Source organism: Aquimixticola soesokkakensis (genome assembly GCF_900172375.1).
GTDB classification, from domain to species: Bacteria; Pseudomonadota; Alphaproteobacteria; order Rhodobacterales; family Rhodobacteraceae; genus Aquimixticola; species Aquimixticola soesokkakensis.
This window is the reverse complement of sequence record NZ_FWFS01000005.1, coordinates 1-55,902: the sequence shown is the minus strand read 5'-3', so window position 1 is coordinate 55,902 and position 55,902 is coordinate 1. Positions and strand designations below refer to the sequence as shown.

Genomic DNA, 55,902 nt, shown 5'->3' with positions numbered 1-55,902 from the left:
CCCCACCCTTGGCCTTGCGCTCGGCGCGCTGACGCTGACAGGCCTTCCGCTTGCGGCGATCGCAGGCCCCGATTACCTGTCCTATAGTTCCAGCTTTACCGCGTTTGGCGATGGCGATGGCGCGATCTACCTGCCCGAACTTGACGTCGCGGCCGACTACAGCTTTGGCAATGTCGTTCTGTCGGGCGCGCTGAGCGCCGCCAAGGCCTACACCGATGACAGCAGCGACGGCGAGCTGAACATCTACGGCGGGGACATCACCGCGGGCTACCGCGTTTTGCCCGATTTCACGCTGAGCGCAGGCTATGGGGCCACGAAAATCGAGGGCGCGCTGTTCGAGACCTACACCCTTGGAAGCGAATATCACTCCGGCAGCTTTTCGGCGGGTGTCAGCTATGCCAGCGACGGCGACGACACCTCGAATACGGCGATCTTTGCCGGCTATGACGCGGGCGGCCTCTATGCCACCGCCGGCGCGTTCCTCTACGAAGACAGCACCGATGTCATCCTTGCGCTGGGCAACGATACAGGCAGCTACGCCTCGGATGCGGCCCTGCTGTTCAACAGCGACGAAGACACAACACTTGCGGCGCTGGATGTGAAATACAACATCGGGCGCAATTTTCGCGCACTGGGCGAGGTCTTTTACGCCGATCTGGGCGAGAGCGATCTGACCGTGGCCAGCATTGGCGGGGGCTATCAGTTCCAGAACGGGACATGGATGGATCTGACCGGCGGCAAGGTCTGGGCAGAGGGCGACGATGTGGCACATGTGATCACATTGGAACTGTCGGTCGAAACGGGACGGCGCGCGCTGCAAGGGCAAAAGTTCCGCGACGACTATTCCGAGGCGCTGCCTGCGTTTCTCGACGTTTTTGTCGACTAGGGTCGCGCCCTGAACAGAGACAAGGATCGGGCGGCCTCGGGTCGCCCGTTTCTGTGCGCGCTTTTCTAAGCCACCCCGCGCAGCCCCCCTTTTCGCGGCGGGCTGCTTGGACTACATGGGCAGCATGACACAAGAACTTCATATCATCGGCGGCGGAATGGCCGGATCAGAAGCCGCCTGGCAGGCCGCAAATGCGGGCGTGCAGGTGGTTATCCATGAAATGCGCCCCAAGGTGGGCACATTCGCGCATCAATCGGGCGATCTGGCCGAAATGGTCTGCTCGAATTCCTTTCGCTCGGATGACGACGAACAGAACGCGGTGGGCCTGCTGCATTGGGAAATGCGCGCGGCAAACGGGCTGATTATGGCCATGGCAGATGCGCATCAGCTGCCCGCGGGTGGCGCTCTGGCCGTCGACCGCGAGGCCTTCGCAGGTGCTGTGACCGCGCGCCTGCATGCCCATCCCAATGTGCGGATCGAGGCAGGTGAAATCACCGCCCTGCCCGACAGCGGCCATTGGATCGTGGCCACCGGCCCCTTGACCTCTCCAAGCCTTGGCGCGGCGATTGCCGAAGCGACGGGAACCGACCGTCTGGCATTTTTCGACGCCATCGCGCCGATTGTCTACACCGAGAGCATCGATATGTCGGTGGCTTGGGAGCAAAGCCGCTACGACAAGGGCGACACCCAAGAGGAACAGCGCGCCTATATCAACTGCCCGATGACCAAAGACCAATATGAGGCCTTCATCGACGCGCTGCTGGCAGCGGAGAAAACCGAGTTTCACGAAGGCGAAACAGCGACCTATTTCGATGGCTGCCTGCCCATCGAGGTGATGGCCGAGCGCGGCCGCGAGACGCTGCGCTTTGGGCCGATGAAACCTGTGGGCCTCACCAATGCCCATGATCCCCAGACCAAAGCCTATGCGGTCGTGCAACTGCGCCGCGACAATGCTTTGGGGACACTCTACAATATTGTCGGCTTCCAGACAAAAATGAAGTACGGCGCGCAAACATCTGTTTTTAAAATGATTCCCGGACTGGAGAACGCAAGTTTTGCACGTCTGGGGGGGATCCACCGCAATACGTTTTTGAACTCTCCCACGCTGCTTGACGATCAGATGCGTCTGAAATCGCGCCCCAACCTGCGCTTTGCGGGTCAGGTCACCGGTGTCGAGGGCTATGTGGAGTCAGCCGCCATGGGCCTGCTTGCCGGTCGATTGGCCGCGGCAGAAATTCAGGGGCGTGCGCTGGAAAGCCCTTCTGGCACCACTGCGACGGGCGCGCTGATCCATCACATCACGGGCGGAGCGGATGCGAAAACCTTCCAGCCCATGAATGTAAACTTCGGCCTGTTTCCCGCCGTCGAGGGGTTGAAGGGCGGTCGTCGTGGCCGCAAGGACCGCTACAAGGCCTATACGGACCGTGCCAAAGCAGATTTCACCAACTGGTTGCAAGATCAAGAGGTTACCCTATGAACTACATTCTTGCCATCCTGCTTCCCCCGCTGTCGATTGCGCTGACAGGGCGGATTTTTCTGGCCATTGTCACCTTTATCATCTGGATTCCCGCGCTCATCTTTTCGGGTGGGCTGACCCATCCGATGTTTATTCTGCTGGCCTGGCTCATCATTTTCCAGTCACGCGAAAGCCGGGGGCACTAGGGCGCTTTGGGGGTGATCACCCGTTTCGCTCCCAGCCCGACCGGCCCGTTGCATCTGGGCCATGCATTCGCGGCGATGAGCGCGTTTGACCTCGCGCAGGCGGCGGGCGGCACGTTTTTGCTGCGCATCGAAGACATCGATCAAAGCCGCGCACGCCCCTCATGGGAAACGCAGATATTTGACGATTTGCATTGGCTCGGTCTGGACTGGCCCAAGCCGGTCTTGCGCCAATCCGACAACCTTAAATCATACGCCCAAGCCCTTGATAAATTATGGGACTTAGGGCTTCTTTACCCCTGCACCTGCACGCGGCGCGACATCCGCGAGGCCAGCCGTGCCCCGCAAGAGGGTCAGCCCGCAATCGGGCCGGACGGGATGATTTATCCGGGGACCTGCCGCGCCAAATCGCCGCCCTGCGGCCCCCGCCCGCAAGACGCAACCCTAAGGATTGACGTGAGCCGCGCCACTCAAGGCATTGATTTCATACACTTCACTGAAATGGTGCATGGGGTAAGAGGCCCGCACACCCGATCCGGCGCGCAGCTGGTCAAGGAGGTTGGCGACATTGTTCTTGCGCGGCGCGACATGGCGACATCATACCATTTGTCTGTGGTTGTCGATGATGCCGCCCAGGGGATTACGGATGTCACGCGTGGGGCGGACCTTTTTGAGGCGACCCAAATTCATGTTCTGTTACAACGGGTTCTGGACCTTCCCACACCCAGATACCACCACCATCCCTTGATCCGCGACGCCTCTGGCAAGCGGTTGGCCAAACGCGATGACGCGCGCGCCTTAGAGCTGTACCGCGCGCAGGGGCTGAGCCCGCGTGACATCCGCACCATGGTCGGTCTGGGCTGATCGTTCGGGATTTCGGGTATTTTTATCCGAAAGAAACAGACCCGTTGCCTCAGGTCATCGGCGTCATCAATTCGACCTCGTCCTGATCCCGCACGGCGGTGTAAAAGCACGAGCGGCGATTGGTGTGGCATGCCGGGCCCTCTTGTTCGACGCGCAGCAAAAGGCAGTCACGGTCGCAATCGACCCGAAAATCCACCAGTTTTTGCACATGACCCGATGTTTCGCCCTTGATCCAAAAGGCTTGGCGCGAGCGGCTCCAGTAGGTCACGCGCCCTGTGGCCAGCGTCTGTTCCACGGCTTTGGCGTTCATCCACGCCATCATCAGCACCTCGCCGCTGACATGGTCCTGCGCGATTGCCGGAATCAAGCCATTTGCGTCGAAAGTCAGGCTGTTCAGATCAAAGGCCATGGTCACTCCTTTCCAAGGGGGATCTGTCGCCCTATCTAGGAAGTTGAACGACGAAAGGCAAACCATGAGCGATGCGGACTTGATGTCCCTTTATTCGGGGCGAATTCTGGCGCTGACCACAGCGATCCCGCACACGGGCCGCCTGCCCGCGCCAACGGTTTCGGCCAAGCGCCGCGCGCCGCTGTGCGGATCAACGGTCAGCGTTGATCTGGTGCTCGACGGGGAGCGTGTGGTCGCATTTGCCCAGGACGTCAAAGCCTGCGCTTTGGGTCAGGCGGCGGCCAGCGTTGTGGGATCGGTCGTGATCGGCACGACGCAGGCGCAGATCGCACAAGCGCGCGCGCAACTGGCGGCGATGCTGCGCGAGGACGGCCCCGTTCCCAGCGCGCCTTTCGACGGGTTGGAGGTGTTGCGCGCCGCCAAGGACTATGGCAATCGCCACGCCTCGATCCTTTTGGCGCTGGATGCGACCCTGGACGCGTTTGCCGCTGCGAAACCGCAGGCTGCCCCTTAGGCTGTTAACCTCACAGAAAGTTGCTGTCTTTAGGCTATGTGCAGTCTACGGAGAGCGCGATGATTCCCAATCCCAATTTCACGACCGATGGCAGCGATGCGCAACCGCCGGATGCGCGACTGACCCTACTGGCCAAGATTGCGGCGCAGCTTGGATTTGAAGTGGTTGATATCGCAGGATTTCTAGATCAGGTTGACGGTCAGTCGCGCGCGCAGGTCGATGCCTTGCGCACCGTTCACAGCAGCGCGTCTGAGGTGATCAGCGCGAACGCGCATGTGCGCGAGGCCGTCGGGCAAGTGACGCGGCACACCGAGGAAACCCGCGACATCGTGGCCACATCGGTGACATTCGTGCGCGCCTCCAGCGAGGTCTCTCACGGGGTTGCGCGCTGGGTCACGGACCTTGCCATCAGTATGGACAGCATCGCCAACGCTTTGAAGGCGGTGCAATCGGACAATGCGGAAATTTCGGCCATCGCCAAGCAGGTCAACATTCTCGCGATCAACGCCAAGATCGAGGCCGCGCGCGCTGGCTCGTCCGGGCGCGGCTTTGGGGTGGTGGCGGAGGCGATCAACGAATTGAGCCGCAAGACCGCGAAAGCCGCCGAGGGGATCCAGACCAACACCCAAACCTTGGGCACCTGGATCGAACAGATGCGCGACGAAAGCGGGGATGTCAGCAAACACGCGCATCAGGTGATCAGCGATAGTGACAAAACCGATGCCGCGCTGACCTCGATTTCACAAGCAATCGGCGCAACCCATGAGGCGGCTCAAAATATTGCCCATCAGGCGGAAGCGGTGCAGACAGCCACCAATCGCTTTGCGCCGATCCTGAGCGAAATCGATCATTCTGCCAAGGACGTGGCCCAGGAAATCCATGCGGCACGCGAGCGCGTGAACGGGCTGATTGACCGTTCGGAAAGCATCGTGCAAACCACCGTGGCGCTCGGGGCTGCGAGTGACGACGAGAAATTTATCGCGCGGGTGCAAGCGGATGCGGCGCGTATCTCCGGGCTGTTCGAACGCGCGCTGGAGTCGGGACAGATCACCCGCGAGGCCCTGTTTGATCAACGCTACCGCGAGATCAGCGGCACCAATCCCCCGCAGGTCGAAACCGGATTTACCAAATTCACCGATGCGATCCTGCCCGAGATTCTGGAAGCGGCCCTGACGCTTGACCCGCGCGTTGCCTTTTGCGCGGCCGTCGATCACAACGGCTACCTGCCGACCCATAACCGCAAGTTCTCGCAGCCCCAGGGGCAGGACGCCGCATGGAATGCCGCCAATTGCCGCAATCGCCGGATCTTTAACGACCGGGTCGGCTTGAAAGCCGGACGCAACACAGATCCCTTTCTATTGCAGGTCTATCGGCGCGACATGGGGGGCGGCAGTTTTGCCATGATGAAGGATCTATCCGCGCCCATCGTTGTGCAGGGACGCCATTGGGGCGGATTGCGGCTGGCCTATACGATATAAAAAAACTGCCGCGCTCCGAAGAGGCGGCAGAAGTGACGTTTTTACCGGTTCAGGGCATACTCACGGGAACAAGCAATATGCAGGACCCTCGGGGACAAGGGCGAACCGATACCAAACGCAGGCAGAAACGCGAAAAGAGAGAAGCTAAAGCATTCCCGGGACGTAGAGGCCGCCCACCAGAATAACCAAAAGCGATGCTGCCCCCAAAAAATCCTGAGCAAGCGTGCTACGCGACCGTTTAAAGGCAGTTTTGATGTCATGGACCATAGGAGCCTCCTGTCTGGCTAAGCTGTCGTTCTCTCTTGTTGACCCTTTGTTCTCATATCTTAACCTTTGAGTAAAGAACTTTATGAGAACATTCGTGAACAAATGTAAAAAACAGGAGAACATCGTGCCAGAGCATCGCTGCCGCCCTGTCAAAAAACAGGCGCGAAACAGCAATCTTTCTGGATGTGAAATGACTTAACCGACTGAAATCAAACGGATCGCCTGATCCTGATCCATCAGCCACAGAGCAAAGCGTGCCGCCCTGCCCCGATCGCTTTCGAGGGCCGGATCATCGTGCAAAAGTTTGCGCGCATCGCTCTGCGCCAAGGCCATCAGCGCCGCCTGGCGTTCCAGATCGGCAATGCGAAAGCGCGGAAGACCCGATTGCGCGACGCCCAGAACATCGCCTGCCCCCCGCATGGCAAGGTCCTCTTCGGAGATGCGAAACCCGTCTTCGGTTTCGCGCAGGATTTCAAGGCGGCGGCGTCCGGTTCTGGTCAGCGGCGGCTGATACATCAACAGACAGGTCGAGGCGGCCGTTCCGCGCCCCACCCGTCCGCGCAACTGGTGCAATTGCGCAAGGCCAAAGGCTTCGGCCTGTTCCACCACCATGATCGAGGCGTTGGGCACATTGACCCCGACTTCGATCACCGTCGTTGCGACCAGAACCGCCGTTTCTCCCGCCACAAAGGCCGCCATAGCGCGATCTTTTTCCGCAGGGGGCATCTGCCCGTGCACAAGCCCCACGCGCCCCTCCCCCAAGGCCGCGCGCAGGATTTTGAAGCGATCCTCGGCGGCGACCATATCCACCACTTCGCTTTCCTCAACCAAGGGGCACACCCAATAGGCCTGCCGTCCTTGGGAAATCGCTTTGGACAGATGGGCAAGCACCTCGTCAAAGCGCTCTGTCGAGATCAGGGCGGTTTTGACGGGTTGGCGGCCCGCAGGTTTTTCATCAAGCACCGAAATATCCATGTCGCCATATTGCGCCAGCGCAAGGGAGCGCGGGATGGGCGTTGCGGTCATCACCAAGACATCCACTGCCGCGCCCTTGTCACCCAACGCCATCCGTTGCGCGACGCCGAACCGGTGCTGTTCGTCGATGATCGCAAGGCGCAGGTCCGCGAACGCGACATCCTTTTGGAACACCGCATGGGTGCCGACGAGAATGGCGATATCACCGCGCGCGAGCGCCGCAAGCTTGGCGCGCCGCTCCGCCCCCTTATCGCGCCCCGTCAGGATTTCCAGCACAACACCCGCAGCCTGCGCGAGAGGTTGCAACCCCTCAAGATGTTGGCGCGCAAGGATTTCCGTCGGTGCCATGATCACGGCCTGCCCGCCCGCTTCGACCGCCACGAGCATCGCCATCAGGGCCACCAGCGTTTTGCCCGCCCCGACATCGCCCTGCAGCAGCCGGTTCATGCGCTGCGGCTGCGCCATGTCTTGGGCGATTTCCTGCGCCGCGCGGCTTTGCGCGCCGGTGGGCGTGTAGGGCAGCGCGCGCAACACGCGCGCGCGCAGCCGCCCGTCGCCTTGCGTGATTCCGCCCTTGCTGCGCCGCGATGAGGCACGCGCCAGCGCCAAAGTCAGTTGATGGGTGAATAATTCGTCATAGGCGAGGCGTTCGCGCGCAGGATGGGTCGGCGTCAACTCATTGGGGCCCAGTGGTGCATGCGCATTGGCAAGCGCCGTCCCGAAGGCGGGCCAGCCCTCGCGCGCGCGCAACGCAGGGTCAATCCACTCGGGGCAATCGGGCAGTTTTGCCAATGCCCCTTGGGCGGCTTTGCCCATCACACGCTGCGTCAGACCACTGGTCAGCGGGTAGATCGGCTCGAAATCGGGCAAGCTGCGCGCCTCCTCAAGCGTGCCGATGAAATCGGGATGCGAGATCTGCGCCATGCCATCGTAATGCTCGACCTTGCCCGAGACGACGCGGCGCTCCCCGAGAGGCAGCTGTTTTTCCAGCCAGTCCGAGGCCCCGCGAAAAAACACAAGCTGAAAGCCGGTCTGCGCGTCCTCGACCTGAACACGATGTGGCAGGCCCCGGCGGCTGGGGATGTGATGGCGCAAAACCGTTACCTCAACGGTCGCAATTTGTCCGGCCTCCACCCCCTGAACACTGTCCCGCCGCCGCCGGTCCACCACCGAATGGGGCAGCGTAAACAGCAAATCGCGCGGGCGCGTGATCGCCAGTTGCGCAAAGAGTTTCGCGGTCTTCGGCCCGACCCCCGTCAGGGTTTCAAGACCGGCAAACAGCGCAAACAGGGCGGCAGGACGTCCGCTCATGCGTCACCGATCAGGGCAAGCCATGCGTCTTCGTCAATCACCTCGACGCCGAGATCCGCCGCCTTGCTGGCCTTGGACCCCGCTCCGGGACCGACCACCAAGAGGTTGGTTTTGGCCGATACCGACCCTGCAACCTTCGCGCCGAGGCTTTCGGCACGGGCTTTGGCTTCGGCGCGGGTCATTTTTTCCAGACTGCCGGTAAAGACGACAATCTTGCCCGCAACGGGACTATCCGAGCTTGGTTTGGCCGCCGCTTGCGGATCAAGTTGCGCGACCAGACGGTCAATCGATGCGCGTTCGCTTTCTTGGTGAAAGGTGGTGACCAGCGAGGTCGCCAATGTCGCGCCGATCCCATCAATGGACATCAGATCGCTCCAGGCCTCGTTGCCGCCCACATCGGCCTGCGTCATTGCCGCCTCGAAGGCCTCCCATGTGCCGTAATGCACCGCCAGAAGACTTGCGCTTTGCTCGCCCACATGGCGGATGCCAAGGGCAAAAATCAGTTTGGCCAAGGGCACATCGCGCGCGGCATCAATCGCATTGAACAGACTGTTGGCGGATTTTTCCCCCCAACCGTCGCGGTTTTTCAGCTGCTGCAGCCCCGACCCGAAACGTTGGCGCAGCGTAAAGATGTCAGCAGGTTCGTGAATCCAGCCATCAGTGAAAAACTGTTCGACCTGCTTTGCCCCCAGACCGTCGATATCGAAGGCGGCGCGCGACACGAAATGTTTCATCTTTTCAACGGCCTGCGCGGGGCAAATCAAGCCTCCGGAACAACGGCGCACCGCATCGCCTTCTTCGCGGATCGCCTCGGAGCCGCATTCGGGGCATACTCGGGGAAAGGTAAAGGGCACAGTGCCCTCGGGGCGGCGCGACAGATCGACATCCGCGATTTTGGGGATCACATCACCAGCGCGATAGACCTGCACCCAGTCGCCAAGACGAATGTCCTTGCCGGCGCGAATATCTTCGCCCTTGGAGGAACGTCCGGCGATGTAATCCTCGTTGTGCAGGGTCGCATTGGACACAACAACACCGCCCACCGTGACCGGCGCAAGCCGCGCGACCGGACTGAGCGCGCCGGTGCGACCGACCTGAATGTCGATGGCCTCAAGCGTGGTCCAGGCGAGCTCTGCGGGGAATTTATGGGCAATCGCCCAACGCGGCGTGGTCGCCCGAAAGCCGAGGCGGCGCTGCAGCGCAAGATCATTCACCTTATAGACCACACCGTCGATGTCGTAGCCCAATGTCGCGCGTTGCAGTTCGATGTCGCGGTAATGCGCGACCATTTCCGCCGGGGATTGGCACAAGCGCGTCAAAGGGTTGGTGCGAAAGCCCAGATCCGACAGCCGCTGGATGGCAGCCCATTGCGTCGTTGCCAGCGGCGCCGAGAGTTCGCCCCAGGCATAGGCGAAAAATTTCAACGGACGCGCACGGGTAATTTCGGCGTCAAGCTGGCGTAGCGATCCTGCGGCAGCATTGCGCGGGTTGGCAAAGGTTTTGCCCCCTTTTTCTGCTTGCCCTGCATTCAGACCCTCGAAATCCGCATGGCTCATGTAGACTTCACCGCGCACCTCCAGAATGTCGGGCGCCTGTTCGAGCGTTTGGGGAATATCGTCGATGGTGCGCGCATTGGCGGTGACGTTTTCGCCCACCTCGCCATCGCCCCGCGTCGCCGCCTGCACCAAAACGCCCCGCTCATAGCGCAACGAAAGCGACAGCCCGTCGATTTTGGGCTCGGCGGTGTAACTCAGCGGCGCCGTTGCCCCGAGGTATTTGACGATTCCCGCGTCGAATTCGCTCACATCGGCCTCGTCAAAGGCATTGGCCAGCGACATCATCCGCACCGCATGCGGAATCTTGCCAAACCCCTCGGCGGGGGCCGCCCCAACCCTATCAGAGGGGCTGTCAGGTTTTTTCAGGTCGGGAAAGCGCGCTTCGATGTCGCGGTTGCGGCGCTTGAGCGCATCATAGTCGGCATCCGAGAGCGTGGGCCTATCCTGCCCGTGGTAGGCGTCATCGGCGCGCGAAAGAGCGAGCGCAAGCGCGTCCAACGCCTCGCGCGCTTCATCTTTGCTCAGATCGGATACCGGCTTGCGCTCAATGGACATGAAACCCTCCTCGTCGTCGGTCCCAATGGTTTAGGAGACGACCCCAAGGAGGTCCAGAGCATGCCGACGAGCGTCGCAAAAAACGCGATAGACAGTGGAGGTCACGCGCAGTGGAGATCAAGCGCCGTGGAGGTTAGGCGCAGCGCGAGTCAGGCGCAGTGGAAAGAACGAGCCCGATGGAGGTCACGCGCAGTGGAGATCAAGCGCCGTGGAGATCAAGCGCTGGCATCTTGTGCCACAAAGGCCATCGCGCCCTGCTGGCCCGCTCAGGCGCGATCCGGCCCCAACTGGTCCGCCCAAGCGCAATTCGCGCGCTTTTGCACACACCAAAAGCCCAGCCTGAGGGCAAAGCGCAGGTTTCTCTTATGCGCCCATTACGCGCCCACGGCGAGCGGCTGGTCCATTTCATTGGGTTCAGGGTCGCGCAACACATAGCCACGGCCCCAGACCGTTTCGATATAGTTGTCCCCGTCGGTCGCATTTGCCAGCTTCTTGCGAAGTTTGCAGATGAAAACGTCGATGATCTTCAGCTCGGGCTCATCCATTCCCCCGTAGAGGTGGTTGAGGAACATTTCCTTGGTCAGCGTGGTGCCCTTGCGCAGGGACAACAGTTCCAACATCTGATATTCTTTGCCGGTCAGGTGAATGGTCTTATTGGCCGAAGACACGGTTTTTGCATCCAGATTCACGTCGATCTTGCCGGTGCGGATAACCGATTGCGAATGACCCTTGGAGCGGCGGATGATCGCATGGATTCGCGCCACAAGTTCTTCGCGATGAAACGGTTTCGTAAGGTAGTCATCTGCCCCGAAACCGAATCCCTTGATCTTGCTTTCGGTGTCATCGGCCCCCGACAGGATCAGAATCGGCGTCTCGATACGCGCAAGACGCAACTGGCGCAGAACCTCATGCCCGTTCATATCCGGCAGACCGAGGTCGAGCAGAATAAGATCGTAGTCATAAAGCTTTGCCAGATCGATCCCTTCCTCGCCAAGGTCCGTCGTATAGACGTTGAGATTGGCGTGCCCCAGCATCAGCTCGATGCTTTTGGAGGTCGTCGGGTCGTCTTCGACTAGCAAGATGCGCATATACTCGGTCTCCACTGCGTCATTCGTTCACCATTTAGACTGACGCAAAATGGTTAACTACACGTTACTAGCTTTAACCAAATTGTGATTTCAACTCAAGGTTGTCGGTATTTTTGCACATTTGTGGCCTTCAGGGCCGCCTCGCCATGGCTTTGAATCGCATCGCGCCATGCGTTGAACTCCTCTTCGCTCAGCCCATAGAGGCTAAGCGCCTCCGACAAGGGAATCAGCCCATAGGCCACGCCCTTGACGACCGCAGCCTTGCGCGACGCCACCCAACGCCGCGTTTGGGCCGGCGGTAAATCCGCACGGGTCATGACGGTGCCATCGGGCAGGGTCACAGCGCGCGGGCCGTCTACTTTTCTTAGATACATTGGGTCACACCCCCTTTATTCGTCTCGCAAAGGTGACTGTGGGCCAATCGTCTTAATGCGGCATGAAACCGCCCCTTGAGAATAGGTAGGATTTTCCTATATTACTTGCTCTTTCCGGAAAGGATTTGTTCATGGCTCTGGACAGCAAACACCCGCTCAACTCCCTTGGTTTCGCCAAGCCCCCCGCCGAGACACGCGTTGTCGTGGCGATGTCGGGCGGCGTCGACAGCTCGGTCGTGGCCGCGCAGTTGAAGGAGGAAGGATACGATGTGGTGGGCGTGACGCTCCAGCTTTATGACCACGGCGCGGCCCTTGCAAAAAAGGGGGCCTGCTGTGCCGGGCGCGACATTCACGATGCCCGCCGCGTGGCCGAGGAAATGGGCTTTCCCCACTATGTGCTCGACTATGAAAACGTCTTCAAGGACGCGGTGATCGACGAATTTGCAGATAGCTATCTGGCGGGCGCCACCCCCGTGCCCTGCATCCGCTGCAACGAGCGCGTGAAGTTCAAGGACCTGCTGAATACCGCCAAGGATCTGGATGCGGATTGTATGGCAACCGGACATTATATCCAGCGCAAGGCGGGAAATCACGGCGCAGAGTTGCACTCGGCCGCCGATGCGAATCGCGACCAGAGCTATTTCCTCTTTTCCACGACCCCCGAGCAACTGTCCTATCTGCGCTTTCCTCTGGGACATTTGGCGTCCAAAGCCGAAACCCGCGCCCTGGCGGCGAAATACGGATTGGCGGTGGCCGACAAGCCCGACAGTCAGGACATCTGTTTCGTGCCCGATGGCAATTATGCCAGCGTGATCGAGAAACTGCGCCCCGGCGCGGCAGAACCCGGCGAGATCGTCGATATGGAGGGCAATGTGCTGGGCACCCACAATGGCGTCTTGCACTACACCGTTGGCCAGCGGCGGGGGCTGGGGATCGGCGGGCTGAGCGAGCCGCTGTATGTGGTGAAGCTGGATGTCGAGGCGCATCGCGTCATCGTCGGCCCCAAAGAATTGCTGGCCACGCGCAAGATCCCGGTACGCGAGATCAACTGGCTTGGCGATGAACCCTTCACCGCGCGCACGGAATGGCACATGGGCGTCAAAGTGCGCTCGACCCGCCCGCCGCGCGATGCGATCATCCGGCCCATTTCCGAAACCGAAGCCGAGGTGGAACTTGTCGTCGCCGAGGAAGGCGTCTCGCCCGGTCAGGCCTGTGTCTTCTACGACGATGCCTCCAGCCGGATTTTCGGGGGGGGCTGGATCTGGCGCGGCTATTGAGCCGCCCCGCCTTGCAGGGTTAAAATCACCGGAATTTTGAAAATAACCGGATCAAAGACAACAAAAGGGGCCGCAGCATGTGGCCCCTTTTTGCATGCCTGCAGAATTTCGCTGACCTTTCAGCGCAAAGAATGTGTCACGATTTTACCGGCATCCCCTCCAGCAAGGCACGCGCCGCCCGCAGTCCCGGCGCTTCTCCGCCCCGCCCCAGGCGTTCCATCGTCACATCGAGCGCGCTGTACTGATCCTCTGGGGCGTCCATCACACGTCCCAGTTCCAAGGCAATTGGCCCGGGCTGGCAGCGCTCGCCCAAAAATTCCGGCACCACGCGGGTCTCGCTGACAAGGTTCACCAAAGTGACCGTATCGACCAGAAGTTTGCGTTTCACGATCTGGCGGGTAAGCCAGTTCATGTCATAGGCCACCACCATCGGCGTGCGGGCCGCCGCAAGTTCCAAACTGACGGTGCCGGAGGCGGCAAGCGCCACATCAGCCGCGCCAAATGCCGCGCGTTTGCGCGCCGCATCATTGGCCGCAATGAGGATCGGCTTTACAGGCCAGTCTGCGACCAGCCGTTTGACATCCTCCGCCACAGCCCCCGCCACGGGCAAAACATAGGCCGCGTTGGGGTGGCTTTGGGCGAAATAGCCAAGTGCTGCACCAAAGGTCGGGGCGAGCCGGTTGACTTCGCCTCTGCGCGACCCGGGAAGCACCAGAACCAAGGGGCGGTCTTTCAGGCCGTGGGCGCTGCGAAAGGTCGCGATCTCGGCTGCGCTGGCTTGGGGTTGGGCCACCACCGGATGGCCCACAAAATCGCAGCGCAGGCCCTCGCGTTGGAAATGTGGCGGCTCGAAGGGAAACAGTGCCAGTACCTGATCCACCGTGCGCTTCATTTTCGCAGCGCGTTCGGGACGCCAGGCCCAGACCGTCGGCGCCACGTAATGGGCAAACCGCAGGTCGGGCACTTGTTTGCGCGCCGCCTCGACGACCCGCAGGCAGAAATCGGGGCTGTCGATGGTCAGCACCAGATCGGGGTGCCATTTCACGATCGCATTCGCGGTTTCATCCTTGCGGCGCACCAGATGGCCGTATTTGGGCAGCACTTCGGCAAGGCCCATCACCGACAGTTCCGACATGTCGAACAGCGAGCTCAGGCCCGCCGCCTGCATCGCATCGCCGCCGATCCCGCGAAATTCGACGCCCGTGTCGACGCCCGAGTCGCCGCCCGCAGCGGTCAGCTCACGCAGGCCCGCCATGACAGCCGCGCCCAGTTGGTCCCCTGACGGCTCGCCTGCAATGATGAATACTTTCAATGTCATTCCGCTTTCAGGAACAGTCCTGCCTCCTCGATCGCCGCACGGGTGGCGGCCTGTTGCAAGACTATAGTCCGATTGGCCGCGATGACGAGGCCCGCAAGTCCGGCCTGTGTCACCGCCTGTATGGTTTTGGGGCCGATCGCGGGGGCATCAATGCGTAAATCCTGTCCCGATTTGGGCTGTTTGACAAAGACGCCTTTGGCGCGGCGCAGGCGCTTGGGCGTCTCGCCCACAAATTTCAGCAGCGCATTGGTGCCTTGCAGCGTCTCGATCCCGATCACCAGCCCGCCCGCAACAACCGCCCCCTGGCCCACGTCCTGCGCGGCCAGAGCGTCGATCACAGCGCGCGCCTTTTGCGCATCCTCAAGGTCCCCCGCGCTCGGTTTGCGCCCCCAAAGCGTCCCCGCAGGCAGCGCCAGCGCAGGGGCAATGTCCAGCGCACCGCGAATGGCAAAACCGCTTTCCTCGAACACCGCCAGCACTTCGCGCAGCAGCGCATCATCGCCCTTGGGCAATTTCGCCGCCAGTCTCAGCGCGTGACGATCCAGCAGCAACGGGTTGATCTGGGGGCGCACCATGGCCCCTGCAAAACAGACCTCGCTCACGCCAAGCGCCTTCAAATCCTTGAACAGACGCCCTAATTTTTCAATCCGCGCCGCCTGTGGAACAACGCCATCGGGCGGCGGGCTGTCATCGAAGGTCACATAAACGGGGTTCTCAAGCTGCCCTGCAAGCTGGACCGGCAAATCACCGGTGCCAGCAATGATGGCCGTGCGGGGCATGGCTGAAAGAGGCATGGCGGGACGGGGCATGGCGGCCTCAGCTCGGGGTCAGGAAATGGCGATCAGACGGGCCGAGGATGAAATCGACAATCTCGCGCACATAATCGCTATCGGTTTCCTCGCCCAGACGCGTCGCGCGGTCCTGGAAACTGCCCTCGCCCTGGCGCAGCATCTGCAGCGCCGCACGCAGGGCCGTGATGTCGGCGCGCGCAACCCCGCGCCGCTTGAGCCCCACAAGGTTCAGCCCGTCCAATTCACCGCGTGGCCCCTGCACCAACCCGTAGGGCAGCACATCCGCCGTGACCATCGTCACCGCGCCGATGATCGCGCCATGCCCCACGCGCACCCATTGATGGATGCCCGACAGCCCGCCGATGATCACGTCATCCCCGATGTGGCAATGCCCCGCGACGGCCGATTGGTTCACCACGATCACGCGGTTGCCAATCACACAGTCATGGCCCACATGCGCGCCGGTCATAAAGAGGCAATCGTCGCCCACCGTGGTCACCCCGCCCCCGCCCTGCGTGCCAAGGTTGAGGGTCGCGCCCTCGCGGATGCGGTTGCGCTTGCCGATGACCAGCCGCGAATCCTCCCCCGCATATTTCAGGTCCTGCGGTACTTCCCCGACGGAGGCGAATTGAAAAATTTCGCTGCCCTCGCCCACATCGGTGCGCCCCGTCACGACAACATGGCTTTTGAGGGTGACATTTTCGGCCAGAACGACTTTGGGACCCACAAGGCAGAACGGGCCGATCGTGCAGCCCGCGCCGATCACGGCTCCCTCTTCGATCACGCTGGAGGGGTGGATCGTGGCGCTGGGATGGATGCTCATCGGGGTCTCCAAAGGCTGGGGCGAAAGCTCGGGGCCAGAGCGGCCCACAGCGTAGAAAGGCGCGAGACAGTCCCGCGCCCTTTGATACTGTTAGTCTTTGGGGAGGTCCATCATCGCGGTGAAGGAGGCCTCGCAGGCCAGTTCCCCGTCCACTTCGGCACGGCCTTCGAACTTCCAGACCTTGCCGCCGCCGCGCTTGGTGGTGATGTGCATTTTCAGCACATCGCCGGGCACGACCTTGCGGCGAAATTTCGCGCTTTCGATATTCATGAAATAGACCAAAAAGTCTTTATCCGCGAGATCGAGGTCCACGCCCACCATCACCGCCGATGTCTGGGCCATCGCTTCGATGATCGTCACGCCGGGCATGATCGGTGCGCCCGGGAAATGGCCCTGAAAATGCGGCTCGTTGAAGGTCACATTCTTAAGACCTGTGCAGGTCTTGGAGCCGTCGATGTCGACCACACGATCCACCAGCAGAAACGGGTAACGGTGCGGAATAATCCGCTGAATCAGATCGATATCTGCGGTTTTCAAGGTCTCGGGCATCGGGCGTCCTCTTGCAATCTCAGTCGAACGTATCTAGCAATCCGCGCGCTTTATGACAAGCGCGTGACGGCTCAATTTGCGCTTGGGTCAGGGACAATCGGGGCATCAAGCAGGTCTGATGCGCCCTCGGTTCCATTCGCGGGACCGCTATCTGGCGCGCCATCGGGGGCGCTCAACCCTTGGGCACGCGCGCGTGCGTTCAACATTTCCACCGCCTGCGCCGACACATCGACGCTATCGGACAGCAAGAACACCTGCCCGCGTTCCAGCATCACCAGCGCGCCAAAATCGCGTGCGATGGCCGCCAGGACGGGGCGCAATTCCAGATCGAAAGCGGCAACACCGTCTTCGTAAAGCGTTTGGATGGCTTGGGATTTCGCATCCTGTTCGGCGCGGATACGCACGACTTTGGCATCAAACGCTTCGGCCTTGGCGCGAAACTCCTCGACCGCAAGCGTCTTGCGCGCCTCGGTGAGGGCCAGTTCCTCGTCTTGCAAGGCGGTCTGCACGCTGTCGTTTTCCGCGATCAACGCATCGCGCGCTGTGGCAACACGGCGCTGCAAATCCGCGCCGAAAATCGAGTTTTCAAGCACCCGTGCCTGATCGAACACCAGCACCGGCAAAAACGGGGTTGTCTCACCGGTTGCTTGACTGGCCGCGGATGTGGCCTGCGCCGCTGTCGATGCCTCCTGCGCGCCCAGCGGGCCTGCTGCGCATACAGCGACCAAAGCCCCGCGCAGAACGCGCAGGGCCAAGCCATCGAGCAGATCCCTGCCCCGCATCCTAGAAGCTCGTCGAAATGGTCAGATCAAAGGTCTGTTCTTCGTCGTAGTCTTCTTTCTGGAAGGCATGGGTGAAGTTGAAGCGCAACGGCCCCAGCGGCGTCGTCCAGAAGATCGTCGCCCCGACCACACCGCGCGGCGTGAAATCCAGACCGTCGATGGTGCTCATGTCGCCAAAATCATCCAAGCCCCAGACCGAGCCGTAATCGACAAACAAACCGCCCGAAATGCCGTATTCTTCGGGCAAACCAAGGGGAAATTCGCTTTCCAGACGCAGCACGGCATAGGAATTGCCGCCCAGCGGCGTGCCATCCTGCGCGCGCGGCCCGATGCCGCCCGGCTCGAAGCCACGGATCATCGAGGGCGAGTTCATGTAGCGATCCGTCACACGGGTGCCGTTCTCGTCAAAGCTTTCGACATGGCCCCCTTCAAGGATCGCCCGCAGGGTCACATCCCCGTTGAACACTTTGGTCTCGGCGGCAGCGGTTGCGTTGGTTTTGAGGAATTCGACATCCCCCCCCGCGCCGGAATAATCCTGACCAAAGCGCAGCACGATGCCCGCATCGGGGTTCAGACCGGAGCGGCGGTTGTCATAGCTCAAGGCATAGCCAACGGTGCTTTCGGTCACCATCCCCTGGTCGATGTCTTTCTGGATATAGGCGGGCACAGTGCCGTCGGAATCCAGCGTCACCTCGTCGCGCGAAATTTCGTAATTCACCGCCAGACGGGCATTTTCAGACAGCGGAAAGGTCAATTCCGGCGAGAAACCGTAGGTATCGACACCGAAATCCGCGTAGCTGTAGTTCACATTGCGATAATAGGCGTTCAAACCAAAGCCGACATTGCGCCCCAAAAAGCGCGGCTCAAGGAAATTGAAGCTGAGCGAGCCGTCATCAAGCTGGGTGGTCAGATCGAACGAAAGGGTCTGGCCACGGCCCAGAAAGTTGCGCTCGGAATAGGAAGCCACAAGGTTGAACCCGTCGGAAATCGAGTAGTTGCCGCCGATCGAGAAGCTGCCCGTGGGCTGTTCGGTCACATCGACATTGACCACCACCTGATCGGGGCTGGAGCCTTCGCGCGCATTGACGCTGGCATCGGAAAAGAAGCCAAGCGCGCGGATACGGCTGGCGGCCTTGCGGATCTCGCGGGGGTTGAAAGGATCGCCCTCAACCGTGTCGAACTGCTGGCGCACAACGCGGTCAAGCGTGGTGACATTGCCCTGCACATCGATGCGTTCCACAAAAACGCGCGGACCACGGGTCAGCACGAAGTCGACATCCAGCGTCTGGGCGCGGTCGTTGCGGGTCACGCGCGGCTCGATGTTGAGGAAATCGACACCCTCGCGCTCGGCGACGGCTTCCATGCGGCTGATGACGGTTTCGATGGCCACGGGCGAATAGGTCTGCCCCGCGCGCACATTGATCACATCCGCATAGGCGCTGGCATCGACCCCCGCGATCTCCGAGGAGACGGTGACATTGCCAAAGTCGAAACTCTGGCCTTCCTGCAGCGAGAAGGTCAGGAAATAGGCCGAACGGTCACGGGTAAACTCGGCATTCACATCGAGAATTTGAAAGTCGACATAGCCGCGCGAGGTGTAGAAATCGGTGAGCACCTGTTTGTCGAAATCCAGACGCGCAGGCGAAAACGTGTCGCGCTGGATGATGGCGCGCAGGAAACCGGCCTGTTTGGTTTCCAGAACACGGCGCAAACGCCCGTCGGAGAAACTGCGGTTGCCGACAAAGCTGAGGCGCTCGACCTCGACGACTTTGCCCTCGGTCACTTCGAACACCACATCGACGCGGTTCTGGTCGCGGCGAATGATTCGCGGTGTCACTGTGGCAGCCAGACGGCCCTTGACCTCATAGACTTCGGCAATGGCGGCGGCATCGTTTTCGAGCTGCGTGGGCGAATAGACGCGCCGGACCTGGGTGCCCAGAATGGGCAGCAGATCGTCATCCTTCATCCGCGCATTTCCCTCGATGGAAATGGCGTTCACCGTGGGATATTCGCTCACGCGGATGACAAGCGTCGATCCCTGGGGCGTGAATTCAACGGTTTCAAACAGCCCCGAGGCGACGACGCTTTGATAGGCATCGTTCAGCTCTGCGCCGCTGACCGTCTGACCGCGCGCAATCCCGGCGTAGGACAGGACCGTGTCGGTGGCCACGCGCCCGTTGCCCTCGACGCGCACCGTGTTGAAGGCAAAACTTTGCGCCTCAGCCTGAAAGGCCGTGGTCAGTCCCAGTTGAGGAAGCACCAACGGCGAGACCGTCAATGCCGTGCTTGCCAGTGCAAAAGCCCGCAGGCTCGTCGAAGTCGTCGCAAGAATGCGGTTGCGCGAAAGCGTCATAGGCGTGCTCACCTGTCCCGTGTTTTTCTTGTTGAGTACCTGTATCCGCAGGGCTTGTCAAAAACCCAAAGCCCCCGTCGGTCACTGACCGCGAGGGTGTCGTCAATATGACAGGGTTTGAACGCATCCTTGGGGGAAATCGGCGAAACTTTGCTGATGTCAGCCGGGCCGGGGGCGCGCGCCCTCGCCGCCCCTAGGGGGCCATCAGCACAGTGCCAAGCTGACTGCCCGTATACAGCGCCAACACAATCGTTGCGCCATAAAGCAAACGGTCCCAGTTCAGATCGGCAAGAAGCGACAAGCTGCGGTAGCTGGCCTGAATTGCGGTCATGTGGTCACTCCTGAACAGGGGGCCGGGGGGACCCTTTCCAGAGGGCCCGACGGGCGGCTGCGAAAACGCGCAAGTGCGTTCCTGCGCTGAGACCTTGCTATGCAACCTTTGCGGCATTCGTGGTGCGCAATTGTGGCGTTTTCAGGGCAGCCCCCCCCGCATGCCTGTCTTCAAGCGTGCCTGTCTTCAAGCGTGCCCATCTTCCAGCATACCTGTCTGCGCGCGCACCTATCTTTCGGGCCAGCGCCCTATCTTTCGGGCCAGCGTGCCTGTCTTTCGGCGCACCCAAAACGGGCAGAGGTTTCCCCCTGCCCGCGTCAGCGTCGCCAAACAGCACGCCGTCCCCTCAGACGCAGAACAAATCCGCGCCAAGTCCGGCCAGCATCATCACAAGGATCAGCCCCAACCCCAGCGTCATCATCACGCGGATGGCGCGTTCGGGCAGCGGTTTGCGCACCACGGCCTCATAGGCAAAGAAGACCAGATGCCCGCCGTCAAGCACGGGGATCGGGAACAGGTTCAACATCCCGATGGCCGTCGACAGCATGGCGATGAACCAGATGAAATTCGCGCCCCCCTGCGAGGCCATCGTGGCGGAGGTTTCGGCAATGCCGATCGGCCCCGACAGGTTGCAGGTCGAGATCGCGCCGGTGATCATGTGCCACAGGCCCGACAGGGAGGTGGCGATGATATCGCCGGTCTGGGTGACGCCGTAGGACAGGCTTTCAAACAGCCCCTGGCTTTGGGTTGCCGGGGTGAAAAAGAAGCCGCCGGAAATGCCGATCAACCAGCGGGTTTCAAACCCGCCATCGGGCAAGGGAAGGTCACGGCGGCGCGGTTCGAGCACTTTGGACAAGGTCTCGCCATCACGCCAGACCGTCAGATCCAGTGCCTTGCCCTGCGACGCCACGACGACCTCGCGCATCTGCTCGAAGGTTGCGATGTCCTGCCCGTCGATGGCCATGATCACATCGCCCGCCTCGATCCCCGCATCCAAAGCGGCGGATTTGGGCGAAATCCCCTTGGCCAGCGCCGGAAAGGGATGGGGCCCCGTGACTTCCATCTGCGCCCCGTCGCGCTGGATGGTATAGGGCAGTTGGGCCTCTTGCGGCAGGCTGGCAACATAGCCGTCAAGGTTTTCCACCGCAGGGGTTTGAAGACCGGCAATGGCAAGGATTTCATCGCCCGCTTGCAACTCGTTCACAAAGGGCAGCGGGTCGAGCTTGGCGATGGTCAGCGGGTTGGACGCCGTGCCCTGCACCATCATAAAGCCCGCAAAGACCGCAATCGACAGGATAAAGTTGAACACGGGGCCGGCAGCGACCGTCAGCGCGCGCGCCCAGAGCGGCGCGCCGGCCATGGTGCGCCGGCGCTCGGCCGCACTCAGCCCCTCGGTGCGGGTGCTGTCGGGTTTCGAGGCTGCATCGCCATCACCGGCGAATTTCACATAGCCGCCAAAGGGCAAGGCCGCGATCTGCCAGACCGTGCCGCGCTTGTCGGTGCGGCTGATCAGGGTCGGACCGAAGCCGACGGAAAACACTTCGGCGCCGATCCCGCACCAGCGCCCGACGATGTAATGGCCGTATTCGTGGATGGTCACGATCACCGAAAGCGCGACAACAAAGGCCACAAGGGTGAAAATCAAAGATCCGAACTGCGGGATCAAGCTGCTGATGTCCAAGGGGTGTCCTCTGCTCGTCTGTCGGGCGACCTTCTGGCCTGCCTCATTCTGGCGTCAAATCGTTAAAACCGCGTGTGCTATGCTTTCACCTGCGCGCCGTCCAAAAGCCGCGCGCGGGCAACCTCATCGGCTTGTGCCACGCATTCCAGCGTCAGACCAGTGCTTGCCAGCTCACCGCGCGCTGACATTGCCGCGAGCACCTGTTCCACCAGCCGCGCCATGTCACAAAAGCCGATGCGCTGGGCGATGAACAAATCCAGCGCCGCCTCTTTGGCCGCGTTGAATGCCGCCCCCGCCAACCCGCCTGTCGCCATGACCTCGCGCGCCAGACGCAGCGCGGGAAAGCGGACTTCGTCGGGGGCCTCGAAGCGCAGCCTGCCCAGTTTGGCCAGATCGAGCCGCGCCACGGGCAGATCGCGCCGCTCGGGCCAGTGCAGCGCATAGCCGATGGCGTGGCGCATATCGGGCGCCCCCAGATGCGCCATCAGCGCCCCGTCGCGAAAGCCCACGAGCGCGTGCACCATGCTTTCGGGATGCACGAGCACCTCGATCTGTTCGGGCAAAAATCCGAAATATTCTTTGGTTTCAATGACCTCCATCGCCTTGTTGAACATCGAGGCGCTGTCGATCGTGATGCGCTGGCCCATCGCCCAATTGGGATGCTTGCAGGCCTGTTCCAGCGTCGCCCCCTCAAGCCGCGCCTGATCCCATGTGCGAAACGGGCCGCCGGAGGCGGTGATGATGACCCGCTCGACCTCGCTGCGCTCTTCGCCCACCAGCGCCTGAAACACTGCCGAATGTTCGCTGTCGACGGGCAGGATGCGCGCGCCATGTGCCTGTGCCTCCCCCATCAACAGCGGCCCCGCAGTGACGAGGCTTTCCTTATTGGCCAGGGCCAAGGTCGTGCCGTGGCTCAGCGCCTCAAGTCCCGGCGCAAGTCCTGCCGCGCCGACAATCGCCGACATCACCCAGTCGGCAGGACGGCTTGCGGCCTCGCGCAGGGCGTGGCGACCGGCGGCGGCCTGCACCCCCGATCCGGCCAAAGCGTCGCGCAGCTCGGCCAGACGGCTTTCATCTGCCGTGACGGCGATTTGTGCGCGAAACTCGCGGGCATCGCGCGCCAGAAGGGCGATATTCGCGCCGCCCGTAAGCGCCACCACCTCATAGTCCTGCGGGGCGCGGCGGATCAGGTCGATGGTGTTCTGGCCGATGGAGCCCGTTGATCCGAATATGGAAATTCTGCGCATGGGCCTAAAGCACCCCGTCGATCAGATGCAGCAGATAGTACAATGCGCCAACCCCCACGAGCCCGTCAAAGCGGTCCATCACCCCCCCATGGCCGGGCAGAATATTGGACGCATCCTTGACACCGGCGTGCCGTTTGATCGCGCTTTCGGCAATGTCACCCATTTGGCTGGCAAAGGAAATGGCGACCGACAGCGCGACAAACACCATAAGCGGCATGGTCACCGCCGCCAGACCACCATGACAGAGCACGGCCAAAACCGCCGCCCCGACCCAGCCGCCAATCGCGCCGGACCAAGTTTTCTTGGGGCTGAGGGAGGGCCAGAATTTCGGGCCTCCCACAGCGCGTCCGACGAAATAGCCCATCACATCCGTGACCACCACAAGCCCGATGTAAAACACCAGCTCCGCGCGCCCGCCGTCCAGCGCCAGCGCGACAAGCCCTTGCGATCCAAGGATAATCAGCGCGCCATAGCCGATGGCGATGCCCCAGTCGCGCTTGCGCTCAAGCCCCGCGCGCAGCATCACGGCAAGTTCGCCGATCATGATGCAACCGCAGACCAGCACCAGCACGGAAAACACCCGTGGTCCGGCGGCAATCGCGGCCAAGCCCACCAGCCCCAGCGCAACGCCCGTGGTGACGCGCACCCCGAGGTCGCCCCATTTTTCCCGTAGTTTGCTGGCCATCTGTCCTCCTCAAGCTCCGCCTTGCACCGCGCCGCCGCGTCTCCTGCGTCCGGTCAGGCTTTCACGGCGCCGAACCGGCGGTCGCGCGCGGCAAACCGGTCCACACATTGCGCGAAAATCTCGCGGGTGAAATCCGGCCAGAGCGTGTCGATAAATTCGTATTCCGCATAGGCCGATTGCCAGAGCAGAAAGTTGGACACCCGTGCCTCGCCCGAGGTGCGGATCACCAAATCGGGGTCGGGCAGCACATGGGTGTCAAGATAGCTGGCCAGAGTCACTTCGCTGACCGTTTCCGCATCAAGCTTGCCCGCAGCCACGTCGCGCGCCAGATCCTTGACCGCGCGCGCCACCTCGTCACGCCCACCGTAATTCAGGGCAATCGTCAGATGCACAGTGTCGTTGCAGGCGGTCACAGTTTCCAGCTCGTCCATCAGCGCGACCAGTTTCCTGTCAAGCCGGTGGCGGTCTCCGATAAAGCGCACCCGCACCCCTTCGGACACGAGGTCTTTCATTTCGCCCATGATATAGCGGCGAAACAGTGACATAAGACCGGAGACCTCCGATTGGGTCCGTTTCCAGTTTTCAGTCGAAAAAGCAAATATCGTCAGGTATTTGACACCAACATCAGGGCAGGCACGCACGATTTCCTTGACGCGTTTGGCCCCGGCGGTGTGACCGAACAGGCGCGGCTTGCCACGGGTGGTCGCCCAGCGGCCATTGCCATCCATGATGATGGCCACATGCGCGGGCCCTGTTACTGTCACGTCCTTCAAGACCCTGCTCCTGCACGCTGCGCGCGCGTTACCCGTCGCACCCTCTTACCAGCAAAACACGCGGCGCGCAAAAACCTCGCCACTCTGTGGCGGGAAGACGCGCGCCGCCCAATCCTGTCGCTTAGACCTGCATGATTTCGGCTTGTTTGTTTTCAAGCGCGGCGTCGACCATTTTGATGTATTTATCCGTGGTCTCCTGCACTTCGCCTTCCCAGAGCTTCTGGTCGTCCTCGGACATGCCCGCCGCTTTGGCTTTCTTGATCTGGTCCATCCCGTCGCGGCGCACGTTGCGCACGGAAACGCGCGCATGTTCGGCGTAGCTTGCGGCGACTTTGGTCAGTTCACGGCGGCGTTCCTCGTTCAACTCGGGGATCGGCAGCATGATGATCGTGCCGTTGAGCTGGGGATTGATGCCCAAACCGCTTTCACGAATGGCTTTTTCGACCTTCCCGACCAAGCCCTTGTCCCAGACGTTGATCGTGACCATGCGCGGCTCGGGCACGTTGACGGTGCCAACCTGGTTGATCGGCGTGCTCGACCCGTAGGCGTCCACCATGATCGGATCAAGCATCGAGCCGGAGGCGCGACCGGTGCGCAGGGAGGCAAATTCCGTCTTGAGCGAACTCATCGCGCCTTCCATGCGGCGGCTCAGGTCATCAAGGTCGATTTCGATTTCGTCGGACATGGTTTTTTTCCCGGTATTCTCGTCTTTGGCCCGCTGCCTGTGCGGGCCCTGTGGTATTGGGCGCGATGCGGCGCGCAGCATTTCTGCGCGCTTATACCGCAATCAGCTGACAGTTGTATAGGTGCCATGCCCTTCGAGGATGGTGCGAAAGCCCCCCGGTTCATCAAGGGAGAACACAATCAGTGGCAGATCATTGTCGCGCGCCAGAGCGATTGCAGAGGCGTCCATCACCTTGAGATGCTTGGACAAGACCTCGTCGTAGCTGATATTCTCGTAGCGTTTGGCATCGGCATTGGTTTTGGGGTCTTTGTCATAAACGCCATCGACACCGTTTTTGCCCATGAAAATCGCCTCGCAGGCCATTTCGTTGGCACGCAGGGTCGCCGCTGTGTCGGTGGTGAAATAGGGGTTGCCCGTACCGGCGGCAAAGATACAAATGCGTTTCTTTTCAAGGTGACGCACGGCGCGGCGGCGAATGTAGGGTTCGGCCACCTCGTTCATGGTGATCGCGGAAATAACGCGGGTGTGCAGCCCGAGGGCTTCCAACGCGGCCTGCATCCCCAGCGCGTTCATCACCGTTGCGAGCATCCCCATGTAATCGGCCGTTGTGCGTTCCATGCCCTGCGCCGAGCCTTGCAAACCGCGGAAAATATTGCCCCCGCCGATCACCATGCAAATCTCGACACCCATTTCCTGCACTTTTTGCACTTCGCGCGCGATACGTTCGACGGTGGGCGGATGCAGGCCGAACCCCTGATCTCCCATCAGCGCCTCACCGGAAATCTTGAGCATAACGCGCTTGTATTTGCTGGTATTTCTGGTCATCGGGGTCCCCTGAATATCGTCTTGGCCTTTGGGCTGCTCGGTCATAAAATGGATCCCTACGCTTGGCGTGTAAACCTTGTGCGACCCTGCCCTGAACGGGCGCGCGACACAATGGACACGTGCAGATAATCGCGCCCCATTGGCGCCTCGATAGGTCAATTGCCAAATGTTCGACCGCAGTTCAATGCCTGACGGCCTCGCAAACGCAAAAGACAGGCCGGTGCTGATCGCAGGCCCCACTGCCAGCGGCAAATCGGCCCTGGCCCTCGAAATTGCGCAACGCGAGGGCGGCGTGATCGTCAATGCCGATGCGCTTCAGGTCTTTGGCAACTGGCGCGTCCTGACCGCGCGCCCCTCGAAGGATGAAGAATCCCGCGTGCCCCACCGCTTGTACGGCCATCTGGCGGGCGACTGCGCCTATTCCGTCGGTCATTGGTTGCGCGAGGTGGACGACATCCTGTCCGACTGGCGCGCCGGCGGGCCGCGCCCGATCATCACCGGCGGCACGGGGCTGTATTTTACCGCTCTGACACAAGGGCTTGCGCAGATCCCCCCAACCCCGCCCGCCCTGCGCGCCGAGGCGGATGCGCGCGTTGCCCGCGACGGGTTCGAGGGGCTTTTGGCCGAACTGGACGCGCGGGACCCGACCTCGGCGCAGGCGCTCGATCGCCAAAACCCCATGCGGGTGCAGCGCGCTTGGGAGGTCCTGCAGGCCACGGGGCGCGGCATTGCGGCATGGCGCGCCGACACGCCTGCGCCGCTGCTGGCGCTCGATCAGGTGACGCCCCTGGTTCTGGACGCCGAGCGCGACTGGCTGGCCGAGCGGATCGACCGGCGCTTTGATCTGATGCTCGCGGGCGGCGCGCTGGACGAAGCCCGCGCCAATCTGGCGAACTGGACCCCTGCCGCCCCTTCCGCCAAAGCCATCGGCGCGCCGGAGCTGATCGCCTATCTGCGCGGCGAGATCGACCTCAATACGGCCCGCCAGCGCGCGCAGGCCGCTTCGCGCCAATATGCCAAACGCCAGCGGACGTGGTTCCGCTCGAAAATGGCCGATTGGCACCGCATTTCGCTGCCCGAAACGGACTGACCCCAAGATAAGCCACCCCGACCAACCGATTGAGCACAAAAGATTTTTTGTCGCATTTTCGGTGGAGATTTGGTACTCTTGCACAAATCGAACATTTGGAGTCTGTGCTCATGGCCCGTTCCCAGCCGCTGTTGCCCGCTGATCTGCCGTTTGAGGCGCAGCGCGCGCCCCTGAACGCGCGCACCACCTCCGGCACGGCGGCCAGCACGACAACACCGCCTCCCGCAGTTCAGGCCCATGAAAGACTGGCCCAAGAAGTACTGGCCCAAGAAAGACTGGCCCAAGAGGTTCTGGCCCAAGACCACCCGCAGGCCGGTGATTACGCGATCAGCGCCCTCACGCGCATGGCGCAGGGCGAACGCTGGCGCACCGAGGCCATGCGCTCGCACCGCACGCCGAGCCTGTTGTGGTTTACCCGTGGGCAGGGCCGCATCACCATGTCAGGGATCACGCGCGGCTTTGGGCCTCATAACCTGCTGTTCCTGCCACCGCGCACCATGTATGGCTTTGAAGTGACGGGCGCGATCTATGGCTCTCTGGTGCATTTTCCCGACACAGACCGGCTGTCCCTGCCCCGCGAGCCGCTCCACCTTCGCTTTCGCGATGTCGGACAACAGACGGAAATTACATCGCTTATTGACCAGTTGTCGCGCGAAATCGATGCGGGACATCCCGACCGCGCGACGGCCTTGTTTCACATTTCGGGGCTGATCGGGGTGTGGTTGAACCGGCAAACCGCGGGCATGCCGGATGCCGGTTTGACGCCCGATGCCTCGCGCAAACTTGCCGCCGCCTTCACCGCTCTGGTCGAAGAAGAATTCACCTCAGGGGCCAATCTCACCCATTACGCGGCCGAACTTGGCGTCTCGACCACCCATCTCAGCCGCGCCTGCAATCTGGCCTGCGGTCGCCCTGCCTCGTCGCTTTTGGCGGATCGTATCCTGTTTGAGGCGCGCCGCCTGTTGATTGATAGCAACCTGCAAATCAAAGATATCGCCAGCACTCTGGGCTATCGCTCTGCGGCCTATTTCACCCGCGCATTCCAGAGCCACACGGGTCAAAGCCCCTCGGCATTTCGCAAAAGCCATCCGCCCCGCCAGACGCATTGAGCACATAAAAATCCGCCACAAGCAAAGGCTTGCGGCGGATCATGACTGTCGTGCGAAAGGGTCAGCCTGCGTTGGGGCTGTCGTTGATCATCTCCTGAATGTTGCCTTGCAACACGAGACGCTCGGCCACGTCATTGGCAAAGACGCCGACCATCGCATCGTAGAAATCCGCGCGTGACGGGGCCACGACGATCGCGTCTTGCGGCATCATCGGCAGCGAACCGACCTCGGCCGTCAGCGACACGGGGAAGCTGTCCACAAGGGCGTCATCTTGGGTGTAAATGCGCACTTCGCCGATCAGCGTGTTGAATTCGCCCTGCGCGTTCAGCATCGTGGTGCCGCCCAGCGAAATTTCCTCGATGGCGACTTCAACCTTGTTGCCATCCTCCACCATCATCGGGTCAATCGCCCCGAGAACGGCCATGTCCACATCAGCGGAAATTTCCGGCCAATAGGTCAGCGCGTTGCTGTCAACGGCTTCCAGTTCGGTTTTGGTTTCGACACTGGAGTAGCTCATCGACTGGGCAAAAGCCCCGGCAGAGGTGGCCAAAACAGTGGTGGCGGCAAGAGTTGCAATAATCGAACGTTTCATGGTCGTTCCTTTCAATCGGGGGACGCCGGCCAGACGGGTGTCTGCGGGCGGGATTGACAGGACAACGCGTGGGATTTCGCAAAGGTTCCGCGCCCACAGGACGCCGCGGATCACAGCTTGGGCATCACGGCCGGCCCTCTCGCTACTGGACTTCTCGCTGCCGGGTCTCTCGTGCGGGCTCTAGCTGCCCATGATGCGCAGGACGTAGTTCTTGGTCTCGCGGTACGGGGGCACGCCGTTGTATTTCTCGACCGCTCCGGGACCGGCGTTATAGGCCGCCAGCGCCAGACGCCACGAGCCGAATTTGGCGTGCATCATTTTGAGATAGCGCGCACCGCCGTCGAGATTTTCGGACGGATTGTTGGGATTGACCCCCAAAACCCGCGCGGTGTCGGGCATCAGCTGCGCCAGCCCGATCGCGCCCTTATGCGACTTTGCGCTGGCATTCCAACCGCTTTCCTGCTGCACAAGCCGCAAGAACAATTCTTCTGGAACCCCGTGTTTGCGCGCCGTGCTGCGCGCCATCGCCAGATAGGGACCGGCATATTTGCCCGTATAGCTGCCCGAAAAACTGCTGGGCACCGCCGCGCCTTTGGGGGCCAGTTCGACGGATCTGGAATATTGCTGCGCTGCGCGCCCGTCGAGCACCGAAAGCTGCGAGGCATAGACCGAATTGCGCGATTTGGACGAAAAGCTGATACTGTCAGCGCTGGCCTTTGCCGCGGGCCCAAACCCCGCCGCAACCACCAGCCCAAGGGCCAGCGCGCCGCAGATCATCCGCCGTTTTACCCGCACCACAGGCCAAGCATTTTGCCCCGCAGCGCCCTGCGCGTCATCCGTCAAATACCACATCAGTCCCTCGACCGTCGTTTTTGTTATCGGGCACTATACGGGCGGACCCCTGTATTTCCAGCGCAAGTTTTGACTGTTTTTCGCGCAATCGGGGAAATCCGCCGACCTGGCCCGGGGGATCCGCGCTTGCACCGCTTGGGAAAACGCGCGTTCAATCCAAGGGTCCAGCTGCCTGCATGCGGCGCGCGGCGCAGGTCCGATGAGGCCTTTCGCCGCGCGCGCGCCCGTTTTATACTTTCACAAAGGGGGCGGCAGTGGTGTAACACCGCCCAGACAGGTTCGAGATTCGAACGCATGATTTCACCAAAGACAGTACGGCAAAAAAGAGGTCCCCATGGCAGGTTCGGTAAATAAGGTTATCATCGTCGGCAACCTCGGGCGCGATCCCGAAGTGCGCAATTTCCAAAACGGCGGCAAAGTGGTCAACCTGCGCATCGCCACCTCGGAAAACTGGAAAGACCGCACCACCGGCGAGCGCAAAGAGCGCACCGAATGGCATTCGGTCGCGATTTTCTCCGAGCCGCTGGGCAATATTGCGGAGAAATATCTGCGCAAAGGCTCGACGGTCTACATCGAGGGCCAGCTCGAAACCCGCAAATGGCAGGACCAATCGGGCAACGACCGCTATTCGACAGAAGTCGTGCTGCGCCCCTATCGCGGCGAACTGACCCTTCTGGGCGGTCGTGGCGATGGCGGTCAGGGCGGCGGCCAAGGCAGCTACGGCGGCGGTGGGCAATCGGGTGGCGGCTACGATGATCGCGGTGGCTATGACGACCGTGGTGGCGCACCGTCGGGCGGCTCCCAAAGCGGCGGCGGCTTTGGCGGCGGTCGCTCGTCGATGGATGACGACGAAATCCCGTTCTGATCCGCGTTCTGATCCCCGCACAAGACACCGCAAAACACCGCAAAACACCAAAGGAGCGCCCCGCGGGACGCTCCTTTTTCGTATCATCAATGGCTCGCGGCAAGCGTCCAGCGCAAATCAGCGCGCAGCCAGCGCCTCGCTCAGAAGATCACGCACCACCTCGCGCGGCACATCCGAAGTCACAAAGGTCTTTCCGATCCCGCGCGCCAGAATAAAGCGCAACTGGCCATCGAGCACTTTCTTGTCCTGCCCCATCAGATCGAGCAGAGTATCGGCATCGGGCAAGTCCCCGTCGATGTCGCGCAGATCGACTTTGGTGCCCATCGCCCCAAGATGCTCGCGCAGGCGGCTGGGGTCTTCCTGGGGGCACAGACCCAGACGCGACGACAACTCGAACGCCAAAGCACAGCCGATGGCGACGCCTTCACCGTGCAACAGGCGGCTCGAATAGCCGGTGGCCTTTTCCAGCGCATGGCAAAACGTGTGGCCCAGATTAAGCAGCGCCCGGTCACCCTGTTCGGTTTCGTCACGTACCACGATTTCCGATTTCATCTCGACCGAGCGTTTGACGGCATAGGTGCGCGCGGCAAGGTCGCCTGCGGCCATTTTGGGACCGTTTTCAACCAGCCACTCAAAGAACAATTCATCCCCGAGCAGCCCGTATTTGATCACCTCGCCGTAGCCGGCCAGAAAATCGCGCGCCGGCAGGGTTTGCAGGATGCCGGTATCCGCGAGCACAAGGCTGGGCTGGTGGAACGCCCCCACAAGGTTCTTTCCGTGTTCGGTGTTGATGCCGGTCTTGCCGCCGACCGAACTGTCGACCTGCGCCAGCAATGTTGTCGGCACCTGGACGAATCGCACACCGCGGCGCAGAATCGCGCTGGCAAATCCGACCAGATCGCCGATCACACCGCCGCCAAGGGCGATCACGATATCGCGACGTTCCACCCGCGCGGCCAGCAACCACTCGACCGTGCGGCTCAGTTCGGCCCAGCATTTCGTCGCCTCGCCCGCAGGCAATGTCAGCGCGTGCAGCGCGATGCCCTCCTCGGCCAGCGCCGCCGTCAGAGCGGGCAGATGTGTTGCGCCGACGTTGGTATCTGTCACCACGAAGGCGCGTTTCTGGGTGCCCAGCATCGGCGCGATTTCACGGCCCGAGCGCGCCAAAAGCCCCGCCCCGATCCGGACATCATAGGCGCGTTCGCCCAAGGGAACATGCACGGTGCGAATGGTCGTGGTCATGCGGGGATCTCCTCCAGAATATCTTGATGTGCCGCCAGCGCCGACAGCACTTTTTGCGCCATGGCCTCGATCGGCATGCCCGTTTCGGCCTCAACAATGACGCCCGCCTTGCTGTAGAAGGGCGCGCGCGTCGTGCACAGCGCGGACAGGGTTTCATAGGGGTTTTCCGTGCGCAACAACGGCCGGTTGGTTTTGTGCCGCACGCGGTTCCACAACAGGTCGGCGTCGGCCTTGAGCCAGACCGCCACCCCGCGCGCGGCAATCGCCTCGCGGTTGCGTTCCGCCAGAAAAGCGCCGCCGCCCGTCGAGAGGATCACCCGCGATCCGTCCAGAAGACGCGAAATGACCTGCGCCTCTTTTTCGCGAAAGAACGCCTCTCCGTCGCGTTCGAAAATTTCTGCAATGGTGCGGTTCGCCGCTTCTTCGATTTCGGCGTCCGAATCGACAAAGGGCACGGACAACTTGCGTGCCAGCGCCATGCCCACCGCAGTTTTACCTGCGCCCATCATGCCCACGAGGGCGACCGTTCTGTTAAGCTTCCACGCCAAACCGGCATCTTCCTGCTTGAAAAAAATTCCGGCCCCTCAATGGCGTGATCTGCGGAAAAATGCCATATATAAATGCAACGCTGCGCCGACAGATGCGCAGAATGAGGCATGGAACACGAAAGGCTGGTGCGTATGGGCAAGTTCTTGGGACGATTGGTACTGGTCATTGTGGTCGCAGGCCTCTTGGGGCTGATCGGCTATGGCTACCTGGGCAATCTTTCGGCCAACCAAAGCGAGGTTCGCGTTCCCGTCACGCTGGAGGCGCAATGACCCCGCCGACCGCCTGCGTAGACCTGAGCGCCCCCACAGCATGATGCGATTTCTGCCCGCCCCGATCCGGTTCGCGTTCTGGCCTGCAATCGGGCCTGCGATCCGTCCTGAGCGCGCCGCCCTGCGCGCGCGCCAGAACGCGCGCCTGAATGCGCAGCTGCCTGTGTGGCGCCGGTTGCGCCGGTTGCACCGGTTGCACGGGGCAAGCAGCCTGCTGGCGCTGTGCCTGTGCCTGCCCGCCACCAGCGCCGTCGCGCAAGCCAGCCCCCCAATTCCCGCCGCAGTCCCCGCCACCGGGGAAGCGCCCCTGTCGGCCATCGACTGGCTGTCGGATTCCGTTGCCGCGCCCCAGTCGCCCACCGCCTCGAACCGCTCTATCGGCACGACCGGCGCGCCCGACCCGCTTGATCTGGCGACCAATGCCCTGCCCGAAAACGTCACCGTGCGCGCGCTCGATGCCCCCGACCCGAATGCAGCGGGGCTGTTGCCCCCCTCTGTCACCGGCCTGCCCGCCGATCTCTGGGGGGCCTCGGATGCGCGCAGCCTTGCGCGCCAGATCAGCGACCTGTCGCAGCGCGACCTCTTGCCCGCCGCGCAGCGCCTGTTTCACACGCTCTTGCTCGCCGAACTCGATCCCCCCGCCCTTGACCCGGATGCCATCCTGCTGATCGCCCGCCTCGATGCGCTGCTGGAAATGGGCGCGCTGGACGAGGCCGAGGCGCTGATCGAGCGCGCCCAGGTCAGCCGTCCCGAATTCTTTCGCCGCTGGTTCGATGTCAAACTGCTGCTGGGCACGGAAAATCAGGCCTGCGCGCGCCTTGATGCGCTGCCCAACCTGTCGCCGACCTATCCTGCGCGCATCTTTTGTCTGGCGCGTGGCGGGCGCTGGGATGCGGCGGCGGTGACGCTGGCGACCGCCGAGGCGCTCGACCTCATCTCCGCGCAAGAAGACGCGCTGATCACCAAATTTCTCGACCCCGATCTGTTTGACGAGGCCAGCGAACTGGATGTGCCCCAACCGCTCACCCCGCTGGCCTTTCGCATGCTCGAAGCGGTGGGCGAACCGATCCCTACAAACACCCTGCCTCTGGCCTTTGCCCAAAGCGATTTGCGCGATGTCATCGGCTGGCGCGCGCGCATCATCGCCTCCGAACGGCTGGCGCGTGCGGGGGCGCTGGATGCCAACCGGTGGCTCGGCATCTGGACCGAAGCCGGTCCCGCGGCCTCGGGCGGAATCTGGGATCGTGTCAGCGCCCTGCAAAATTTCGAGCGGGCGCTAAGCGCGGCAGAGGCCGGAACGCCCGAAGCGCTGGACGGGTCGCTGGACGGGGCGCTGGACGGGGCGCTGGACGTTGTGTGGCCCGCGATGATCGAGGGCGGCACGACAGACCCGTTTGCGACATTGTTTGCCGCGCGCCTGCTACCCTTTCTCGATGATGCGAGCGCCCTGCCCGATCACAGCGATATCGCGCGCACGATCGTCTTGCTGTCGCCCGATTACGAGGCGGGCGCGCGCAGCGACAGCCCCGCCAGCGCGCCCCTTGCGTTGGCCGAAAGCCTTGCGCTGGGGGCGCCCGTGCTGCCCGACCGCCCGACGCCGCTGATGCTGGCGATCCGCGACGGGTTTGCGATGCGCGGCGTGCCCGAGCGCCTGTCGGGCTACACGCAAAACGCCCAGCTTGGCGAAGGCATTCTGGCCGCGCTGGCGCTTCTGGATGGCAATGCGCTGGTCGATCTTGACGAGCTGCGCGACGCTTTGGCCTTTTTGCGCGCGGCGGGCCTGGAAGAAACGGCACGGCGCGCCGGCATCGAGGCCCTGTTGATGGACCGTGGCGCATGAGCGGTCCCAAAGCTGCGGTACAGGGTGCACTCTGGCTTCAGGCCTTTAGCGAGGCACAGGCCGCCGAACTTGGCGCGGCGGAAAACACACGCCTGAGCTATGCCCGAGATCTGGTTGATTTTGGGGACTTTTTGACACGTGAGGGTCGTAATTTCGCCACGGCCAGCCGCGCCGATGTCGAAAACTATCTGGTGTTTTGCGAAGCACAGGGACTGGCACAATCCACCCGTGCGCGCCGCCTGTCTTCGATCAAACAACTCTACCGCTTTGCCTTCGAGGAAGGGTGGCGCGACGACAATCCGGTGATCCAGATCCGCGGACCGGGGCGCACGAAAGCCCTGCCCAAAACCCTCAGCGTGCAAGAGGTCGAGCGGCTCCTGACGGCAGCGCGCGAAACGGGGCGCACGGCAGAGGACCGTCTGCGCAACACCTGCCTGATGGAGCTGCTCTATGCCACCGGCATGCGGGTGAGCGAATTGGTCAGCCTGCCCGTCGCGGCGGCGCGGGGCAATCCGCAGATGCTTCTGGTGCGCGGAAAAGGCGGCAAGGAACGCATGGTGCCCCTGTCGCCGCCCGCGCGCGACGTGTTGATCGCATGGCTCGAAACCCGTGACACCCTTGAGGATGCGGCCCGCGCCAAGGGCAAGCCTGCGTCGAAATTCCTGTTTCCCTCACGCGGCAAGCTGGGGCATCTCACGCGCACCGGCTTTTTCCTGCTGCTCAAAGACATCGCGGTGAACGGCGGCGTGTCGCCCGCAACCGTCACCCCGCACACGCTGCGCCACGCCTTTGCGACCCATTTACTTGCCAATGGTGCAGATTTACGCGCCATCCAGACGCTTTTGGGCCATGCAGACCTTTCCACGACCGAGATTTACACCCATGTTCTGCAAGACCGCCTGCGCGATCTGGTGCTGACCCATCATCCGCTGGCCAAAGACGACTGACCTCAAACAAAAGCGACCTTTGTAAAAACAATGACTTCTGACACGTCTTTTCTTGCGCAACTGGATGCAGCATTCTGGCTGACAGCCGCGGGGATCATCGCCCTGCTGGTGGCTTCCGCGTTTTTCTCCGGCTCGGAAACCGCGCTGACCGCGGCCTCGCGCGGCAAGCTGCGCTCGCAGGCCGACAAAGGGTCGAAAGGGGCCAAGCGCGCGCTTGACATTACCGAGGACAACGAACGCCTGATCGGCTCGGTTTTGCTGGGCAATAACCTGGTGAATATTCTGGCCACATCGCTGACCACCGCGCTGATGACGCGTGTTGTGGGGGATGGCGGCGTGGCGCTGGCGACCTTGATCATGACGCTCTTGGTGTTGGTATTTTCTGAAGTCTTGCCAAAGACTTATGCGATCACCAACCCCGAAACCGCGGCCTCGCGCGTGGCTGCGCCCATCGCGGGGATCATCCTGATCTTTTCGCCCATCGTGGCGGCGGTGCGCGCGCTGGTGCGCGGGCTTTTGTCGCTTTTCGGGGTGACCACCGACCCCGACAGCCAGATTCTGGCCGTGCGCGAGGAAATCGCGGGCGCCATTTCGCTGGGCCACTCCGAGGGCGCCGTGGAAAAAGAAGACCGCGACCGCCTGCTCGGCGCGCTGGATCTGGCGGATCGCACGGTCGAGGAAATCATGCTGCACCGCAGTCAGATCGAAATGGTGGACGCCGCGCTGCCTGCCGATCAAATCCTTGAAAAGTCACTTAATTCCCCGCACACCCGCCTGCCGCTTTATCGCGACGATCCCGAAAATATCGTCGGTGTTCTTCATGCCAAAGACATGCTGCGCGCCATGCATGCCCGCCGCGACGAGGCCGGAAAAACCGATACCAGCATGGCCGATTTCGACGTGATGTCCGTGGCGATGAAGCCCTATTTCGTCCCCGAAACCACGACGCTAGACGACCAGATGCGCCAGTTTTTGCGCCGTCACACGCATTTCGCGCTGGTTGTGGATGAATACGGGTCCCTGCGCGGCCTGATCACGTTGGAAGACATCCTTGAAGAAATCGTGGGGGAAATTACCGACGAGTTCGACGAAGATGCGCCAAGCCCGTTCAAACGCTTGAAATCAGGCGATTATGTCGTTGAAGGCACCACCACCATTCGCGACCTTAACCGCGCCACCGATTGGGCATTGCCCGATGATTACGCCAATACGGTCGCCGGTCTGGTGATCCATGAGGCCCAGACCATCCCCGCGCAGGGGCAGGTGTTTTCCTTCCACGGCTTTCGCTTCGAGGTGGTGACGCGCGAGGCCAACCGCATTGCCAAGCTCAAAATCCGCCCGCTCTAAGATGCTGTCTTATCAACATATTTTCCACGCGGGCAATTTGGCGGATGTGCAAAAACACGCGGTTCTCGCAACCGCGCTGGACTATCTCACGCAAAAACCCAAACCTCTCACCTATATCGAAACCCACGCGGGTCGTGGCCTGTATCATCTGGACGCGGCCGAGGCGCTGAAGACCGGCGAAGCAGCGCAGGGGATCGAACGGTTTGCCCATTGGTTCCAGCCCGACCACCCCTATGCGCGCGCCATTGCGCAGGTGCAGCGCGGCTTTGGACAGAGCGCCTATCCCGGATCGCCTGCGGTTGCTGCAAGCCTTCTGCGCCCCGAGGATCGAATGCAACTGGCCGAACTCCACCCGCAAGAACATGCCGCCCTTGAGCGAAATCTGGCGGGTAACCCCTTGGGCGACATGCCAAAAGTCACCACGCACAAGCGTGACGGCTTTGAAATGGCACAGGCTATCTGCCCGCCCGATCCGCGGCGCGGGCTGATGCTGATCGATCCCTCCTACGAGATCAAAACCGACTACGACACGATCCCCAAAACGATCCAGCAGCTGCATCGCAAATGGAATGTAGGGGTGATCCTGTTGTGGTATCCGATCCTCACATCCGGGGCGCATCATGCCATGCTGGGCGCGCTCGAAGCGGCCAATCTGCCCGACACCACACGCTTCGAGGTCGCGTTCCCCCCCGCGCGCAAAGGGCACGGCATGGTCGGATCGGGCCTGTTCATGGTGAACACGCCCTACGGGCTGAGCGGGGAAATCGCGCGATTGACCAAGCTTTTCAAAACGCTGGCATGAAAAAAGGCACCGCCGCGCAGTGCCCTTTATCCTTATAAAACAGCGCCTTGATGCGAGGCTAGCGCGATTTGAACAGCCCGCCCAAAATGCCGCGCACGATGCGCTTTCCGGTGGTGCCGGTCAATTCCTTCATCACCATTTTGCCCAGTTGGGCGCTCAAGGCATCCGATCCTTTGGCACGTGAACTGCGCCGCGAGGTCGTCGTGCCCCCATCATAGCGGCGCGCCTTCTGGAATTCGCGCGCCGCTTGCGCTTCTTGTTTTTCCTGCGCCTCCAGGCGCTCGGCCTCGGCCTCTGCGGCGGCGGCCGCTTCTGCGGCTTTGCTTGCGCGGGCCGTCAGCATTTCCATGGCTGACACGCGGTCAATTTTGGCCTCGTATTTGCCGGCGATGGGCGAGGTTGCGATGCAATCTGCGCGCTCGCCAGCGGTAATCGGCCCAAGCTGGCTGGAGGGCGGGCGGATCAAGGTGCGTTCCGCGATTCCCGGAATGCCCTTGTCGAGCAACAAAGAGGTGACGGCCTCGCCCGTGCCGACATCGCGGATCGCGTCTTCGATGACGAATGCGGGGTTGGGCCGATAGGTCTTCGCGGCCAGCTTGAGGTCCTTTTGATCGCGCGCCGTAAACGCGCGCAGCGCGTGTTGTACGCGGTTGCCCAGCTGCCCCAAAATGTCTTCGGGGATATCGGCGGGGTTCTGGGAGACGAAATAGACGCCGACACCTTTCGAGCGGATCAGGCGTGCGACCTGTTCGACCTTATCGACCAGAACCTTGGGCGCGTCATCGAACAGCAAATGCGCCTCATCAAAAAAGAACACAAGCTTGGGCTTGTCGGGATTGCCAACTTCGGGAAGCTCCTCAAAAAGTTCGGATAACAGCCATAGCAGAAATGTCGCGTACAAACGCGGGCTGTTCATCAATTTATCCGACGCAAGGATGGAAATCCGCCCGCGCCCGTCGGCATCGGTGCGGATGATATCCGACAGTTCCAGCGCCGGTTCGCCAAACATATGCGCCCCGCCCTGGTTTTCGAGCACCAAAAGCGCGCGCTGGATCGCCCCCACGGAGGCCGCCGACACATTGCCGTAGCGCAGGCTCAAGTCCTTGCCGTTTTCGCCCACCCAGACCAGCAGCGCCTGAAGATCCTTGAGGTCCAGCAGCGGTAGCCCCTGTTCATCCGATACGCGGAAAGCAATGTTCAACACACCCTCTTGGGCATCGTTCAGCTCCATCAGGCGGCTCAACAACAGCGGGCCCATTTCCGCAACGGTGGTGCGGATCGGGTGGCCCTGATCGCCAAACAGGTCCCAGAAGGTCACGGGAAAGGCGCTATAGGCGTAGTCTTGAAAGCCGATCTTTTGTGCGCGCGACACAAAGGCCTCATGCAGCTTGGCCTCTGGTGTGCCCGATTTGGCCAACCCCGACAGATCGCCTTTCACGTCAGAGAGGAACACCGGAACGCCCTGCGCCGCAAAGCCTTCAGCGAGAATCTGCAGGGTGACCGTTTTGCCGGTGCCGGTGGCCCCCGCGATCAGCCCGTGGCGGTTGCCGTATTTCAACAACAACCCCTGCGCCGCGCCGTAATCTGCGCCGCCGCCTCCGATAAAAATGCTTTCGCTCATCGCGCCCGACACTCCCGTTCTCTTTAAGTTCACCACCGGTTCCCCGCGACAATACAAAATTAACCCTTTTGTGCCAGTGTGAACCTGTCCAGATCGTCCTCCTCTTCGATCTGGATTGACTTCCTCCCTGTCAGACTGGCCGCGTTGCTCATCGGAGCGCGCGGTTTTTTTTGCCCAAAGGACGCCGCATAACCCGCGCCCCACAACCCGCGCGGGCCGCAGCGCGACAGGCCACACTCACGCCGCATAAACTGCTGAATTATTTTGCACATCAGACCGGCTGCCGCGCACTGCACGGGCGCTGTCGCACAAATGTAATGTGGGCTGTTGACGGCCTTTTTGTCTTCGTCTAGCGTCTGGAGAATAACAGATCAGCCAAGTCTGACAGGGAATAAAAATGTAAAAAAGGATCGCGTTTTTGCGGTCCTTTTTTCATGTCACCACCATTTTTTTTTGTTCCACCACAAGCGCTTGGTGCACAAACGGCTCCCGCACAGCCGCGCCAAAGCCCCCCCGCCAAAGGCGGATCAGCAGATCACCACCGATTGATCCAAATCCGCCTGACAGTCCTTGGCCCACGTGATAGAGACGCTGCAAAGTCACTTAAATCCACAGGACGATCATGACACAAATCACAGGCCGCCTTTCCGGTCGCACCGCATCGCTTGCTTTGGCAACCGTCCTCGGGCTGGGCTTTGCACCCCTTGCCTTTGCCCAAGACACCGCCGCACAGGACGCTGCCGCACAGGACACTGCCCCCCAAGCGGACGCCACCCAAGAGAGCGCGCCCCAAGAAAGCACACCGGCGCCCGCAGAGACCGCATCAGACGCGGCAACCGCCCAAACCAGCGATTCGAGCGACAGCAACGTGATGCCCGATGGCAGCCGCCTTGTGTCGACTCACGGGGATTGGCAATTGCGCTGCCGCGAAGTCGATAGCGGGCTGGATAGCTGCAACATCTACCAGTTGCTGCAAGACGACAAAGGCAACAATGTCGCTGAAATCACCCTCTTCCAACTGCCCTCCTCTGAAGGCGGTGCCGAAGCCGGTGCGACCGTGATTGCGCCGCTGGGCACCCTGCTGACCGTGCCGCTGACACTGGCCGTCGATAACGGCGAGGCCATGCGCTACCCTTACGCCTTTTGCACCGAAATGGGCTGTTTTTCCCGCATCGGCCTGACCCCGGAAGAAATTGCCGGTTTCAAAGCAGGCAAGCAGGCCACGATCACCGTGGTGCCCGTGGCTGCCGCCGATCAGCCCGTGGCGCTGAACCTGTCGCTCTCGGGCTTTACCGCCGCCTATGCGGCATCGATTGAGGCCAACAAGCCGCTGGCCGACGCCAACGCACAGTAAGCTGGCGGCAAAGACGACAAAAAAGGCGCGGGTCACTCCGCGCCTTTTTCATGTCCTGAGGTCGTAGGCCTCAGGCGGCTTTGCGCAGGGCCAGAACCGCATTCAACCCGCCAAAGGCAAAAGCGTTCGACAACACCACATCCACCGGCACATCGCGCGCTTCGTTGGGTACCACGTCCAGCGCGCATTCGGGGTCGGGTTCTTCGTAATTGATCGTGGGCGCAATCACCCCGTCGCGCAGCGCCATGATACAGGCCAGCAATTCGACCGCCCCCGTGCCACCGATCAAATGCCCGTGCATGGATTTGGTCGAGGACATCATCACCTTGTCGGCATGGTGCCCCAAGGCGTCGGCCACCGCCGCGCATTCGGTTTTGTCATTGGCAGCGGTGCCCGTGCCATGCGCGTTGATGTAGCCGATATCCTCGGCGTTGATTTTGGCGTCTTTCATCGCGCCCGAAATTGCACGCGCCGCCCCCTGTTTGGAGGGCATCACGATATCGGACGCATCCGAGGTCATGGCGAAACCGATCACCTCGGCCAGAATATCCGCGCCGCGGGCTTTGGCATAGTCATAATCCTCGAACACGAACACCGTCGCGCCCTCGCCCTGTACCATGCCGTTGCGGTTCAGGGAAAACGGGCGGCAGGCATCCTTGGACATGACGCGCAGCCCCTCCCACGCCTTCACCCCGCCAAAGCACAGCATGGATTCCGACCCGCCCGTGACCATCGCGGTTGCCATGCCACAGCGGATCATGTTGAACGCCTGCCCCATGGCGTGGTTGGACGACGCACAGGCCGTGGCCACCGTAAAGGACGGCCCCTTGAGGTTATATTCCATCGACACATGGCTACAGGCGGCATTGTTCATCAGCTTGGGCACGACAAAGGGATGAACGCGGTTCTTGCCCTCTTCATAGACCACACGGTAGTTTTCGTCCTGCGTGGTCAGCCCGCCCCCCGAGGTGCCCAGAATGACACCGGATGTGGCAGCCAGTTCCCCGATAAAGGTCAGGCCGGATTGGCCAATGGCCTCTTTGGCGGCATGCAGGGTGAATTGGGTAAAGCGGTCATAGAGCGCGATTTGCTGGCGGTTGAACCGGTTCTCGGCATCCCAGTTATGGACCTGCCCGCCGATCTTGATCGCAAGTCGATCCACGTCACGAAAGTTCAGCTCGGAAATGCCGCAACGCCCTTCGCGCATGGCCTCCATCGTGGCCGGAACGCTCAAACCAAGCGCGTTGACCGTGCCCGCGCCGGTGATGACGACCCGTTTCATGCGGTTTGTTCAGCGACAAGTTTTTCCACCGCCGCCACAATCGAGGCCACCGACGAGATGTCGAACTCCGACTGTTCGGGTTCGTTGGCGTTGAAGGGCACGGTGATGTCAAAGGCTTCCTCGATCGCAAAGATGCTTTCGACAAGGCCAAGGCTGTCGATCCCGAGCGCCTCGAGCGATTGGTCCATGGACACATCGCTTTCGTCGAGAACTGCCTGTTCCGCGATGATCGCGATGACTTTGTCTTTCACGTTCTCGGCCATGCTCTTGCCTCCCGCTTTCTGTCTGTCTGATCTTGGGCGGATTTTTAGTCCGAATTTTCTGTGGTTGAAACAGGTTTTTGTGACGCCGTCATGTCGCGCAACACCCGTGGCAAGCGGCGCAGCGCCTTATACATTTCGACATGGGTTTTCATCTGCACTGCAGGGGTGCCCATCATCGCGCGACCGGCAGGCACATTGGACAACACTCCCGCGCCCCCGCCGATGATCGCGCCATCGCCGATCTTGAGGTTGTCGGCAATCGCCGCCCGCCCGCCGATCACCACATTGTCACCGATCACCGCCGATCCGGCGACCCCCGATTGCCCACACAGCAGGCAATTGCGCCCGATCACCACGTTGTGGCCGACCTGCACCTGATTGTCGATTTTCGTGCCCGAGCCGATGCGGGTCGCGCGGATTGTGCCCTGATCGACGCAGGCATTCGACCCGATTTCAACGTCGTCGCCAATCACTACGCCGCCGATGGAGGCAATGCGCAGCCAGTCCTGGGCGCCGTGATCCACCGAGGCGGTGCCCAGGGTTTCGCGCGCCTCTTCCATGTTGGATTTCTCGGCAGTGACAAAGGAAAACCCGTCTCCCCCGACGACCGCATTGGGCTGGGCGATGAACCGCGCCCCGATGGTGACATGGGCGTTGAGCACCACGCCGGCGTGAATAACGGCGCCCTCACCGATCACCACACCCGCGCCAATCGACACATTCGCGCCAATCCTGCTGCGCGCGCCGATTTTCGCCCCCGCGCCGACGCAGACGAAAGGCCCAAGCGCGACATCCGCGCCGAGTTCAGCAGTGGGATCAACGTAGGCCATCGGATGAATCCCCGCCTCGACCTGCATCGAGCGGTCGAAACTGGCGGTAATCCCCGCCATGGCCAGCCGCGCGCGCCCCACCAGAATGGCGGCTTTCAGATTGCTCTGCTGCTGAAGCGTGGCAAAATCCGCCTCCGCCCAGAGGACAGCCGCAACAGCGCCGCTGCCCGCCAACCCTTGCGCAAACCGCGGGTCCATCGCCAGCGCCACATCCTGCGCGCCGGCGTCTTTGGGCTCGGCGGCGCTGGTCACAACGACCGTGCCATCGCCCACAAGCTGCCCCCCGATGCGGGTTGCAAGCTCTGCCATCGTGATCGCGCTCATGGTGTCTCCGTTCTTGTCACGCCGCGCCGCAAGCTCGAGCAAGACGCGGGAGAATTCAAATTAATAGGGCGCATCTTCCAGGACGCCATGCGCCGACATCTGCGCATACAGCAGCCCCTCGCGCAGGCCCCGATCCGCGACCGACAGACGGTCGGTCGGCCAGATCCGCAACAAGGCCTGCAAGATCGCAGATCCCGACATGATCAGCGTCTGGCGGTCGCGCCCGATGCGCGGATCGTTGCGCCGCCCTTCGGGACCGAGGTGCAGGTAGCCCTGAATGACCTTGTCGATCTGATCGGACGACATGCGCAGCCCGTCAACCTTGTTGCGGTCATAACGGCGCAATCCCAGATGGCTGGCGGCAACCGTGGTCACCGTGCCCGAGGTGCCGATGATCTGGAACCCCTCGCGGTCCTGAATTTTGCCGTAGGGCGCAAAGGACGCAAGGTTTTCCTCAAAGAACCACGACATCAGCGCAAAGCGCGCCGCATCGTCATCGACATCCTCGAACTGGTCCTTCAGCGTCGCCACGCCAAGCGGCACGGAAATCCAGTCCACCACTTTGGCATGGGGAAACAACGTGTCCTCGGAGGTAAATCCCGCATGCAGCCGCATGATGGCGCGCGGGCGTTCGCGCGCGGGCACATTGGTAAGGTCGATCCACACAAGTTCGGTCGAGCCGCCACCGATATCGACCACCAAAAGCTGCTCGGTCTTGGTCGAAACGAGCGGAGCGCAGGAAATCACCGCCAGACGCGCTTCTTCCTCGGGTTCGATAATCTCCAGCGAGATGCCCGCCTCGCGTTTGACCATCCGCAGAAAGTCCCGCGAATTGCGCGCCCGCCGACAGGCTTCGGTCGCGACCAGCCGCATGTTCTTGACGTTGTGTTTCTCGAGCTTCTTGCGACAGACCTTCAGGGCCTGCACGGTGCGCGCCATCGACCCGCGGGACAAACGCCCCGAGGCTTCCAGCCCCGCGCCCAGTTGCACGGATTTGGAGAAACTATCGATCACATGGAACTGGCTGCCCTTGGGTTGGGCAATCAACATGCGACAGCTATTGGTTCCGAGGTCCAGCGCTGCATAAAGCTGCGTCGGATCACGGGGTTCGGGCGCTGGCGGCTCGACCGCAATCGGGAACGCGCCCGCACCCGCGGGACGCTTGGGCGCCATTGGACACGCCCTCCATTTCAAGTTGCCTACAGCCTACGCCCCAAGACCCTAACCCGCAAGCCTGTCCGTAGCGCCCGGGGATGCTTTTGTCGGTTTTACAAGCCCCATACGCTTGGCGCTGACCAGCGCTGGCGCGGTGTAATGATCCTTAAGCAGGGCATAATCCGCTTCCAGATGCGCCAGAACCGCGCGCCGTGCGGGCAGGCCGAGATCCTGGAACTCCAGCCGCGCGCTGGTGGAATTGAGGCGCGGCAAAACGATCTGCTTGCCCGCTCTCTCGCTCAGGTCCTGCGCCAGTTCCCCCAAAGCACTGGTGCGATAGAGGGCGTCGTAATCGCTCAGATCGAGGCCGATGAACACTTTCTGGGGCAAGGCATGGCTTTTGATCACCGAGGACAGATCCATGTAGCGGCGCAGGTTTTCGAAAAAGAAATCGGGATCGGGCGTGAGGGGCAGTTCGCTTTGCGCATTGAGTTTGCGCGAATTGGCCATGTCCTTGGCACCGGCGACCTTGTCGAGCCAGAGCGACAACAGCCGCGCCACCGGATCGCGCACCACGCAAAAGCGCCACTCGTCGGGCTGACGCTTGCGGTCGCGGTTTTCCCAGAACCGCCGCGTGGGATAGGTTTTATGCAGCCACAGGTTATCCACCTTTGCGGCCTCCGTTGCGCTCAGCTTGCCCGCAATCTGCGCAAGCGCCGCCTTAACGGAGGTGCAGGCCACTTTCGGCGTCGCCATGTAGTGAATATGATGGTCCGGTAAATACACGCCCATGCAAACTTCCCTTCGACTAACGGCGCCGCCACCGGCGGCACCTGATCGCAGCAAACGCAAGAACGCCTGACACATCCGATCCTGAAAAACATTCGATCTCATAAACGTATTGAATATTTTTCCCAATTCCTACCCTTTCCTTGCCCGATCCCATCGCATAGCCATTGCCCCAACGGGCCGGAGCGGTCCACAGCCACCCGAAAGGACCTGTTATGAGCGAAGCCACCATCGTCTACTGGCGCGACATCCCCGCGCAGGTCATCGTGGGCCGTGGCCGCACCGGCGCAAAAGCCCCGCTGCCCGAGCGGTTCGAACAAGCCATCGACCGCGTCGCCATGCGCATCGGGGCCAAGGATGCCGACGCCTATATGGCCGAATGGCGCAAGGACCGCGTGCGCGTCGCCGAGGGCACCCCCCAGGAGATTGCCGCGCGCGAAGCAGCCCGCATCGACACAGAATATGACGCGACCCGCCTCAAGGCGCTGGTCGACAACGAGGGCAAAGCGCCCTCCTCTGCCCCCGTTTCAAAGGACATCTGACATGACCCGCACCGTCATCGAGAGCAAAACCAAGACCGTCACCATCGGCTTTGACGAACCCTTTTGCGTCATCGGCGAACGCATCAACCCCACGGGACGCAAGAAACTGGCCGCCGAACTGGAACTTGACGACTATTCCACCGTCGAGCGCGATGCGATTGAACAGGCCGCGTGCGGCGCAATGGTGCTCGACATCAATTCGGGCGCGGTGTTTTCCAACAAAATGGCCCAAGACCCGCGCTACGCCGACAACAACTTTGTCGAGCCGATGCTCATGCCCGAACTGATCAAACGGGTGCAGGCCGTGGTCGACACCCCGCTGTGCATCGACAGCTCGGTCCCGGCCGCGCTTGAGGCGGGCCTTGCCGCTGCCCAAGGTCGCCCGCTCTTGAACTCGGTGACGGGCGAAGAGGAACGCCTTGAACTGGTGCTGCCGCTGGTCAAAAAATACAACGTGCCCGTCGTGGCGATTTCCAACGATGACACGGGCATTTCCGAAGACCCCGATGTGCGCTTTGAAGTGGCCAAGAAGATCGTCCAGCGCGCCGCCGACTTCGGCATTCCCGCCCATGACATCGTGGTGGACCCGCTGGTCATGCCCATCGGGGCCATGGCGAGCGCGGGCCAACAGGTCTTTGCCCTCGTGCGCCGCTTGCGCGACGAGCTGGGCGTGAACACCACCTGCGGCGCCTCCAACGTGTCCTTTGGCCTGCCCGAGCGCCACGGCATCAACGCGGCCTTTTTGCCCATGGCCATTGCCGCAGGCATGACATCGGCGATCATGAACCCGATCCGTGTGCAGGAAATGGAAGCGATCCGCGCCGCCAACCTGCTGATGAACCACGACCCCAACGGCACCGCCTGGATCGGCTTTGCGCGGGTGCTGGAACTGATGAAAGACGGCACCAGCTTTGCAGAGGCTTCCAAGGCCGCCGCATCGGCGGGACGCCGCGGGCGCGAGGGCGGCGGGCGGCGGCGTCGCGGCTAAAGCGGTAACCAAGCCCCGCATAAAACGGGTAAAAACCCCCTGAAAACCCACAGGCGGTAACGCATTTTTAACTAAAAATGCTCACAGGCGGTAACGCATTTTTAACCAAAAATGCTCAAGGCTGACGGCATGACATATGTGCCTTCTTCCTCCCGCGTGCCGGTCCAATCTTGGGTGGACCAAATTTTTGACGCCCGCGCCGCTCATATCGGCGGCGTGGTGCGCCGCGCCAAAAGGGATGTGGATCGTGAAATCGGACGGGACAGGCTGGAACTCGAATGTCGCAGACGGGGCTTTCACCTTGTCACCTGCGGCGCACAATATGTTATTTTCTGCACCCAGGATCCGGTTGAAATCATCTGCTGAGGGTAGCCGTTTCTTTGCAAAAGAAACGGCCCTGTCAAATTCTTCGGCGAAGAATTTGCCCCGGAGCCGGTGCCTGTGAGCCGCCTCATCCTGCTCAACAAACCCTTTGATGTGCTGTCGCAATTCACCGACAAAGGCACCCAGGGCGGGCCGCGTGACACGCTGTCCAAATACGTCAAAATCCCCGATGTCTATCCCGCAGGGCGGCTGGATCGCGACAGCGAGGGCTTGTTGCTGCTCACCGATGACGGGCGGCTTCAGGCGCATATTTCCGACCCGAAGTTCAAGGTCGAAAAGACCTATCTTGCCCAGGTCGAGGGCGAAGTCAGCCAGGAAGCCCTGCGCGCTTTGTCGCGCGGTGTGACGCTTAAAGACGGGCTCACCCTGCCGGCCAAGGCGCGGCGCGCGGATGCGCCGGGCTGGCTTTGGCCACGCGTGCCCCCCGTGCGCTACCGCGCCGCGATCCCGACCTCCTGGATCGAGCTCACCATCACCGAAGGGCGCAACCGCCAAGTGCGGCGCATGACGGCGGCGGTCGGGTTTGCGACCCTGCGGCTCATCCGTCTGCGCATCGGGGACTGGTCGATCGAGGGCATTGAAAGCGGGGACTGGCGCGCGGTCGATGTTCCCGCCTTTGGCGCTCCCAAACCTGCCAAACGCGGGCGCAAACCCGTTTGGACGCCGGACACCGACGATGGGCGCCGCCCCTCTGGCAAGCCTTCCCCGCACGGCGCGCGTCCCCCGCGCGACAAAGACGCAGCGGCGGGCACCGCCCGTAACTCCGCGCCCAAATCGAGCCCCAAATCCGGTCCTCAATCCAAGCCGAAGCGCGCGGCGGGCAACCGTCCGCCCTTGCCAAATAGCCCCAAGGGTCGCAAAAGCTGAGCCATGACTGAAAATACCCCCGATCCCGCCCAGAACCCGCTTGTCGTCTTTACTCCCTCAGGCAAACGCGGCCGCTTTGCTGTCGGCACGCCGATCTTGCAGGCCGCGCGCAGTCTGGGCGTTGATCTGGACAGCGTCTGCGGCGGGCGCGGCATTTGTTCGAAATGCCAGATCCAGCCCGGTGTCGGGGATTTCCCCAAATTGGGTCTGCATGTCACCGCCGATGCCCTGTCGCCTTTCAACGCCGTTGAAGAGCGCTATGACCGCATTCGCGGCCTCAAAGCCGGGCGCCGTCTGGGGTGTCAGGCGACGGTGCAGGGCGATATCGTCGTCGATGTGCCCGCCGAAAGTCAGGTCCACAAACAGGTGATCCGCAAGGCCGCTTCGGATCGCGCAATGGTCATGGACCCCGCCACGCGGCTTGCCTTTGTCGAAGTCGCCGAGGCCGACATGCATTCGCCCACCGGATCGCTCGAACGCCTGCGCGAGGCGCTGGCCGCGCAGTGGCAGATCGGCGATGTCACCCTGCCGCCCGCCCTGCTGGCGCGCCTCAACCCTTTGCTCAACAAGGGAAAAAACCGCATCACGCTGGCGCTGTACCGCCAACCCGATGGCAGCCACGACATTCTTGACCTGTGGCCCGACCTGCATGAGGGCGGGCTCTACGGACTGGCCATCGATCTTGGCTCGACCACCATCGCGGGGCATTTGTGCGATCTGACGACCGGCGCTGTGCTGGCCTCGGGCGGGCTGATGAACCCGCAAATCCGCTTTGGCGAAGACCTGATGAGCCGTGTGTCCTATGCGATGATGAACCCGGGCGGGGCGGTGGAAATGACCGCTGCCGTTCAGGAAGCGCTCGATGACCTTGCGCGCAGGCTGGCCGAAGAGGCGGGGGTGGACACGGCGGCAATCTATGAGGCGGTCGTGGTCTGCAACCCCGTGATGCACCACCTTGCCCTTGGCATTGACCCCGTTGATCTGGGCCAGGCTCCCTTTGCGCTGACCACCTCTTCGGCGATCACCCTGCCCGCCACAGGTCTCGGGATGCACCTCAACCCGCAGGCCCGCGCCTATATGTTGCCGCTGATCGCAGGCCATGTAGGGGCCGATGCCGCCGCCGTGGCCCTGGCCGAAGCGCCCCATAAAGCCGAAGCGCTGACGCTGATCGTGGATGTGGGCACCAACGCCGAAATCCTGCTGGGCAACAAGGAACACGTGCTGGCCTGCTCCTCGCCCACCGGCCCTGCCTTTGAGGGCGCGCAGATTTCCAGCGGCCAACGCGCCGCGCCGGGGGCCATCGAGCGGCTGGAAATCGACCCCGTCACCAAAGAGCCGCGCTTTCGCGTGATCGGCTGCGACCTGTGGTCCGACGCGGCGGATTTTGCCGCGCAAGTGCCGCAAGTCACGGGCATTTGCGGCTCCGGCATCATCGAGGCCGTGGCCGAAATGCGCATGAGCGGGCTTGTCGATGCCTCCGGGTTGATCGGTTCGGCCGAGGCCACCGGAACGCCGCGCTGCCGCCCCACGGGGCGCACCCATGAGTACCTGATTTTTGATGGCAGCGCTTCGGGCGGCCCCGTGATCACCGTCACCCAGGCCGATATTCGCGCGATTCAGCTCGCAAAATCAGCGCTTTACGCAGGGGCGCGGCTGCTCATGGATGAAATCGGCACCGACACGGTGGAGCGCATCGTGCTGGCGGGGGCCTTTGGCGCGCACATCAGCCCCAAGCACGCGATGGTTTTGGGCATGATCCCCGATGCGCCGCTGGAGGCTGTGGTGTCTGCGGGCAACGCGGCGGGCACGGGCGCGCGCATGGCGCTGCATTCGGTGGCCGCACGGCGTGAAATCGAGGCGCAGGTGCATCGGATCACCAAGGTCGAGACCGCCATTTCCCCACGGTTTCAGGAACATTTCGTCGCCGCAAACGCCATTCCCCATGCCACGGCGCCCTTTGCTACGCTGCGCAGCATCGCGCCGCTTCCCGACCCGAGCTTTAACGCAGGTGGCGGTGGCGATGGCGAAAACGGCGGGCGCCGTCGCCGCCGGGCGCGCTGAGGTCATTCTGAAGGACGCGGGCGTCAAATCCGCTTGACCCGCCCGCGCCCTTCGCCTATTTCCGCCCCAACGCGGGTGTAGCTCAATGGTAGAGCAGCAGCTTCCCAAGCTGAATACGAGGGTTCGATTCCCTTCACCCGCTCCAAACCTCCCCCATCTTCGCTTAACGCCATGGCCCGAACCCCATGCCGCCTCCCCGTGCCTTCAACCGCGTGCCTCAAACTGCGTGCCTTCAACCGCGTGCCTCAAACCCTGGCCGCAACGCCATGCGCGGCTGCGTCAAAGGAAGCACGCTGTCGTGCCCATAAAAACAGCCCCGAAGGGCTGTATCATGGCGTTCAAATATGTGGGGCAATCAGTCGAGCAGCAGCATCTCGCGGTTGCCCTGAACGAAGCGTTCCAGCACAGCCGGATAAAGACGGTGTTCCATGGGCAGCACCCGCGCGGCCAAAGCCTCAGCGGTGTCGCCCGCTTCGATTGCCACCCGCCCCTGGCCCAAAATCGGCCCGCCGTCGAGTTCTGCGGTCACCTCATGCACCGAGCAGCCCGCCTGCGCATCCCCCGCTTCGATTGCGCGAAGATGGGTGTGCAACCCTTTGTATTTGGGCAATAAAGACGGGTGAATATTGAGCATCCGACCGGCGTAGTGATTGATGAAAACCGGTGTCAGAATGCGCATGAACCCCGCCAGCGCGATGACATCGGGGGCCGCTGCATCGATCACCTCGATCAAGGCGGCCTCGAAAGCCGCGCGATCCTTGCCGAAGGGTTTGTGCGGCACCACCGCCGTGTCGATCCCCAGCGCCTCGGCTTTTGCCAGACCGCCCGCGCCCGCCACATTCGACAGCACCAGACAGGGCCGCGCGGGATGCGCGCCTGTCATGCTTTGGGCGAGCGAGACCATGTTGGACCCGCCCCCCGAAATCAGGATCGCGACCCGTTTCACTTCAGCGCGCCGCTGTAGGAAACGCCGCTGCCCTCAACCACAGTGCCAAGCCGGTAGACGGTTTCGCCCTCCGCTTCGAGCAGCGCCTTGAGCGCCTCGGCCTCATCGGCACCAACCGACAACACCATGCCAACGCCCGCGTTGAAGGTTTTGAGCATTTCGCCCTGTTCCAGCCCCGCAACCCCCGCAATCCATTTGAAAACAGGGGGCAATTCCCAAGAGGTCAGGTCGATCTGCGCGCCAAGCCCCTCGGGCAGGACGCGCGGCAGGTTTTCGGTCAGACCGCCGCCCGTGATATGGGCCAGCGCATGAACGCCACCGGCGCGCACCGCTTTGAGGGTCTGTTTGACGTACAAACGGGTCGGGGCCAACAGCGCCTCCCCCAAAGTGCCTGCGCCAAAGGGGCATGCATCGCCCCAGGCAAGGCCGGAGCGCTCGACGGTTTTGCGCACCAGAGAATAGCCGTTGGAATGCACCCCGTCCGACGCAAGGCCAAGCAACACATCGCCCGCCACCACACCCGAAGGCAGGTCTTCGCCGCGCTCCATCGCCCCGACCGCAAATCCCGCAAGGTCGAAATCGCCCTTGTGATACATGCCCGGCATTTCCGCGGTCTCGCCGCCGATCAGCGCACAGCCCGACAGCTCGCAGCCCGTCGCGATGCCTTCGATGATCGCGGTCGCCTGATCGAGCTCCAGCTTGCCGGTTGCAAAATAATCCAGGAAAAACAGAGGTTCCGCACCTTGGCACACCAGATCGTTGACGCACATGGCCACCAGATCGATGCCAATGGTCGACACGTTGCCCGTGTCAATCGCGATGCGCAGCTTGGTGCCAACGCCGTCCGTTGCCGCGACCAGAATGGGGTCTTTGTAGCCCGCGCCCTTGAGGTCGAACAACGCGCCAAAGCCGCCAAGCCCGGACATGGTGCCCGCGCGCTGCGTGCGCTTTGCCGCCGGTTTGATCCGTTCGATCAGGGCATTGCCCGCGTCAATATCCACGCCGGCATCGGCGTAGGTGAGGCTGTTTTTCCCGTCAGACATGGCGCGTGTGGCTCCCGTAAACTTGATATTGCGCTGCTTTACGACAAAGCAGGTTCAAAGAAAAGCCCGCAGCCCCTGCCAATGCTTGGGCACACGCGCCAAATGCTTGACCGCCCCGCGCGCAGCCCCTATCCAAGCGCGCAGGCGGGCCTGTAGCTCAATTGGTTAGAGCAGAGCGCTCATAACGCTTTGGTTGCGGGTTCAAGTCCTGCCGGGCCTACCACTTTCCGCCCCCATCCGTCACACGCCCCCGCCGGTCCTAGCCGGTGATTGAGCGTGCCAGCACCAGATCGACTTGCAGACCGCCCAAATCCGCGCTTTCGCCCAGCCGCAGGGCGCCACCGTGACGGCGCGCGATATCGGCAGCGATCGCAAGGCCAAGCCCGACGCCGCTTCCGGCATTCTGATTGCGCGCAGGGTCCAGGCGCACAAAGGGTTTCAGCGCTTCCTCGCGGCGTTCGGGCGCGATTCCCGGGCCGCGATCCTCGATGCGAAACCGCACCGCCTTATCCGTCACCGCAAGGCTCACGCGGGCTTCCTTGCCATAGCGCAACGCATTGCCGATGAGGTTTTGCAACGCCCGCTCGATGGCCAACGGGCGGATGATCACCTCGCCGCCTTGCGCGCCATCCAGCGCCCCGAGTGTCACCTTTTGTGGGTCATAGCGCGCCACGATATCCTCGAGCAGCGCAAAAGGATCGACACGTTCGGGGTCGTCCAGAGCATCGCCGCGCGCAAAGGCCAGAAATTCTTCAAGCAGGCGTTCCATGTCGCGCAAATCCTGCGCCAAGGCTTCGGTGTCCTCGTCTTCGGGCATCATGGACAATTGCAATTTCATCCGCGTCACCGGCGTGCGCAGATCGTGGCTCACGCCCGAAAGCATCATTGTGCGCTGCTCGATCTGGCGCTCGATGCGCGCGCGCATGTCCAGAAACGCTGTGCCCGCCTGACGCACTTCGGTCGCCCCTGCCGGGCGATAGACGGTGATGCGCCCGCGCCCGAACTCCTCGGCAGCGCGCGCCAGCCGCTGGATCGGGCGCATTTGGTTGCGCAGGAAAATCCCCGAAATAGCGGTCATCAAAATGCCGGTCAGAATCATCAACACCAGCAACTGATGCGGGTTGGAGGCCGATGTGCGCCCGCGCGGGACCGACAGCGTCAGGCGGCCTTTTTCCGTCTGGAAACTGAACAGAACCGCGCGCGGGTTGGTTTTCAAATCCACCCCTTCGACGAAGGCGATCTGGGCATATCTGCTCTGCGCCAGCCCCGCCGCCGTGATCATCGCCGTGATGACGCGCCCCGAAAGGTCATACCAATCGCGCGCACTCGCGACGGCCTCGGGCGCGCCCAGAGTGGTGGTAAACCCGATCAAACGGTCCAGTTCGGCCAGGCCGCTTTGGGCGGTTTCAGGGTCCGCGGCCGTACCGACAACAGTGGCGTAGACCTCGGTTTCGGCCAGCACGCCGATCATGAGCTGGCGGGTCACACCTTCGAAATGGCGCTGGACAAACACCACCGAGACCACGATCAACAACACAACCACCGGCACCAAAAGAATGAGTGCCGAGCGCCCGTACAGCCCGCGCGGGACATAGCGTTTGAGCCAGTCAAAGGTCATACTGCTGTTCTACGCCGCGCGTCGCCGACAAGGAAGTCACATGTCACAGCCCGAGCCGCAAAATCGCCAAGCGCCCGATCAGGGCCCCAAAGAGCCACACGACCAATCCCCTGCCCCGTCGCCGCGCGACCCTGTCGTGCAGTTCGAACCGGATCTGGTGCGGGTGCTGGCGGGCAACCGCTCGGCGATGACCTATCGCGGGACCAACAGCTACCTTCTGGGGCGCGGCGCGCGCGTGCTGATCGACCCCGGCCCCGATGACGCGGCCCATGGCGCGGCGCTGATGGGGGCGCTTGATGCGCAAGAGCACATCGCCCTGATCCTCGTCACCCACGCCCACCGCGACCATAGCGCCAACACGGCGCGCATGGTGTCGCTTACCGGCGCGCCGGTTCTGGCCTTTGGCGATGCTTTTGCGGGACGCTCGCCGCTGATGCAGCGCCTCGCCGAAACCGGTGCAATCGGCGGCGGCGAAGGCGTTGACGCAGGGTTTGTTCCCGACCGCTCCCTGCACGACGGCGAAGTCATCGACACGCCCGCAGGCCCCGTCACCGCGCTCTGGACACCGGGGCACATGGGAAACCATCTGTGCTTTGCGTGGCGCGACGTGGTGTTTTGCGGCGATCTTGTGATGGGATGGGCCAGCTCGATCATTTCGCCCCCCGACGGGGACGCGGCCGCCTTCAGGGCGTCGCTCGATGTTTTGCAGGCCCGGCAGGCGCGCGTGCTGCACGCAGGTCACGGGGATCCGATCCACGATGCGCCCGCCCGCATCGAATTCTTGCGCCAGCATCGCCAAAGGCGCGAGGCACGCATTCTGGCCAGCCTGACGGGAGTCCCAAGCAGCCTCAGCGCAATTACCAAGGCCGCCTACGCCGACACGCCCGGCGCCTTTCTGCCCGCCGCCGAGCGCAACACCCTCGCCCATCTCATTGACCTCACGCAACAAAACCGCGCAATCGCCCACCCGAACCTCTGCGCCAACGCGCAGTTTTCCCGCCCCTAGAGCCCCGCTCCCCCGCCCCGAAACTTTTTCGCATTTTCCTGAAAAAAGCCCCTTGCAGCCCCCAAACACGATAGCTATACAGCCCCCAGTTCCGGCGTAGCTCAGCGGTAGAGCAGTTGACTGTTAATCAATTGGTCGTAGGTTCGATCCCTACCGCCGGAGCCATAATCAACCTAACCCGTTGATGCTGAAAGGAAACGGAAACTAGATCCGTTCACTTTCAGACTTTGACACCCTACCGTCTCACGGGCGGCACACAAGGGGGTCACAGATGTCAAACATGATGTGTCCCACCAAGTATTCACGACGGCCTCAACCGATGAGGACTGTCATGACGACGTGCCGATACCTGCACCGCAAGGGCAACCGCTTTCACTTTCGCCGACGGCTCCCCGGAATTTCTTCATCCATTCCTGCAATTTCTTTGCCCTTGGGGACGACAGACCAAAATCTTGCGCATAACTGGGTAAGACACCTGACCCAGGAGTCCGACCAGATGTTCGACAGTTTCGTTTTCATGGCGCCGCCGCTGCCCGACGATCTCGTGACCCGTTATTTCCGCCATTGCCTCGAAGACAGCCTGTTCACCCTGCGGCGCCAAGTGCGCATGGCCCGGATGAGCGGCAGGTTCGGTGCCAACGATGAAACGCGCCTCTCCCTGATGCCCATGATCCTGCAGAGCCTTCTGGAGGATGGTATCCGCGACAGACTCCCGCTGCAGCGGGTCGACCCTGAATGGTCGCCGGAGACCCTGGTTATCGCGATGCACCTGTATTCGGTGGAAGCCCGCCGCATCCAGTCCCCGGAAGAAACGCGCCGGATCCAGCAGACCTTTCCAGACATCAAGACCCCGGACTTCACCAGCGCCGAGCATACCGGGCAACTGCGCGAAGCGTACATCGCCGCCCGCCTCGCAGCCTTGCGCGATGGAACCACGCCGACAAGCTTGTCAATCGGCATTGAACTTTGACCCCCTATCGGCGTCCAATATTGACCCCTTTGTGGTGAGCAGGCCCGGCGCTGCGTAGCCCTCACATAGCGCAGCGGCGGCGGGCCTGCGGCGGTTCGGGTTGGCATTATACGCGGTTCTTGAAGCGCCAGCTTTCGTTGCCGGTTTCGACGATCTCGCAGTGGTGCGTGAGCCTGTCGAGCAGCGCGGTTGTCATCTTGGCATCGCCGAAGACGCTGGGCCATTCGCCGAAAGCTAGGTTAGTTGTGACGATGATCGAGGTGCTTTCATAGAGCTTGCTGATCAGGTGGAACAGGAGC

54 protein-coding genes and 3 tRNA genes (1 of these 57 only partly in view) are annotated in these 55,902 nt (G+C 62.0%); 25 read left to right on the top strand and 32 right to left on the bottom strand.

Annotated features, from left to right (window positions below; translation table 11 throughout):
* The 4 genes from AQS8620_RS07475 to gluQRS all read left to right on the top strand — a co-directional run.
* Positions 1 to 886, top strand: the 3' portion of a protein-coding gene (locus AQS8620_RS07475) for a hypothetical protein (protein ID WP_085836238.1). Its footprint begins 17 nt before the window's first position; the window shows 886 of its 903 coding nt (coding positions 18-903); its start codon lies beyond the left edge, outside the window; its stop codon occupies positions 884 to 886.
* 124 nt (positions 887 to 1,010) lie between these two features.
* Positions 1,011 to 2,363, top strand: a complete 1,353-nt coding sequence (trmFO, locus tag AQS8620_RS07470) for a methylenetetrahydrofolate--tRNA-(uracil(54)-C(5))-methyltransferase (FADH(2)-oxidizing) TrmFO (protein ID WP_085836409.1) — start codon at positions 1,011 to 1,013, stop codon at positions 2,361 to 2,363.
* The gene (locus tag AQS8620_RS07465) at positions 2,360 to 2,548 is read left to right on the top strand and encodes a hypothetical protein (RefSeq protein ID WP_085836237.1); all 189 of its coding nucleotides are present in this window, start codon (positions 2,360 to 2,362) and stop codon (positions 2,546 to 2,548) included. The genes trmFO and AQS8620_RS07465 overlap by 4 nt, the downstream gene beginning before the upstream one ends.
* Before the next feature lie 12 nt (positions 2,549 to 2,560).
* Complete coding sequence (gene gluQRS / locus AQS8620_RS07460; RefSeq protein WP_085836408.1) at positions 2,561 to 3,409, top strand: tRNA glutamyl-Q(34) synthetase GluQRS; 849 nt, start codon at positions 2,561 to 2,563, stop codon at positions 3,407 to 3,409.
* 49 nt (positions 3,410 to 3,458) lie between these two features.
* Here the strand turns inward: gluQRS and hisI are convergent, their stop codons facing one another.
* Positions 3,459 to 3,818 (bottom strand): phosphoribosyl-AMP cyclohydrolase, encoded by a 360-nt coding sequence (hisI, locus tag AQS8620_RS07455; protein ID WP_085836236.1) that lies wholly within the window; start codon positions 3,816 to 3,818, stop codon positions 3,459 to 3,461.
* Between the two features lie 64 nt (positions 3,819 to 3,882).
* Between hisI and AQS8620_RS07450 the strand changes: the two genes are divergently transcribed.
* Together AQS8620_RS07450 and AQS8620_RS07445 are read left to right on the top strand one after the other, a co-directional pair.
* A complete protein-coding gene (locus AQS8620_RS07450) occupies positions 3,883 to 4,332 on the top strand; it encodes an iron-sulfur cluster assembly scaffold protein (RefSeq protein ID WP_085836235.1) in 450 nt (149 codons plus the stop codon).
* 59 nt (positions 4,333 to 4,391) lie between these two features.
* The gene (locus AQS8620_RS07445) at positions 4,392 to 5,810 is read left to right on the top strand and encodes a methyl-accepting chemotaxis protein (protein ID WP_085836234.1); all 1,419 of its coding nucleotides are present in this window, start codon (positions 4,392 to 4,394) and stop codon (positions 5,808 to 5,810) included.
* 462 nt (positions 5,811 to 6,272) lie between these two features.
* On the opposite strand, the gene recG is transcribed toward AQS8620_RS07445, so the two are convergent.
* From recG to sciP, 4 genes are all read right to left on the bottom strand, one after another.
* On the bottom strand, positions 6,273 to 8,363 hold the full coding sequence (gene recG / locus AQS8620_RS07435) for an ATP-dependent DNA helicase RecG (RefSeq protein ID WP_085836232.1): 2,091 nt from the start codon (positions 8,361 to 8,363) through the stop codon (positions 6,273 to 6,275).
* Positions 8,360 to 10,474 (bottom strand): NAD-dependent DNA ligase LigA, encoded by a 2,115-nt coding sequence (gene ligA / locus AQS8620_RS07430; RefSeq protein WP_085836231.1) that lies wholly within the window; start codon positions 10,472 to 10,474, stop codon positions 8,360 to 8,362. The genes recG and ligA overlap by 4 nt, the downstream gene beginning before the upstream one ends.
* A 374-nt stretch (positions 10,475 to 10,848) precedes the next feature.
* A complete protein-coding gene (gene ctrA, locus AQS8620_RS07425; protein ID WP_085836407.1) occupies positions 10,849 to 11,562 on the bottom strand; it encodes a response regulator transcription factor CtrA in 714 nt (237 codons plus the stop codon).
* A 95-nt stretch (positions 11,563 to 11,657) separates the two neighbouring features.
* Complete coding sequence (gene sciP, locus AQS8620_RS07420; protein ID WP_085836230.1) at positions 11,658 to 11,936, bottom strand: CtrA inhibitor SciP; 279 nt, start codon at positions 11,934 to 11,936, stop codon at positions 11,658 to 11,660.
* Between the two features lie 131 nt (positions 11,937 to 12,067).
* On the opposite strand from sciP, the gene mnmA reads away from it, so the two are divergent.
* Positions 12,068 to 13,213 carry a tRNA 2-thiouridine(34) synthase MnmA gene (mnmA, locus tag AQS8620_RS07415; RefSeq protein ID WP_085836229.1) on the top strand — a complete coding sequence of 382 codons (1,146 nt, stop codon included), beginning with the start codon at positions 12,068 to 12,070 and terminating at the stop codon, positions 13,211 to 13,213.
* A 136-nt stretch (positions 13,214 to 13,349) separates the two neighbouring features.
* On the opposite strand, the gene lpxB is transcribed toward mnmA, so the two are convergent.
* The 13 genes from lpxB to pyrH form a co-directional block, all read right to left on the bottom strand.
* Entirely contained in the window at positions 13,350 to 14,531 is a 1,182-nt protein-coding gene (gene lpxB, locus AQS8620_RS07410; protein ID WP_085836228.1) for a lipid-A-disaccharide synthase, read from the bottom strand.
* A complete protein-coding gene (locus AQS8620_RS07405; RefSeq protein ID WP_234990412.1) occupies positions 14,528 to 15,340 on the bottom strand; it encodes an LpxI family protein in 813 nt (270 codons plus the stop codon). Before AQS8620_RS07405 ends, lpxB begins: the two co-directional genes overlap by 4 nt.
* Before the next feature lie 7 nt (positions 15,341 to 15,347).
* Positions 15,348 to 16,145 (bottom strand): acyl-ACP--UDP-N-acetylglucosamine O-acyltransferase, encoded by a 798-nt coding sequence (lpxA, locus tag AQS8620_RS07400; RefSeq protein ID WP_085836226.1) that lies wholly within the window; start codon positions 16,143 to 16,145, stop codon positions 15,348 to 15,350.
* A gap of 90 nt (positions 16,146 to 16,235) precedes the next feature.
* Entirely contained in the window at positions 16,236 to 16,694 is a 459-nt protein-coding gene (gene fabZ / locus AQS8620_RS07395; RefSeq protein ID WP_085836225.1) for a 3-hydroxyacyl-ACP dehydratase FabZ, read from the bottom strand.
* Positions 16,695 to 16,765: 71 nt separating this feature from the next.
* A complete protein-coding gene (locus AQS8620_RS07390; RefSeq protein ID WP_085836224.1) occupies positions 16,766 to 17,476 on the bottom strand; it encodes an OmpH/Skp family outer membrane protein in 711 nt (236 codons plus the stop codon).
* 1 nt (position 17,477) lies between these two features.
* On the bottom strand, positions 17,478 to 19,829 hold the full coding sequence (bamA, locus tag AQS8620_RS07385) for an outer membrane protein assembly factor BamA (protein WP_085836223.1): 2,352 nt from the start codon (positions 19,827 to 19,829) through the stop codon (positions 17,478 to 17,480).
* Positions 19,830 to 20,022: 193 nt separating this feature from the next.
* Positions 20,023 to 20,160: a hypothetical protein gene (locus tag AQS8620_RS17135; RefSeq protein WP_200809605.1), complete on the bottom strand. Its 138-nt coding sequence runs from the start codon at positions 20,158 to 20,160 to the stop codon at positions 20,023 to 20,025.
* Positions 20,161 to 20,506: 346 nt separating this feature from the next.
* The gene (rseP, locus tag AQS8620_RS07380) at positions 20,507 to 21,841 is read right to left on the bottom strand and encodes an RIP metalloprotease RseP (protein ID WP_085836222.1); all 1,335 of its coding nucleotides are present in this window, start codon (positions 21,839 to 21,841) and stop codon (positions 20,507 to 20,509) included.
* Positions 21,842 to 21,918: 77 nt separating this feature from the next.
* Complete coding sequence (gene dxr, locus AQS8620_RS07375; protein WP_085836221.1) at positions 21,919 to 23,088, bottom strand: 1-deoxy-D-xylulose-5-phosphate reductoisomerase; 1,170 nt, start codon at positions 23,086 to 23,088, stop codon at positions 21,919 to 21,921.
* Positions 23,089 to 23,092: 4 nt separating this feature from the next.
* Positions 23,093 to 23,773: a phosphatidate cytidylyltransferase gene (locus AQS8620_RS07370; protein ID WP_085836220.1), complete on the bottom strand. Its 681-nt coding sequence runs from the start codon at positions 23,771 to 23,773 to the stop codon at positions 23,093 to 23,095.
* A gap of 53 nt (positions 23,774 to 23,826) precedes the next feature.
* Positions 23,827 to 24,546 (bottom strand): polyprenyl diphosphate synthase, encoded by a 720-nt coding sequence (gene uppS, locus AQS8620_RS07365; protein ID WP_085836219.1) that lies wholly within the window; start codon positions 24,544 to 24,546, stop codon positions 23,827 to 23,829.
* A 121-nt stretch (positions 24,547 to 24,667) separates the two neighbouring features.
* The gene (frr, locus tag AQS8620_RS07360) at positions 24,668 to 25,231 is read right to left on the bottom strand and encodes a ribosome recycling factor (RefSeq protein ID WP_085836406.1); all 564 of its coding nucleotides are present in this window, start codon (positions 25,229 to 25,231) and stop codon (positions 24,668 to 24,670) included.
* Between the two features lie 102 nt (positions 25,232 to 25,333).
* Complete coding sequence (gene pyrH / locus AQS8620_RS07355) at positions 25,334 to 26,056, bottom strand: UMP kinase (protein ID WP_370737885.1); 723 nt, start codon at positions 26,054 to 26,056, stop codon at positions 25,334 to 25,336.
* 184 nt (positions 26,057 to 26,240) lie between these two features.
* Between pyrH and miaA the strand changes: the two genes are divergently transcribed.
* Both miaA and AQS8620_RS07345 read left to right on the top strand, forming a co-directional pair.
* A complete protein-coding gene (gene miaA, locus AQS8620_RS07350; protein ID WP_085836217.1) occupies positions 26,241 to 27,146 on the top strand; it encodes a tRNA (adenosine(37)-N6)-dimethylallyltransferase MiaA in 906 nt (301 codons plus the stop codon).
* A 110-nt stretch (positions 27,147 to 27,256) separates the two neighbouring features.
* Complete coding sequence (locus tag AQS8620_RS07345; RefSeq protein ID WP_234990411.1) at positions 27,257 to 28,255, top strand: helix-turn-helix domain-containing protein; 999 nt, start codon at positions 27,257 to 27,259, stop codon at positions 28,253 to 28,255.
* A gap of 61 nt (positions 28,256 to 28,316) precedes the next feature.
* Here the strand turns inward: AQS8620_RS07345 and AQS8620_RS07340 are convergent, their stop codons facing one another.
* Together AQS8620_RS07340 and AQS8620_RS07335 are read right to left on the bottom strand one after the other, a co-directional pair.
* Entirely contained in the window at positions 28,317 to 28,847 is a 531-nt protein-coding gene (locus AQS8620_RS07340) for a hypothetical protein (protein WP_085836216.1), read from the bottom strand.
* Positions 28,848 to 29,027: 180 nt separating this feature from the next.
* Positions 29,028 to 29,624, bottom strand: coding sequence for a lytic transglycosylase domain-containing protein (locus AQS8620_RS07335; RefSeq protein ID WP_085836404.1), 597 nt, complete (start codon positions 29,622 to 29,624; stop codon positions 29,028 to 29,030).
* A gap of 409 nt (positions 29,625 to 30,033) precedes the next feature.
* On the opposite strand from AQS8620_RS07335, the gene ssb reads away from it, so the two are divergent.
* Positions 30,034 to 30,564 (top strand): single-stranded DNA-binding protein, encoded by a 531-nt coding sequence (gene ssb, locus AQS8620_RS07330; protein ID WP_085836215.1) that lies wholly within the window; start codon positions 30,034 to 30,036, stop codon positions 30,562 to 30,564.
* 117 nt (positions 30,565 to 30,681) lie between these two features.
* On the opposite strand, the gene aroB is transcribed toward ssb, so the two are convergent.
* Together aroB and AQS8620_RS07320 are read right to left on the bottom strand one after the other, a co-directional pair.
* On the bottom strand, positions 30,682 to 31,806 hold the full coding sequence (gene aroB / locus AQS8620_RS07325; RefSeq protein WP_085836214.1) for a 3-dehydroquinate synthase: 1,125 nt from the start codon (positions 31,804 to 31,806) through the stop codon (positions 30,682 to 30,684).
* Positions 31,803 to 32,381, bottom strand: a complete 579-nt coding sequence (locus tag AQS8620_RS07320) for a shikimate kinase (protein WP_268805377.1) — start codon at positions 32,379 to 32,381, stop codon at positions 31,803 to 31,805. The genes aroB and AQS8620_RS07320 overlap by 4 nt, the downstream gene beginning before the upstream one ends.
* Positions 32,382 to 32,462: 81 nt before the next feature.
* Between AQS8620_RS07320 and AQS8620_RS17045 the strand changes: the two genes are divergently transcribed.
* From AQS8620_RS17045 to AQS8620_RS07300, 5 genes are read left to right on the top strand one after another with little or no spacing between them, the layout of a single operon-like run.
* Positions 32,463 to 32,624, top strand: coding sequence for a hypothetical protein (locus AQS8620_RS17045; RefSeq protein WP_159453215.1), 162 nt, complete (start codon positions 32,463 to 32,465; stop codon positions 32,622 to 32,624).
* A 40-nt stretch (positions 32,625 to 32,664) separates the two neighbouring features.
* On the top strand, positions 32,665 to 34,464 hold the full coding sequence (locus tag AQS8620_RS07315; RefSeq protein ID WP_085836212.1) for a hypothetical protein: 1,800 nt from the start codon (positions 32,665 to 32,667) through the stop codon (positions 34,462 to 34,464).
* Positions 34,461 to 35,411, top strand: coding sequence for a site-specific tyrosine recombinase XerD (locus tag AQS8620_RS07310; RefSeq protein ID WP_085836211.1), 951 nt, complete (start codon positions 34,461 to 34,463; stop codon positions 35,409 to 35,411). The genes AQS8620_RS07315 and AQS8620_RS07310 overlap by 4 nt, the downstream gene beginning before the upstream one ends.
* A gap of 30 nt (positions 35,412 to 35,441) precedes the next feature.
* Complete coding sequence (locus AQS8620_RS07305) at positions 35,442 to 36,758, top strand: HlyC/CorC family transporter (RefSeq protein WP_085836210.1); 1,317 nt, start codon at positions 35,442 to 35,444, stop codon at positions 36,756 to 36,758.
* 1 nt (position 36,759) lies between these two features.
* Positions 36,760 to 37,560: a 23S rRNA (adenine(2030)-N(6))-methyltransferase RlmJ gene (locus AQS8620_RS07300; RefSeq protein WP_085836209.1), complete on the top strand. Its 801-nt coding sequence runs from the start codon at positions 36,760 to 36,762 to the stop codon at positions 37,558 to 37,560.
* 58 nt (positions 37,561 to 37,618) lie between these two features.
* Here AQS8620_RS07300 and AQS8620_RS07295 read toward each other — a convergent pair whose 3' ends face one another.
* Positions 37,619 to 39,181, bottom strand: coding sequence for a helicase HerA-like domain-containing protein (locus AQS8620_RS07295; protein WP_085836208.1), 1,563 nt, complete (start codon positions 39,179 to 39,181; stop codon positions 37,619 to 37,621).
* Positions 39,182 to 39,803: 622 nt separating this feature from the next.
* On the opposite strand from AQS8620_RS07295, the gene AQS8620_RS07285 reads away from it, so the two are divergent.
* Positions 39,804 to 40,535 carry an invasion associated locus B family protein gene (locus tag AQS8620_RS07285; RefSeq protein WP_085836206.1) on the top strand — a complete coding sequence of 244 codons (732 nt, stop codon included), beginning with the start codon at positions 39,804 to 39,806 and terminating at the stop codon, positions 40,533 to 40,535.
* A 70-nt stretch (positions 40,536 to 40,605) separates the two neighbouring features.
* On the opposite strand, the gene AQS8620_RS07280 is transcribed toward AQS8620_RS07285, so the two are convergent.
* From AQS8620_RS07280 to AQS8620_RS07260, 5 genes are read right to left on the bottom strand one after another with little or no spacing between them, the layout of a single operon-like run.
* Positions 40,606 to 41,817, bottom strand: a complete 1,212-nt coding sequence (locus tag AQS8620_RS07280) for a beta-ketoacyl-[acyl-carrier-protein] synthase family protein (RefSeq protein WP_085836205.1) — start codon at positions 41,815 to 41,817, stop codon at positions 40,606 to 40,608.
* Positions 41,814 to 42,080, bottom strand: a complete 267-nt coding sequence (locus AQS8620_RS07275) for an acyl carrier protein (protein WP_085836204.1) — start codon at positions 42,078 to 42,080, stop codon at positions 41,814 to 41,816. Before AQS8620_RS07275 ends, AQS8620_RS07280 begins: the two co-directional genes overlap by 4 nt.
* 44 nt (positions 42,081 to 42,124) lie before the next feature.
* Positions 42,125 to 43,234 (bottom strand): UDP-3-O-(3-hydroxymyristoyl)glucosamine N-acyltransferase, encoded by a 1,110-nt coding sequence (locus AQS8620_RS07270; RefSeq protein WP_085836403.1) that lies wholly within the window; start codon positions 43,232 to 43,234, stop codon positions 42,125 to 42,127.
* Positions 43,235 to 43,294: 60 nt separating this feature from the next.
* Positions 43,295 to 44,407 (bottom strand): Ppx/GppA phosphatase family protein, encoded by a 1,113-nt coding sequence (locus AQS8620_RS07265; protein WP_085836203.1) that lies wholly within the window; start codon positions 44,405 to 44,407, stop codon positions 43,295 to 43,297.
* Positions 44,408 to 44,455: 48 nt separating this feature from the next.
* Entirely contained in the window at positions 44,456 to 45,181 is a 726-nt protein-coding gene (locus tag AQS8620_RS07260) for a sulfotransferase family 2 domain-containing protein (RefSeq protein WP_159453214.1), read from the bottom strand.
* Between the two features lie 212 nt (positions 45,182 to 45,393).
* On the opposite strand from AQS8620_RS07260, the gene AQS8620_RS07255 reads away from it, so the two are divergent.
* The 5 genes from AQS8620_RS07255 to AQS8620_RS07230 all read left to right on the top strand — a co-directional run bounded on the left by AQS8620_RS07255 (position 45,394) and on the right by AQS8620_RS07230 (position 50,165).
* Positions 45,394 to 45,720, top strand: coding sequence for a virulence factor (locus AQS8620_RS07255; protein WP_085836201.1), 327 nt, complete (start codon positions 45,394 to 45,396; stop codon positions 45,718 to 45,720).
* Between the two features lies 1 nt (position 45,721).
* The gene (locus AQS8620_RS07250) at positions 45,722 to 46,708 is read left to right on the top strand and encodes a methyltetrahydrofolate cobalamin methyltransferase (protein WP_085836200.1); all 987 of its coding nucleotides are present in this window, start codon (positions 45,722 to 45,724) and stop codon (positions 46,706 to 46,708) included.
* 441 nt (positions 46,709 to 47,149) lie between these two features.
* Positions 47,150 to 47,959, top strand: coding sequence for a pseudouridine synthase (locus AQS8620_RS07240; RefSeq protein WP_085836198.1), 810 nt, complete (start codon positions 47,150 to 47,152; stop codon positions 47,957 to 47,959).
* A 3-nt stretch (positions 47,960 to 47,962) separates the two neighbouring features.
* Complete coding sequence (locus AQS8620_RS07235; RefSeq protein WP_085836197.1) at positions 47,963 to 50,020, top strand: ASKHA domain-containing protein; 2,058 nt, start codon at positions 47,963 to 47,965, stop codon at positions 50,018 to 50,020.
* Between the two features lie 71 nt (positions 50,021 to 50,091).
* Positions 50,092 to 50,165 (top strand) — tRNA-Gly (locus AQS8620_RS07230).
* A gap of 210 nt (positions 50,166 to 50,375) precedes the next feature.
* On the opposite strand, the gene purN is transcribed toward AQS8620_RS07230, so the two are convergent.
* Together purN and purM are read right to left on the bottom strand one after the other, a co-directional pair.
* Positions 50,376 to 50,966, bottom strand: coding sequence for a phosphoribosylglycinamide formyltransferase (gene purN, locus AQS8620_RS07225; RefSeq protein WP_085836196.1), 591 nt, complete (start codon positions 50,964 to 50,966; stop codon positions 50,376 to 50,378).
* Entirely contained in the window at positions 50,963 to 52,009 is a 1,047-nt protein-coding gene (purM, locus tag AQS8620_RS07220; RefSeq protein ID WP_085836195.1) for a phosphoribosylformylglycinamidine cyclo-ligase, read from the bottom strand. Before purM ends, purN begins: the two co-directional genes overlap by 4 nt.
* A gap of 146 nt (positions 52,010 to 52,155) precedes the next feature.
* On the opposite strand from purM, the gene AQS8620_RS07215 reads away from it, so the two are divergent.
* Positions 52,156 to 52,232: transfer RNA gene (locus tag AQS8620_RS07215), tRNA-Ile, on the top strand.
* 36 nt (positions 52,233 to 52,268) lie between these two features.
* Here AQS8620_RS07215 and AQS8620_RS07210 read toward each other — a convergent pair.
* Entirely contained in the window at positions 52,269 to 53,627 is a 1,359-nt protein-coding gene (locus AQS8620_RS07210; protein ID WP_085836194.1) for an ATP-binding protein, read from the bottom strand.
* A gap of 40 nt (positions 53,628 to 53,667) precedes the next feature.
* Here AQS8620_RS07210 and AQS8620_RS07205 point away from each other — a divergent pair, with 40 nt between their 5' ends.
* From AQS8620_RS07205 to AQS8620_RS07195, 3 genes are all read left to right on the top strand, one after another.
* Positions 53,668 to 54,633: an MBL fold metallo-hydrolase gene (locus tag AQS8620_RS07205; RefSeq protein WP_085836193.1), complete on the top strand. Its 966-nt coding sequence runs from the start codon at positions 53,668 to 53,670 to the stop codon at positions 54,631 to 54,633.
* A 90-nt stretch (positions 54,634 to 54,723) separates the two neighbouring features.
* Positions 54,724 to 54,798, top strand: a tRNA-Asn gene (locus tag AQS8620_RS07200).
* 331 nt (positions 54,799 to 55,129) lie between these two features.
* Entirely contained in the window at positions 55,130 to 55,603 is a 474-nt protein-coding gene (locus tag AQS8620_RS07195; protein WP_085836192.1) for a hypothetical protein, read from the top strand.
* A 106-nt stretch (positions 55,604 to 55,709) separates the two neighbouring features.
* Here the strand turns inward: AQS8620_RS07195 and AQS8620_RS07190 are convergent.
* Positions 55,710 to 55,902: ATP-binding protein (locus AQS8620_RS07190; RefSeq protein WP_159453213.1), on the bottom strand; the 193-nt coding region annotated here is incomplete at its 5' end.

What these genes read in the sequence shown, in the direction of transcription:
- recG (WP_085836232.1), bottom strand. Translation starts at nt 8,363, where the DNA reads ATGAGCGGACGTCCTGCCGCCCTGTTTGCGCTGTTTGCCGGTCTTGAA.
- AQS8620_RS07255 (WP_085836201.1), top strand. Translation starts at nt 45,394, where the DNA reads ATGAGCGAAGCCACCATCGTCTACTGGCGCGACATCCCCGCGCAGGTC.
- AQS8620_RS07275 (WP_085836204.1), bottom strand. Translation starts at nt 42,080, where the DNA reads ATGGCCGAGAACGTGAAAGACAAAGTCATCGCGATCATCGCGGAACAG.
- ssb (WP_085836215.1), top strand. Translation starts at nt 30,034, where the DNA reads ATGGCAGGTTCGGTAAATAAGGTTATCATCGTCGGCAACCTCGGGCGC.
- lpxB (WP_085836228.1), bottom strand. Translation starts at nt 14,531, where the DNA reads ATGACATTGAAAGTATTCATCATTGCAGGCGAGCCGTCAGGGGACCAA.
- sciP (WP_085836230.1), bottom strand. Translation starts at nt 11,936, where the DNA reads ATGTATCTAAGAAAAGTAGACGGCCCGCGCGCTGTGACCCTGCCCGAT.
- AQS8620_RS07210 (WP_085836194.1), bottom strand. Translation starts at nt 53,627, where the DNA reads ATGACCTTTGACTGGCTCAAACGCTATGTCCCGCGCGGGCTGTACGGG.
- AQS8620_RS17135 (WP_200809605.1), bottom strand. Translation starts at nt 20,160, where the DNA reads ATGACCGCAATTCAGGCCAGCTACCGCAGCTTGTCGCTTCTTGCCGAT.
- AQS8620_RS07270 (WP_085836403.1), bottom strand. Translation starts at nt 43,234, where the DNA reads ATGAGCGCGATCACGATGGCAGAGCTTGCAACCCGCATCGGGGGGCAG.
- AQS8620_RS07305 (WP_085836210.1), top strand. Translation starts at nt 35,442, where the DNA reads ATGACTTCTGACACGTCTTTTCTTGCGCAACTGGATGCAGCATTCTGG.
- AQS8620_RS07345 (WP_234990411.1), top strand. Translation starts at nt 27,257, where the DNA reads ATGGCCCGTTCCCAGCCGCTGTTGCCCGCTGATCTGCCGTTTGAGGCG.
- AQS8620_RS07195 (WP_085836192.1), top strand. Translation starts at nt 55,130, where the DNA reads ATGTTCGACAGTTTCGTTTTCATGGCGCCGCCGCTGCCCGACGATCTC.
- ligA (WP_085836231.1), bottom strand. Translation starts at nt 10,474, where the DNA reads ATGTCCATTGAGCGCAAGCCGGTATCCGATCTGAGCAAAGATGAAGCG.
- lpxA (WP_085836226.1), bottom strand. Translation starts at nt 16,145, where the DNA reads ATGAGCATCCATCCCAGCGCCACGATCCACCCCTCCAGCGTGATCGAA.
- AQS8620_RS07300 (WP_085836209.1), top strand. Translation starts at nt 36,760, where the DNA reads ATGCTGTCTTATCAACATATTTTCCACGCGGGCAATTTGGCGGATGTG.
- AQS8620_RS07235 (WP_085836197.1), top strand. Translation starts at nt 47,963, where the DNA reads ATGACTGAAAATACCCCCGATCCCGCCCAGAACCCGCTTGTCGTCTTT.
- AQS8620_RS07370 (WP_085836220.1), bottom strand. Translation starts at nt 23,773, where the DNA reads ATGGCCAGCAAACTACGGGAAAAATGGGGCGACCTCGGGGTGCGCGTC.
- aroB (WP_085836214.1), bottom strand. Translation starts at nt 31,806, where the DNA reads ATGACCACGACCATTCGCACCGTGCATGTTCCCTTGGGCGAACGCGCC.
- miaA (WP_085836217.1), top strand. Translation starts at nt 26,241, where the DNA reads ATGCCTGACGGCCTCGCAAACGCAAAAGACAGGCCGGTGCTGATCGCA.
- fabZ (WP_085836225.1), bottom strand. Translation starts at nt 16,694, where the DNA reads ATGCCCGAGACCTTGAAAACCGCAGATATCGATCTGATTCAGCGGATT.
- mnmA (WP_085836229.1), top strand. Translation starts at nt 12,068, where the DNA reads ATGGCTCTGGACAGCAAACACCCGCTCAACTCCCTTGGTTTCGCCAAG.
- pyrH (WP_370737885.1), bottom strand. Translation starts at nt 26,056, where the DNA reads ATGACCAGAAATACCAGCAAATACAAGCGCGTTATGCTCAAGATTTCC.
- AQS8620_RS07450 (WP_085836235.1), top strand. Translation starts at nt 3,883, where the DNA reads ATGAGCGATGCGGACTTGATGTCCCTTTATTCGGGGCGAATTCTGGCG.
- bamA (WP_085836223.1), bottom strand. Translation starts at nt 19,829, where the DNA reads ATGACGCTTTCGCGCAACCGCATTCTTGCGACGACTTCGACGAGCCTG.
- AQS8620_RS07265 (WP_085836203.1), bottom strand. Translation starts at nt 44,407, where the DNA reads ATGGCGCCCAAGCGTCCCGCGGGTGCGGGCGCGTTCCCGATTGCGGTC.
- AQS8620_RS07445 (WP_085836234.1), top strand. Translation starts at nt 4,392, where the DNA reads ATGATTCCCAATCCCAATTTCACGACCGATGGCAGCGATGCGCAACCG.
- AQS8620_RS07280 (WP_085836205.1), bottom strand. Translation starts at nt 41,817, where the DNA reads ATGAAACGGGTCGTCATCACCGGCGCGGGCACGGTCAACGCGCTTGGT.
- AQS8620_RS07285 (WP_085836206.1), top strand. Translation starts at nt 39,804, where the DNA reads ATGACACAAATCACAGGCCGCCTTTCCGGTCGCACCGCATCGCTTGCT.
- AQS8620_RS07390 (WP_085836224.1), bottom strand. Translation starts at nt 17,476, where the DNA reads ATGCGGGGCAGGGATCTGCTCGATGGCTTGGCCCTGCGCGTTCTGCGC.
- AQS8620_RS07315 (WP_085836212.1), top strand. Translation starts at nt 32,665, where the DNA reads ATGATGCGATTTCTGCCCGCCCCGATCCGGTTCGCGTTCTGGCCTGCA.
- trmFO (WP_085836409.1), top strand. Translation starts at nt 1,011, where the DNA reads ATGACACAAGAACTTCATATCATCGGCGGCGGAATGGCCGGATCAGAA.
- dxr (WP_085836221.1), bottom strand. Translation starts at nt 23,088, where the DNA reads ATGCGCAGAATTTCCATATTCGGATCAACGGGCTCCATCGGCCAGAAC.
- purM (WP_085836195.1), bottom strand. Translation starts at nt 52,009, where the DNA reads ATGTCTGACGGGAAAAACAGCCTCACCTACGCCGATGCCGGCGTGGAT.
- AQS8620_RS17045 (WP_159453215.1), top strand. Translation starts at nt 32,463, where the DNA reads ATGGAACACGAAAGGCTGGTGCGTATGGGCAAGTTCTTGGGACGATTG.
- frr (WP_085836406.1), bottom strand. Translation starts at nt 25,231, where the DNA reads ATGTCCGACGAAATCGAAATCGACCTTGATGACCTGAGCCGCCGCATG.
- AQS8620_RS07335 (WP_085836404.1), bottom strand. Translation starts at nt 29,624, where the DNA reads ATGATCTGCGGCGCGCTGGCCCTTGGGCTGGTGGTTGCGGCGGGGTTT.
- AQS8620_RS07250 (WP_085836200.1), top strand. Translation starts at nt 45,722, where the DNA reads ATGACCCGCACCGTCATCGAGAGCAAAACCAAGACCGTCACCATCGGC.
- AQS8620_RS07260 (WP_159453214.1), bottom strand. Translation starts at nt 45,181, where the DNA reads ATGGGCGTGTATTTACCGGACCATCATATTCACTACATGGCGACGCCG.
- ctrA (WP_085836407.1), bottom strand. Translation starts at nt 11,562, where the DNA reads ATGCGCATCTTGCTAGTCGAAGACGACCCGACGACCTCCAAAAGCATC.
- AQS8620_RS07340 (WP_085836216.1), bottom strand. Translation starts at nt 28,847, where the DNA reads ATGAAACGTTCGATTATTGCAACTCTTGCCGCCACCACTGTTTTGGCC.
- AQS8620_RS07295 (WP_085836208.1), bottom strand. Translation starts at nt 39,181, where the DNA reads ATGAGCGAAAGCATTTTTATCGGAGGCGGCGGCGCAGATTACGGCGCG.
- AQS8620_RS07405 (WP_234990412.1), bottom strand. Translation starts at nt 15,340, where the DNA reads ATGCCCCGTCCCGCCATGCCTCTTTCAGCCATGCCCCGCACGGCCATC.
- AQS8620_RS07310 (WP_085836211.1), top strand. Translation starts at nt 34,461, where the DNA reads ATGAGCGGTCCCAAAGCTGCGGTACAGGGTGCACTCTGGCTTCAGGCC.
- AQS8620_RS07465 (WP_085836237.1), top strand. Translation starts at nt 2,360, where the DNA reads ATGAACTACATTCTTGCCATCCTGCTTCCCCCGCTGTCGATTGCGCTG.
- hisI (WP_085836236.1), bottom strand. Translation starts at nt 3,818, where the DNA reads ATGGCCTTTGATCTGAACAGCCTGACTTTCGACGCAAATGGCTTGATT.
- AQS8620_RS07205 (WP_085836193.1), top strand. Translation starts at nt 53,668, where the DNA reads ATGTCACAGCCCGAGCCGCAAAATCGCCAAGCGCCCGATCAGGGCCCC.